Raw genomic sequence first — 51,300 nt, forward strand, 5'->3', positions numbered from 1 at the left:
AATCCGGCCCCCGCAACCAACACTTCTGAAAACAATAAGCACCCTTAAGGGTGTTTTTTTGTATCTGCCGTTTGTGAATTTGCCGGGCATTTCACCCGGCTAAAAACCTACCCGCGCCGCGCCAGCGTCGCCCCGTCTGAGAAATACGCCCGTATCCCCGCCAGAATCGACTCCGCCACCTCCTGCTGGAACTTTGCCGTCTTGAGCTTACGCTCTTCTTCAACGTTACTGATAAACGCGGTTTCTACCAGAATGGACGGGATATCCGGTGCCTTCAGCACCGCAAACCCGGCCTGCTCCACGCTGTTTTTGTGCAGCTTATTGATGTTCCCCAGCTTGCCCAGCACCGCTTTACCAAACTTCAGGCTGTCGTTAATGGTCAGGGACTGCACCATGTCGAACATGGTGTGGTCGACGTAGCGGTCGCCGCTTTTGCTCACGCCACCGATCAGGTCCGAGGCGTTCTGGGTGTCCGCAAGGTATCGCGCCGCGGTACTGGTTGCGCCCTTGGTTGAGAGCGCAAACACCGACGAGCCGCTCGGCTGGCGGCTGGTAAACGCATCCGCATGGATCGAGACGAACAGATCGGCACGCTGCTTCTGCGCTTTCGCCACCCTCACCTTCAGCGGGATAAAGACATCCTCATTGCGCGTCATGTAGGCGCGCATATTGCCTTCTTTATCAATTAACGCCTTCAGACGACGGGCAATTTGCAGCACCACGTCTTTTTCACGCGTATGGTATTTCCCCACCGCACCGGAGTCTTCGCCGCCGTGGCCGGGATCGAGCATGATCACAATCGGACGATCGCGCCCTGCTTTCCCCGGCTGCGGGCCGCTTTGCGCAGGCGGCACCTGACGCTGGAGATCGCCTTTGTTGTAATCCTCCAGCAGGGCGAGAAGCGGATCCTGAATATCCGTTGCATTCGCCGGGTAAAGATCCATCACCAGACGCTCTTTAAACGTCGCGACGGGTGCCAGGGCGAACAGCTGCGGCTTAACGTTCTGCTTAAGCTCAAACACCATGCGCACGGTTTGCGGATCAAACTGCCCGACGCGCGCCGATTTAATAAACGGATCGTCACCGCGGATCTGCGCCGCCATGCCTTTCAGCACGGAGTTGAGGTTCACCCCTTCGAGATCCACCACCACGCGTTCAGGGTTGCTGAGGGCAAATTGCTTATATTTCAGCACGCGATTGGATTCAACCGTCACGCGCGTATAGGTCGACGACGGCCAGACGCGCACCGCCACCACCTGACTCGTGGCGGCAAGACCGACCTGGCTGACGCTAAGCAACCACATTGCCCCGGCCCCTTTTAACAAACGGCGGCGGCTTATTGCTGAATTGGATCCCGACATGCTTCTCCCGAGCAAGAAAACAAACTGATATACAAAAGTGCAGATTGACCGAAAACTTTAACGAATGACGCATAAACTGTCATCTATAAAAGGGTAAACAATCATACGTTAACGCACGGATTACTTATTAATTTCTGTAGGTCGCAAAAAATTTGCACTTGCACACGCGCCCACAATCGAATAAAAATACATAAATTACGAATAAACATTCATTAAGGGTTGTGCCATGGTGAAGGAACGTAGAACCGAACTGGTCCAGGGATTCCGCCATTCTGTTCCCTATATCAACGCCCACCGGGGAAAAACGTTTGTCATCATGCTGGGCGGCGAAGCCATTGAGCATGAAAATTTTTCTAGCATCGTCAATGACATTGGCCTGCTGCACAGCCTCGGGATCCGCCTGGTGGTGGTCTATGGCGCGCGCCCGCAGATCGACGCCAACCTGGCCGCTCACCACCACGAGCCGATTTACCACAAACATACCCGCGTCACGGATGCCAAAACCCTGGAGCTGGTGAAGCAGGCGGCGGGTCTGCTGCAGCTGGATATCACCGCTCGCCTGTCGATGAGCCTGAACAACACGCCGCTACAGGGCGCGCATATCAACGTCGTGAGCGGCAACTTTATCATTGCCCAGCCGCTCGGCGTGGACGATGGCGTGGATTACTGCCACAGCGGCCGCATTCGTCGTATTGATGAAGAGGCCATTCACCGCCAGCTCGACAGCGGTGCCATTGTCCTGATGGGACCGGTGGCGGTTTCCGTAACCGGTGAAAGCTTTAACCTGACGTCCGAAGAGATTGCCACCCAGTTGGCGATCAAGCTGAAGGCGGAAAAAATGATTGGGTTTTGCTCCTCCCAGGGCGTCGTAAACGATGAAGGGGTAATTGTGCCGGAACTCTTCCCGAATGAAGCGCAGGCCCGCGTTGAAGCGCTGGAAGCCGAAGGGGATTACCACTCCGGCACCGTCCGCTTCCTGCGTGGCGCCGTGAAGGCCTGCCGCAGCGGCGTGCGCCGTAGCCACCTGATCAGCTATCAGGAAGACGGAGCTCTGCTGCAGGAGCTGTTCTCCCGCGACGGTATTGGCACCCAGATTGTGATGGAAAGTGCGGAGCAGATTCGCCGCGCGACCATCAACGATATCGGCGGCATTCTGGAGCTGATCCGTCCGCTGGAACAGCAGGGTATTCTGGTTCGTCGCTCCCGCGAGCAGCTGGAGATGGAGATCGACAAATTCACCATTATCCAGCGCGATAACCTGACCATTGCCTGCGCCGCCCTCTATCCGTTCCCGGAAGAGAAAATCGGAGAAATGGCCTGCGTGGCGGTGCACCCGGATTACCGCAGCTCTTCACGCGGCGAAATGCTGCTTGAGCGCGTGGCGGCACAGGCGCGTCAGATGGGGCTGAGCAAGCTGTTCGTCCTGACGACGCGCAGCATTCACTGGTTCCAGGAGCGCGGGTTCACGCCGGTGGATATTGATTCTCTGCCGGAAACGAAGAAAGAGATGTACAACTATCAGCGCCGTTCAAAAGTGCTGATGGCCGACCTGGGGTAATCCTTTCTTTGCCGGCGTCGTTCAGAGGGAGTCAAATATCGCGCTCAGCCCGCTTCGGCGTTCCGTGCGGGTGGCAATCGCCTGTACCAGCACCCGTTCATCGGTATACAGCGACAGGCGCTGACGCGCGCGCGTAATGGCGGTATAGATCAGCTCGCGGGTAACGACGGGGGAAAGCTGTGTGGGCAGGATAAGTGCCGCATGGTTAAACTCAGAACCCTGGGATTTATGCACCGTCATCGCCCAGGCAGTTTCATGCTCGGGCAAACGGCTCGGCTGGAAGGACTTCACGCTACCGTCCGGCATCTGGAACCAGACGCGGAGCCCCTGCCCGCGATCGAGCGCAATCCCGATATCCCCGTTAAACAACCCCAGCGCGCTGTCGTTGCGGGAGATCATCACCGGCCGGCCTTCATACCAGCGCGAGTGCGGAGTACGGTTGATTTTACGCTTTTGCGCCAGCAGCTGTTCCAGCCTGTCGTTCAGGCCGCTGACGCCAAAGGGCCCTTCCCTCAACGCGCAGAGCAGTTGGTATTCGCCAAACGCGGCAATGACCTGCTCCGGCGTGCTTTGCTGCTGTACGCCCGTCAGAAAATGTTGGTACCCCAGCAGGGCGTCATCCAGCATCGCCTGATACTCTTCCCCGGTTTGCAGCGATTTTTTCTCAATATCGGTAAAGGTACCGTCAAATACCGCACAGGTAGCGTGCCGGTCGCCCCGGTTCACCGCCGCCGCAAGCTGACCAATGCCGGAGTCGCTGCCAAAACGGTAGCTTTTTTGCAGCAGACACAGGCTGTCGCGCAGCGCCCCCGCAAGTAAATGGTTTTCAGCCGCGAGCGAACATCCGGTCAGGCGCGCCAGCTCCTCAGCGCGTTCAGCAGTATACCCCAGGCTGGCATAGGTGCAGATATCGCCCAGCACGGCCCCGGCCTCAACGGAGGCAAGCTGATCGCGGTCGCCGAGGAAAATGACGCGCGCGTGCGGCGGCAACGCATCAATCAAACGCGACATCATCGTCAGGTCAATCATCGACGCTTCATCCACCACCAGCACGTCCAGATGCAGCGGGTTACCGGCATGGTAGCGCAGACGCTGGCTACCCGGCTGCGCGCCGAGCAAGCGGTGCAACGTGCTGGCTTCGTTAGGGAAAAGCGCAAGCCGCTCCCCGGTAAGCGGCAGTTTTTGCAGCGCGCCGCCTAACGACTCCGTCAGACGTGCAGCCGCTTTACCGGTGGGTGCCGCCAGGCGGATACGACACTTTTGCTCACCCGATAACTGAATCAGCGCGGCAAGCAGCTTTGCCACGGTGGTCGTTTTACCGGTGCCCGGCCCGCCCGAAATCACCGATATCCGCCGCGTTAACGCCACTGCTGCCGCCACTTTCTGCCAGTCTGTCTCATCGTCAGAGGTAAACAGCGTATCCAGCGTTTGCCGGAGCAGTGCTTCATCGCACGGGAGCGGAGCATTGGTCTCGCTGAAGAAGCGCGCCACCGTCAGTTCGTTACGCCACAGCCGGTTCAGATACAAACGTTCACCCGTCAAAATCATTGGCGTACCGGTATCGGCGCTGCTGACGGCGGGGGAGCGGAGTAATATTTCTTGCCAGTCCACTGCCTCACCCAGAAGCGCGAAACACGCCTGTAAAGCCGGAGGCATTTTCTCATCCACCACCAGACGTGAAAGCGGCAGACAGACATGCCCTTCTCCCGCATCTTTACTCAGGATCGCCGCGGCAAGCATGACGGCAGGCTCTTCGCCCGCCACCATCATGGCAAATTGTACGTCCAGGTGGCGAAGTACACGTTGTTCAATTGCGTCCAGCAGTAGCGCCTGCATCGTCATGCTACTTCCTCCGTGCTTGCAGCAAACAAGTTATCCATCTTTTCAATCAACTCCACAGCCGGACGGGTGCTGAAGATACCCGAACGCGGGTCGTTAGCATCCACGCCGCGCAGGAACAGGTAAATGACGCCGCCAAAATGATCTTCATAGCGATAATCGGCCATGCGATGGCGCAGGTAACGGTGCAGCGCCAGGGTGTAAAGCTGATACTGCAGATCGTAGCGATGCATTTGCATCGCTGAGGCCATCGCCTGCTGGGTATAGGCTTCGCTGTTTGCCCCCAGCCAGTTCGATTTGTAATCCAGCAGGTAGTAGCGCCCTTCGTGGCGGAAAACCAGGTCGATAAAGCCTTTCAGCATCCCCTGCACCTGGCGGAAATTCAGCGGCGGACACCCGGCGGATAACGGATCGTACTCGCGGATCAGCGCATCAAGCGCCTCGGCCTTGAGCGGGCTGGCGATGGGGAGGTAAAACTCCATCTCCACCTGCTTATCTTTGGCGGTCAGCTGGCTCAGCGAGATCCCCTGCGCCGTGAGCGGCGCGTGCAGAACAGCGCGGATCCATTCAGTGAGAACCGGCTGCCACTGTGCGTCGTAGCCGCCGCTCTGTAACATCTTCAGCACCCACTCTTCTGATACCGGCTGGGTAAAATCCAGCTCTTCAAACAAGCTGTGCAAAAACGTGCCCGGCGAGGCGCCGCGCGGAAACTGATGCGGCGTGAGCGCCGGCTCGACGGGCACGCTCCCGGCCCCAGCGGCATCCACGTCCAGTTTTGGCATCAGATCTTGCGCAATACTCTGTCCGTGCTGCTGTAAACCGGAGTAACTGGTGACGCGCCAGTCGTCAGTGATTGTGCGAGCCACCTCGCGGGCATGCAGCGCTGACTCTCCCTGCTCCGGCGTCTGCCAGCGGCTGCTGTCGGGCTGGGAGGGAATATGCAGGGCAACATGCTCTGAGCAAAGTGATTCGATGCACTGGCGCAGCCCTACGGCATCTTTAGGCTCGCCGCGCTGAATAAGCCGCCCCAGCGCGCTCAGATGAAAATCACTCTCGCCGCTCTTTTCGCCACGGCGACGGAACAGCGGCGCGACGCCCAGGGAACAGTGCCAGACCGAACGGGTCAGCGCCACATATAGCAGGCGCAGGTCTTCCGCGAGACGCTCGGCTTCGGCCAGCTCGACGCTGGACTCCGCGTTGCTGAGGTCGAGTACCGCTTCGAACGACTCGCGATCGTGGTAAAAAGCCTGGTCCTGTACGCGATAATTGGCGATAAACGGCAGCCAGACCAGCGGATACTCCAGGCCTTTCGACTTGTGAATGGTGACGATCTGCACCAGATGTTTATCGCTCTCGAGGCGCATCTGCTGGCTGGAAGAATTGCTGTTAGGGTCGGCAATCTGCTGGGCCAGCCAGCGCACCAGAGCATGCTCGCTCTCCAGCTGCGTACCCGCTTCCTGGAGCAGCTCGCTGATGTGCAAAATATCGGTCAGACGGCGCTCGCCGCCCGCTGTCGCCAGCATGTTTTCCGCAATGTGACGATGTGCCATGAGCTCGCGCACCATCGCCATCACGCCGCGCTTCTGCCATTTTTCACGGTAGCGCACAAACTCTTCTACCACGGCATCCCACGCGGATTCGTCAGTATTAAGCGCATCAATGTCACGCGCGTTCAGCCCGAGCATCGCGCTCGCTAAGGCGCTGCGGAGCGTGCTTTCACGCTCCGGGGCCAGTACAGCCTGCAGCAGCCATAGCATCTCGAGGGCTTCCAGCGTTTCAAAAACGCTGTCGCGGTTGGAGAGGTAAACGGAAGGTATATTCAGTAGCGTCAGGGCGTCGCGGATAAGCGCGGCCTCCTGACGGCTGCGCACCAGCACCGTGATATCGGATGCCTTTACCGGGGCTGGTTTATTCTCCTTCCACAGCAGCGCATCGCCGCGCGCGCCTGCGCTGAGCCAGTCCCTAATTTGCGCCGCACAGTGCTGGGCCATTGCATTTTGATAGTCCGCGACGCCCCAGCCTTCCCCATCAAGTAGCCAGAAGTTCATGGCTGGCTGAGTTTCGCCATTAACCTCGAAGCGCAACGCGGTATTTTTAGGGGCGAACTTGACCGGCTGGAAAGGGATCTCCCGGAACATAAACGCCGTATCCATGCGGCTGAAGAGCGCATTGACGCTTTCCACCATGCCGGGAGAAGAGCGCCAGTTGGTGTCGAGCGTGTAGTGCGCGTCAACCTCGCTGCGGGCTTTCATGTAGGTAAAAATATCCGCACCGCGGAAGGCGTAAATGGCCTGCTTAGGATCGCCGATTAACAACAGCGCGGTGCCGGGCTGCTGGCGCCAGATACGGCGGAAAATGCGGTACTGCTGTGGGTCGGTGTCCTGAAATTCGTCAATCATCGCGACCGGAAAGCGGGTGCGAATCGCAGCGGCAAGCGCTTCGCCATTCTCACTGCACAGCGCCGCATCCAGGCGGCTCAGCATATCGTCGAAACCCAGTTCCCCCCGGCGGCGTTTCTCGCGCGCCACGGCTTCACGAATTTCGGTCATGGCGCGGACGATCATCAGATCGTTGAGCGTGAGGGGCTCCGCCAGCAGGGTTTCGATCGCTACAAACAGGGGATGCTCAGGCACAATGCCGTCGGCTTTGGTCCGCTCAGCCAGGAAACGTTGGGAGAATTTCTCCAGCGCGTCCGGGAGCTGGTAGCCCCGCGTCTCTTCCTGCGCCCACGCGCTGATCTTCTCGATCCATTTGCCCTGGTTGCCGCGATTGAACTTACGTCGATCGATCCCGGAATTCTCGAGGATCGCGTCAATCTCACCGACTGACTCAATCCATTTTTGTTTGATGTCGGCAATTTTAGCGATGATTTTTTCATGCCGCGAGGCCAGGGTTTCATCTGCTGGCGGCGGGGATTTGATGACCGGCGCCTCACCCTGCAGATAACGATCGATCGCGCGCAGCAGCGCCTCCGGGCCTTTCCATAACGCATGTACCGCTTCGGCGATATCCCGCTGTAACGGATAGCAGTGGCGACGCCAGAAATCCGCGCAGGCCTGATAGCGAAGCACGGATTCATCTTCAATAAGCTGCTGCTCAAACAACATGCCGGATTCAAACGCATTCAGGCTCAGCATGCGCTGGCAAAAACCGTGAATGGTGAAGACGGATGCTTCGTCCATCTGCCTTTCTGCGAGGAGCAGCCACTGGGCTGCCTGTTGCTTATCGGCAATCTCTTCCAGAAGGCTCGCGTAGAGAGGGTTATCCGTGCTCTGGCGCAGACAGGCGATGCGCAGTTCGTGGATATTGGTCCGAATACGGCCGCGCAGCTCAGCGGTGGCAGCCTCAGTAAAGGTAACGACCAGCAGCTCTTCAACGCTCAAAGGACGAGGAAAAGCGGCGTTACCGCCAAGGCCTAACAGCAGGCGCAGATAGAGCGCGGCGATGGTGAAGGTTTTTCCCGTTCCCGCTGAGGCTTCAATCAATCGTTCACCCTGCAGAGGTAAACGTAAGGGATCAAGGGACTCAGCGGTATCGGTCATTCTTTCTTACTCCAGGGCATAGATTGCTGCAACGCGCTGACGCTCTTCCAGACTTTCCAGCCTTTCGGGTTCACGTAGTCCGTTTTCCCGTTCTGGCTACCGGAAACCTGAGACAGGATAGTGATGCCCTGCGGCTTAATCACGGCCTGATGGAAGAAATCGGCAGCCTTCTGCGGCGTCAGCTGTTTTATCTCGGCCACTACTTTATCACGCGAATCAAATTTCAGATTACCGCGATCGAAATCTTTGCTCAGCTGTGACGCCTCTTCGCCCAGCGTCTGCGGCGGCTGCATCACCTGCGCGATGACGGCCTGCTGGATCTGAGCAAACTCTTCCGGCTTCATGGCCCGCAGTTTTGCTTCCACCTGCGGGAAGAACGCCTGATAGCGGCGCCAGAGATAGGCCGGCTGTTTGTCGCTGCTTTGCAGCAGGAAGCCCAGCCCCCATTGACGCCCCACGTTCATAGAGAAAGCAAATACCGCATAGCCAAGCTGCTCTTCTGTGCGCAGCTGGTTATAGAACCACGGCTGAATAATCTGACCCAGAACGGCGCTCTGCGCAGAGCTTGCGAATTCATCATAGCCCGTTGGCACAAACACCGCGGCCAGCGCGGAATCGGTGCTGCTCCCCGCTTTTTCAAAGATCACATTCTGTTTTTTCTCAACCAGCACGTCCTGGTTACGGCACCACTCGTCCCCTTTCGAACCGAGTTGCGTGCGAACATTTTCTGCCAGCGTTTTGGCCTGATCTTCGCTCATGTTGCCGACGATAAGAAACTCCGGGCGCGTGTTGGTTTTTAGCGAGTCACGGTAAGCCAGCACCTCTTTTAATGAGATTGATGGCAGCAAGGCACGGCGTTCTTCACGCTGGAAATAAGGTATTTGCGACAGCATTTGTGCCGGCATAAGCGCCTGATCGTAAGCTTTGCCCTTTTCTGCAGAATCCATCATCTGCGCATACCAGGATTTAGCCTGCTCAAGCTGCTCTTCCGTTGGCGTGTAGCTGAAGTAACCCTCGAGCAGAGCCTTGAAAAGCTGAGGCAGACGCTGAGTATAGCCATTTGCATTAAGCATCAAACCGTTGTTGGCATTGGTGGAGAAACTGATCCCGCCCACGGCCGCCTGGTTGCTGAGCTGATCGAGCGCGATACCGGCCAGATAGTCATTGAGCGCGAACATCACCTGATTTTTGGCGCTGTTCATCGCTTTCGGGTTACGCAGGACCACGCTGACATCGGCCTTTGGCTCGCTCGCAAAATAACGGCTTGGGGTATACACCACGCGCAGCGTCGGTTCATCAATAATGAGCTCCGGGTGCGGATAATCCTTAGTCGTTTTGATCAGCGAGAAATCATCCGGGATATAGGGGTTCAGTTCCGGCAGCGTCAACGCAATCTCACCGGCCTTCTTCTGCCAGTCGGCGAAGGTCTGGTCGCTGATTTTGTCTACCTGATAAGGGGCATCAACAAAGTATGCCGTCTTGTTATGCGGTTCGTTCGGGCTGATGTACCAGATGCGGGCATTTTGCGGCGTCATCATCGCCAGGCGCGCTTTTACCGCCTCGGCATCATAACGATCGGCAATATTGACCGCGTCGAGCGTGTGCGCCACCGGCACGCGGATCATGGTATCCGCCAGCCACTCCACGTAATCCATATCGCGGGTAATGGACGGGTAACGGAAATCGAGATCCAGCACGTGCGCCAGTTCATCAAAATAGCGCTTATCGACGCCTTTCTCGCGCAGTAAAGAGAGGTAGCTAAAGATAGCCGCCACCACTTCATCACGGTTGGCCTGACCTTTGTCGGTCAGGGTGGCGGAGATCGCCAGCACGCCGCTATTGCCGTTTACCACGGGATCGGAATCGGCGCGGATCCCTTCCACCAGCCCCTGTTTTTGCAGCCAGTCAGATAAGGTTCCCGGGCTGCGGTTACCGATCAGGTAGGTCACCAGCTCGTCGGTTTTACTGCGAAACTGGGCTGTGTTGTTATCAATGCGGAACTCAACGCGCAGCACTTTGCGGGGCATGGCAGGGACGTAGTGGATGACGATCCCTTTTTGCGCGTCCGTGACAACCGGTACGTCTATCTTCGGCAGGTCAATATTTTTATTCGGCACCCGGCCAAACGTTTGTGCCGCCAGTCCGGCAAGCTCCGGTAACGGTTTGTTGCTGTAAATAACCGCCTTCATCAGGTTGGCGGAGTAGTATTTGTCACGAAACGCATGCAGGGCGTCAATGACCGGGCTTCCCGGTTTATCGCTCAGCGTCTCCAGGTTACCGCCCGAGAAACGTGAGCCCGGATGCGCCGGGTTGATGGTCTCGGCGCTGACCTGCGCCATACGCATACCGTCCCGGGTACGGGCCATGGTCAGCTCCGCATTGACGGCATTGCGCTCGCGGTCGGCGTATTTTTTATCCAGCAGCGGCGCGGCGATAGCATCGGCAAGACGATCAACCGCCCCTGTCAGCGCGTCGTTTTCGACTTCGAGATAAAAGGCCGTGCGGTACGGTGCCGTGCTGGCGTTGTGGCTGCCGCCGTGCATTTTCAGGAATTCAGAAAGGCTATCCGGCTGCGGATATTTTTTAGAGCCCATCAGCGTCATGTGTTCGAGGTAATGCGCCAGCCCCGGATGCGCCTCAGGATCTTCCAGCGATCCAACCGGCACCACTAACGCCGAGAGGGATTTCACCGCCTGCGGATCGGAAACCAGCAGCACGGTCATACCGTTATCAAGGCGGATAGCCTGATACTGACGGGTATCTTTTTCGCTCTTACGGATAGTTTCCTGAACGGGTTGCCAACCGGAGTCTGCGTGAGTGACGGGTGCCCAGAGGGCGAAAAACAAAACAAACGCTTTAAACAAGGTGCTGCCTGGCATTACGACCTCTTTATCACGGCTACATCATTAACAAACTGCGTGCTGGACACGCCAACATCTCATTCTTTGGGTACATCAGTCCGTGATAAGAAGTGCATCATAAATGAACACCCCATACTGCGCAATTTTTATACAGCACTCAGGACTGATTAAACTTAAACAACGGTAACAGGTAGCGCTGTGCCTCTTCCTTAATAGCCTCGAAGTATTCTGGCTCAAGCGTTCGCCACAGGCGTTGATACCAGACATCTTCACCTTCACCGCGTACCATAATGTTTCCTTCATAGGCCTGCATAAATTTACTGCGCGCTTTCTGCAGCGAAGCCTCATCCGTTAACATCGCATCATTCTGTGCGTCATAACAGGCTTTTATCCACGCACCGCCACTTTCGGGCAGTAACAGGAGGGGTTTGTTCATTCCCTGAAGATAGCCCTCAATATACAAGGACAGATAGCGTAACGCCTGTTCTGCCTCCATGGGTGGGAAGCGCCATTCGCCCTCTTTGCGCACGAAGATCCGGCTTTCACCTTTATTCCCACCCGCACTGTAGACAAGATGTTCCAGCCAGAGTTGCAATCCTTGTGAAACGCTGAGCAGAGAAGGTCGCCAGCGCAATAGCCCATCCGGCTGAACCTGGGTTAGCCAGCCCGTGAGTTGTATGCCCTTGCAGCTGAGATCGATTTCGATGCTTTGTCCGGGCTGGCGGTGCTCCCTGACGCGCTCCGCCAGAGCGGTCATCTCCTGGCACTGCGCCTCCCAGACGATTTCCCCAAACGCACCGTAAGGTAGTTGCCCTGCGGCACGGTAGCGGCGGTAAAGTTTGTCTGCATCTTCCTCTTCAACCAGAGCATTAAGCAGCTGGAGGTTTAGCTGATAGCGCTCCAGTCCTTCCAGAGTAAAGGGTTCTGCATCAGGAATTTCGCTCTCTTCAGAGCGGAAGTTGACCCGTAATCGCTGCTGGAAGAAGGCGCGCACCGGATGCGCCCAAAACCGCTGAAGCTGTTCGAAAGTCAGAGTGTTGATGGGCAGCGGATCAAGCGGCTGAATAAAATCCGTATGGGCTCTCCCCTCTTTTTTCGCTGCTGGCAGCCATTCGCGGGCATAGCTCTGCTGTTCGCTGACAATATAGTTTACCGGGTCAAACGGCATGCGACTGTGGATACAGGTAATGTGCGCCTTCACCCGCTGCTCGCTTTCATCGCAGTTAAGCGCCTCATCCCCAGCCAGATAGTGGCTCTGGCCGATATAGTCCACCAGTTCCTGCACCAGAACGGAGGGGAAGCGCTCGCTGTTGTCCTGAATGGAACGACCGATATAGCTGATATAGAGCTTACTTTGAGCGGAGATGAGCGCTTCAAGGAAGAGATAGCGGTCATCATCACGACGGCTACGGTCACCCCGCTTTGGATCTGCGTTCATCAAATCGAACCCCAGCGGTGCCAAGGCCCGAGGATAAATACCGTCGTTCATGCCGAGCAGGCAGACCACCTTAAAGGGGATTGAGCGCATTGGCATCAGGGTACAGATATTGATGGGGCCTGCCAGGAAACGCTGGCTGATTCGCTCCTGGTCAAGGCGCTGCGTCAACTCATCTCTCAGCAGCGACAAAGGAATCGCTTCGAGATAGTGTGAATTCACACCCTCGTCAACGATAGCCTGCCACTGCGTTTCAATGAGCGCCATCGCCGCTTCGGTGTCATTGTCTGGCAGGAAGAAATCATTAAGTAACGCCCTGCACACCGGGAGCCACTCTTCAAGCGGACGCGGCTGCATTAGCTCACGGCGCCAGCGGTTAAGCTGCATCAGCAGAGAAGCTAAATGCCCTACCAGGTCAGCAATCAAACCGCTGGACTCATCGTAAGGCAGCACTTCGTTCCATTCGCCCTGGCTGCTCTCCATGGCGTAGCCCAGCAGCATACGCGTCAGGCCAAACCGCCAGGTATGCTGGCCGGTTGGGGGAAGCTCGAACTCCTGGACGTTATCGTCATCGATGCCCCAGCGAACGCCTGATTCGTTTACCCACTGGCGAAGGTAGCGCAGCCCTTCTTCATTGATGTTGAAGCGGGCTGCCAGCACGGGAACATCCAGTAACGCCAGAACATCTTCGGAGATAAACCGGCTATCCGGCAGTGAAAGCAGGGTGATAAATGCCTGCAATGCCGGGTGCGACTGACGGGCACGACGGTCAGAGATGGCGTAAGGCAGATATCGCTCACCCGTCGCACTGCCGAAGACGGCCTGAATAAAGGGACTGTAGCTGTCGATGTCCGCCACCATCACCACGATATCGCGCGGCGTCAGTTCAGGGTCGTCCTGCAGCATCGCCAGCAGTCGATCGTGAAGCACTTCGACCTCACGCTGCGGGCTATGACAAACATGGATCGTGATACTGCGATCCTCAGCGTCCAGCTTCCGCTTGCTGTCGCTGCGCTCAAACTCTTTCGCCGTCACGCCCATGACGGAGCGGTTCTCCAGATCCAGAATATCTAACTGAATATTATGCAGCAGACTATCCGGGGCGATCTCGACAAAGGCGTCAACGTCACCTTCGCCTGATGACGTAATATCGGAGAGCATGTGAATGTAATCACGCCCCAGCTTCCCCCATGAGGCAAGCAGTGGATTGGGCAGGTTCTGGATGCCGTCTTCATCAAAAAGCTGCCCGGCAGTCGAGCCGTCTTTAAACAGCGGGACGGATCGTTCTTCAAAAAGGCGCTTTCGCTGGCGAGTCACCAGCCGCGCAAGCCAACGTTCGTCGAGGATATCCCCCCAATACTGACGGCAAGGGTTGGTGAACAAAATATGAATATCGATATGTTTACCCAGCGCATTCAACGCTTTCAGATAAACAGGCGGTAATGCGGATATCCCACAGATAAAAACGCGTGACGGCAGTCGGGCTGGACGCGCCGACGCATTCTCGAGTATTGAGATAAACCGATCGTAGAGGTTGGCACGGTGCCACTTAGGCTGCCCAAGTTTCTCCGTATGCTCGACCAGCGCTTTCCAAAGCGGTGCCTGCCATATTTGCGCCTCCGGTAACCCTTCAACCAGTTCGCCCGCTTCCCAGCGAATTAACCAGTCAGAACGGTAAACAAGGTATTGGTCGTAGAGATCCGCGGTACGCGACGCCAGCTGGAACAGCTTGCGCTTATCGGTATCGTCATTGAGGTAGTGGCGCAGCATGGCGAATTCATCATGCTGGAGCATCTCCGGCAGCAGCGCCATCAGCTTCCAGCTCATGCCCTGCTTGTTGAAGGCGCTCTGCTCGGGGATGTCCGGTAACACGCGAACAAACATCTCCCAGATAAAGCTCGCGGGCAGCGGGAAATCAATATTCGCGGCAATGCCAAACTTACGGGAAAGCGACATTTGCAGCCACTGTGCCATACCGGTGCTCTGCACCAGCACCATTTCAGGCTCAAAAGGATCGTCGAGCCGCTCGCGCTCAACGATAAATTCCATCAGTGCTTCCAGCACATCCAGACGATTTGAGTGGTAGACCCTTAACATAGACGCTCCCGACTACTGGCTAACCGGGCAATGCAGACGCGTTATTTCACCGCGTCGCCCCAGAGGAGAAATAAGTGTAACCGTGATGCTGACACATCCTGCGTGCGTTGTCTGCACCCGACTGACCTGCCAGCCTGCGGGCAGAACATTTGTTGAGAGCTGAGCCTGATTCCAGGCATGGTGCCAGAGCTGACGATACTGGTTAAACAGCGTAAACCGCGCCGCCAGCGCCCGATGATAGCCGGCCAGTGCCGTGACGATGATGACCAGCAGCATCATCGCCAGCAGAACCTCAACCATGCTAAATCCTTTTTCTTTGCTTACGGCAGCTGGCATAGCGAACGTTCCTTTAGTGGGCAAAAATCACTCCAGCCGTGAGGCGAAAAGCGAATATTACCGTCAATAATCTCTCCTGAACGCCAGAGCAGCAGGTCGTTGACTCCGGCAATCAGTAAAACAGTGGTCTCACTCAGCCGCCGCAAACACACTTGCCAGGCGGGTGCCTTTTTGCACTGGACTTCAGGAGCGGGTGACCAGCTCTGAACGCGCCCCCACTCAAGCGCTGACTGTACAGAAGCCTGCTGCTGCAGCGAACGGCTCTCACCGCCAACGAGCGCGCTGAACGTTGTCAGCTGCTGGTTAAGGCCGGTGAGGATCAGCGTACCAAGCACCAGTAAAAGTAGAACCAGCGCCAGCGAAGACATACCGCGTTGACGGTTCACAGGTTGTACCCCGTGACCGTATACAAAGCCTGATAAGGCTCTCCTTCATCGCCGTTGCGCAGGGCGGACAGTTCGATATTCAACTCCGGCGCAAACCCGGCGTGTGTTACTTTCCTCACCACAAAATGCGCGATGGCGAGCCTGTCCGGGTTCGTGAGCTTTTCCCATCCCTGACCTTCACACGAGGTTGCCCCACGAAGCGTTTCCAGCGCGCCCGATTCCAGACGAAAACCGGTGCTGTCGTTTTCTGATGCACTGCGATCCCAGCGACCGTTACTGTTGGCATCCCACCGAACAATGACGCAGCTGCCCTGCCTTGCGATCGCCAGCCCTTGCCCCTGGCAGTTCCCCGCACAGTAACCCGCACGCTGAAGCTGTTTGCCGAGAGCAAACAGGCGCTGCCAGACCTCTTCTTCCAGCTCTCTCTGGCCGGATTGCAGTAATACCGCCTGATGCAATCCGGGTAGAAAGCGCGATGCGCCAATCAACAACAGGCTACTGATGGCCGTAGCAATCAGAACTTCTGTCAGCGAGAAACCGCGTTGTCTCATCGACATGAACCTCCTTGTGAGACCTTACACATTCTGATGCGCCCTCCGTCTGAGACCAGGATAAGCCATTCTCCGGCACGGCTTTGCACACGTATCCGCCCTGCCCATGCCGTATCCCTTAACCCATAGAATCCTAATGACGGTGTGACCTCGCTCACCGCGACCTCTGGCCAGAGTGGAATCAGAACAAAGGGGCTGCCCTTCTCACAGCCTTGTACGGCAGCGCTCACCAGACACTGCTGTCCCCCAACCCGCAGCTGGGTTATGTGATGGTCGCGGTTGTACCTGTTGGCATCATTTCGCAGAAACACCAGATAGTCGCGCACCTGGCCAGCGGTTTGCCACAGCCGCTGCTGCCGCTGCCAGCTGTCCCAGCCGTACAGACCTGAGGCGCTGAGTATGACAACCAGCGAGACTGCCACCAGCGTTTCGATAAGCGTAAAGCCGTTCTCTTTTTTCATGCGGGAAGTGTGGCGATTCGCCGTGGGCGTGGCGAGCGGTGAATAATGGTTTTACGAGGCGTTATCCGAAGTATCAGGAGAGTTGCAGCGCGTTGCACGTTTTCTGGATAACGCCTCGGAAAATGGAATAAAGACGAAAAAAAACCGGCGCTAAACAGCACCGGTTATGTCACGCTTTACCGCATCAGATAGCGACAGGCGCTTTGATGCCAGGGTGCGGGTCGTAGCCCTCAATCTCAAAATCATCAAAGCGGTAATCGAAGATCGATTCCGGTTTGCGTTTGATAATCAGCTTCGGCAGCGCGCGCGGTTCACGAGTGAGCTGAAGATGCGTCTGTTCCATATGATTGCTGTAAAGATGGGTGTCCCCACCTGTCCAGACGAAATCACCCACTTCCAGGTCGCACTGCTGCGCCATCATGTGGACTAACAGAGCATAGCTGGCAATGTTAAACGGCAGGCCGAGGAACACGTCACAGGAGCGCTGGTAGAGCTGGCAGGAGAGCTTGCCGTCTGCGACATAGAACTGGAAGAACGCGTGGCACGGAGCCAGCGCCATTTTATCCAGCTCGCCCACGTTCCAGGCGGAAACGATGATTCGGCGCGAGTCCGGATCGTTTTTCAGCTGGTTCATCACGGTGGTGATCTGGTCAATATGGCGGCCATCAGGCGTTGGCCATGCGCGCCACTGCTTGCCGTAAACCGGGCCCAGGTTGCCGTTTTCATCTGCCCATTCGTCCCAGATGGAGACGTTATTTTCGTGCAGATACGCAACGTTGGTGTCGCCTTGCAGGAACCAGAGCAGTTCATGAATGATCGAGCGCAGGTGGCAGCGCTTCGTCGTCACCAGAGGGAAGCCTTCTTGCAGATTGAAGCGCATCTGGTGGCCAAAAATGGAGAGCGTACCGGTACCGGTACGGTCGTTTTTCGGCGTGCCCTCATCGAGCACTTTTTTCATCAATTCAAGATACTGTTTCATGGTTCCTCAGGAAAGTTGTTGCTGTGGACGACGACGATACGCCCAAATCATCATAATGGCACCCGCGACAATCATCGGAATGGAGAGGATCTGCCCCATGCTGATGTACTGTACCCATTCGCCGGTAAACTGCGCATCCGGCTGGCGGAAGAATTCAACGATGATGCGGAACGCGCCATAGCCAATCAGGAACAGTCCGGAAACAGCTCCCATCGGGCGCGGCTTGCGAATAAACAGGTTGAGGATGATAAACAGCACCACGCCTTCCAGCGCCAGCTCATACAGCTGGGACATATGACGCGGCAGCACGCCGTAGGTATCGAAAATGGACTGCCACTCCGGGTGCGACGGCAGCAGCGCGATATCCTCCGCGCGGGAGCCCGGGAAGAGCATCGTGTACGGCACGCTTGGGTCAACGCGGCCCCACAGCTCACCGTTAATAAAGTTGCCCAGACGACCCGCCCCCAGACCAAACGGGATCAGCGGTGCGATAAAATCTGACACCTGGAAGAAGTTGCGTTTGGTGCGTTTGGCAAAAATCACCATCACCAGGATCACCCCAATCAGGCCGCCGTGGAAGGACATGCCGCCGTCCCAGACGCGGAACAGGTAGAGGGGATCGTTCAGGAACACCGGGAAGTTATAGAACAGTACATACCCAATACGGCCACCGAGGAACACGCCGAGGAAGCCCGCGTACAGCAGGTTTTCAACTTCGTTTTTGGTCCAGCCGCTGCCAGGACGGCTGGCGCGACGGCCCGCGAGCCACATGGCAAAAATAAAGCCCACCAGGTACATCAGACCGTACCAGTGAAGCGAAACAGGTCCTACTGAGAAAATGACCGGATCAAACTCCGGAAAATGCAGATAACCACTGTTCATCTGTCACCACAAGATGTTGTTATTCCGCTGAAAGTGGACAGCGGTAGACATGCGATTCTGCCTTAAGCAGAGGCTCCAAAGTTGCGAATCATAGCATAAGGCGGGCGCGGAGGATGCGCCAGAGATGTAAAAGATGTGTATAGGGTTTTGTGCGCGCTGGCGCCCTCTCCACAAGGAGAGGACGAAAGACGATTAGCGACCACCGCGGATCAGGCCGCCCATACCGCGCCGTTCCATAAATGCCGCCACCTGGTGACGAACCTCTGCGGCCAGCTGCGCCTCAAGGCTGCGCTCAGCCAGCTCGCGGGCATCATTGATGTCGATATGCCGCAACAAATACTTCACGCGCGCTACTGCGCGGCCGTTCATTGACAGATGACGATACCCCAGACCAATCAGGATCGCGACGCACATCGAGTCTCCGGCCATTTCACCGCACAGGCGGAGATCAATACCGTACTGTTCAGCCTCACGGGCAATCATCGCCAGCGCGCGAATGATCGCCGGGTGCAGGCTATCGTAGATACTGGCGACGCGGGTGTTGTTCCGGTCGACGGCCAGAATATATTGCGTCAGGTCGTTGGTACCGACAGAGATAAAATCAACGCGATTTGCCAGCTGCGGCAGCATAAAGACCATAGATGGCACTTCGAGCATGACGCCGATCCGTGGTTTCGGGATCGCATAGCCAATCATCTCTTCCACTTCACGGCCAGCACGTTCGATCAGGCGCCGCGCTTCGTCGATTTCATCTATGCTGGTGACCATCGGCAGCAGGATACTGAGATTGCCCGTCGCGGCGTTGGCGCGCAGCATCGCGCGCACCTGGATCAGGAAGATCTCCGGCTGATCGAGCGTAATGCGGATCCCGCGCCAGCCCAGACACGGGTTCTCTTCGCTGATGGGCATATACGGCAGCTGTTTATCCGCCCCGACATCCAGGGTTCGCAGGGTGACAGGCTTGTCGTTGAACATCTGTAACATCCCCTGATACTGCGCCACCTGCTCCTCTTCGGAGGGGAAACCGCTCTGCAGCATGAAGGGGATTTCAGTGCGGTATAAACCGATCCCGTCGATTCGGCTGCCAAGCTTCTCTTCGTGCTCGGGGCTTAAGCCGGCGTTGAGCATGACTTTGATCCGCTCTCCGCTTTTAAGCTGCGCGGGCAGGTTAACGTCATCTTCCGCCAGCTTGCTTAATTCATTCTCTTCGCTGATGAGACGCTGATATTCCTGGAGCAGAACCGGCTCAGGATCGACCAGCAGTTCACCGCGGTAACCATCAACCACCAGCGTGCGGCGGTGCAGCACCGAGGGCTGAATATCCGCCCCCATAACGGTAGGGATACCGAGCGCGCGCACCATAATGGCGGCATGGGAGTTCGCTGCACCATCACGTACGACAACCCCGGCGAGTCTGTCCTGCGGCAGCTCGGCCAGCGTTGTTGCCGAAAGTTCATCGGCCACCAGCACAAACCGTTTTGGCCAGGCATTCGGCCCCTGAATAGTATCATCGAGGTGGAACAGTAGGCGCTGTCCCAGCGCGCGGAGATCTCCCGCCCGCTCTTTCAGATAACCGTCGGTCAGGGCAGCGAACTGCTCGGCAAATTTTTCGATGACCTTTTTAACCGCCCACTCCGCGACTGCGCCTTTATCAACCTCAGCAAAAAGCTCACGGCGCAGACGCGCGTCGGAAAGCAGGTGCGAGTAGAGGTCGAAGATGGCCGCCGTCTCTTTTTGCGCACCAGCGGCAAAGCGCTTGCTGTAGCGACGGAACTCATTGGCCGCCTCTTCCAGCGCGGCGGTAAGACGCTCGCGCTCCAGCGCTTCATCAAGCGTAGAGGCTTCGTAGACCTGCTCCATCAATGGCAGCGTGGCGTCCATCCAGCCTTCCGCAATCGCCACCCCTGGCGATGCCGGAAGGGCGCGAATGCGCGTATGGCGATACTGACCAAAGAGCGCGGCAAGCTGAGACTGGGAGAGGATCGCCGCCATCTGTGTCGCCAGCGTGACGAGGAAGGACTCTTCGCTTTCATCATACTGACGCAGCTCGCGCTGCTGGACGACCAGCACACCGAGTAGCTGACGGCGCTGAATAATCGGCACACCCAGAAACGCGCGGAAGCGTTCTTCTTTTACGGAAGGGATGTATTTAAAGCTGGGGTGTTTTTGCGCGTCGGCAAGGTTGATAGGTTCAGCCAGCCGCCCAACCAGCCCGACGATACCTTCATCAAATGCGAGCGTTACGGTGCGCCCCCGCGGCTTTTTCAAACCGCGGGTCGCCATCAGGTAATAGCAGCGCCGATCGTGGTCGGCCAGATACACCGAACAGACCTCGGTCTCCATCGCAAGACAGATGTCAGTGACCAGAATATTCAGCGCCTCGTTGAGGCGCGGAGCGCTGGCCACCTTCTCGACTATTTCTCGCAAGCGGGTGAGCATGATTTGCGTAGCTTAACCTCTTTTACGTCGCCAGGCAGGTGCGCTCTGCGGCTTAGGCGGGATCTCCTGAAGCTGCATCACCACACTTGCAAACTCTTTCATCACCCTACGGTAAACATCGCGCTTAAATGACACGACCTGACGAACAGGATACCAATAGCTCACCCAGCGCCAGCCATCGAACTCCGGCGTACTGCTGGTTTGCATATTGATGTCCGAATCGTTGCCCACCAACTGCAGAAGAAACCACTTCTGTTTCTGGCCGATACAAACCGGCTTTGTGTCCCAACGCACCAAACGTTTCGGTAACTTGTAACGCAACCAGTTGCGGGTCGAGGCAAGGATGCGAACATCTTTTCGGCTTAAACCGACCTCTTCAAAAAGCTCCCGGTACATCGCTTGTTCTGGGGACTCTCCCGGATTGATCCCGCCTTGCGGGAACTGCCAGGAGTGCTGACCATATCGACGGGCCCACATGACCTGGCCCTGACGATTACAAATTACTATTCCTACGTTCGGGCGGTAGCCATCGTCATCAATCACCGGACTACCCCAAACTAAACCTTATATATGAATGATTGTTTCACACTACAGTGAGGCGGTAAACCACTCTCTTACAGGCCTGCAACCTAATAACATTTGAATAACTCACAAATAAGCGCATAGTTATAAACAGATGTGCGGTCTTGAGGGCAATTTTATTCACCTTTTCTGTGGATATAGTTGTGAAGAAGTGTCTGATTACCGATGAACAACCTGAAATGGCCTCTGCCCTCCCGTTTCTCACCTTCAACATAACAATATATTTTTCATGATCTTATATTCATATCGACAAACAAAATGCAGAATAGCGTGACGATCGTCACAGCAGGGATCGTCGTGCTGATGAAAGATCGAACAGCGTCGGTTTTATCCACAGATTGTGCCAATAAGTTAGGCACAGTTTGTCTGAAATTTGGATTTTCGTCGCACGTCAAGGCTGTAAATTGAAACAGTAGTCAGGGTTATGCCCAGTTATCCCATTTTTCTGTGGATAACATGGTGTAAGATCCTGTTTATTGTCAGTGACCAGATTTGAACAACCCGTTTTGCGTCCCTGATGAAACCGTGAAAAATTCATAAAAAAACCTATAAATCATGCACATGGAATATTGGTACAGAAAAAGTTAAACTCTATCCACAGGGGACTGTTTCTTCGTTTATTTTTTAATCAAAAGGTTATCGTCATGCATCCGCTTTCACCCTTGCTCTCACCGCCTTCGAGCGAAAGCCAGTTGCTACAGCAGGCTCAGCGCCTTGCAGGCTTCTCGCTGGGCGAACTGGCGGCGATGGCAGGGCTACAGATCCCGAAGGATCTGAAACGAGATAAGGGCTGGATCGGCATGCTTCTGGAGCTGTGGCTGGGCGCAAGCGCCGGGAGCAAGCCAGAGCAAGATTTCGCGGCCCTTGGCGTAGAGTTAAAAACTATTCCTATCGACCGTCAGGGTCGGCCCCTGGAGACTACCTTTGTCTGCGTTGCGCCCTTAACCGGCAATACCGGCGTAACGTGGGAAACCAGCCACGTGCGCCATAAGCTGAATCGCGTGCTTTGGGTTCCGGTTGAAGGCGAACGGCAGATCCCTTTGGCTGAACGCCGCGTTGGCGCGCCGCTGCTCTGGAGCCCGGATGAAGAAGAGGAGCATCAGCTGCGCCTGGACTGGGAAGAACTGATGGACATGATTGTGCTCGGTCAGGTCGAGCGAATTACCGCCCGGCACGGAGAAGTGTTACAGCTGCGCCCGAAAGCGGCAAACAGCAAAGCGCTTACCGAGGCGATCGGCGCGATGGGCGAACCTATACTGACGCTGCCGCGCGGCTTTTATCTCAAAAAAAATTTCACCGGCGCGCTGCTTGCTCGTCATTTCTTACTTAAAACTTAGTTTTTTACTTATTTTGCGAGCTCACAAACATAATCGCCTGGTTTTTAAGATTTTACCGCTTCACCCTGTTGCTATAACGGGTTAATACTACACTATGATTTGATACGAGCCAGATGAGGACGATAACGATGAAAAAATGGGCGGTGTTAATTTCAGCAGTCGGGTTGGCGTTTGCCGTTTCGGGCTGCAGCAGCGATTACGTCATGGCGACGAAAGACGGCCGGATGATCCTGACTGACGGTAAACCTGAAGTCGACGATGATACCGGTCTGGTCAGCTACCACGACCAGGCAGGCAATAAAATGCAGATCAATCGCGACGAAGTCTCGCAAATTATTGAGCGATAACAGTCGGAGGTCAGTAGCCTACTGGCCTTTTTGATTTTTTTCTTCCCCTTTTGCTTCCCCTCTGCCATGTTTATATTCCTTTGTCGGGAGGTTCCTGACGCGGTCTACATGTCTATTGAAGGAAGCCGGCTATGCATTATCACCGTATCCCCCACAGCGCTCTGGAGATAAGTCAACTGGGGTTGGGCACGATGACATTTGGTGAACAAAACAGCGAAGCCGATGCCCATGCACAACTCGATTATGCCGTCAGCCAGGGGATTAACCTGATTGATGTCGCAGAGATGTACCCTGTGCCTCCACGCCCTGAAACGCAGGGACTTACCGAAACCTATGTCGGTAACTGGCTGGCAAAACGCGGTAACCGTGAAAAGCTGGTTATCGCCTCGAAAGTGAGTGGCCCCGCGCGAAACAACGATGCCGGGATCCGCCCAAACCAAATCCTCGATCGCAAAAATATCCGCGCCGCGCTGGACGCGAGCCTGGAGCGCCTGCAAACCGACTATCTCGACCTTTACCAGGTCCACTGGCCGCAGCGTCCAACCAACTGTTTTGGCAAGCTCGGCTACAGCTGGAACGAGAGCGCCCCCGCCGTTACGCTGCTGGAAACGCTGGAGGCGCTCACGGAGTGCCAGCGCGCGGGAAAAATCCGCTACATTGGCGTGTCCAACGAAACGGCCTTTGGCGTAATGCGCTATCTGCACCTGGCGGATAAACACGATCTGCCGCGCATCGTCACCATCCAGAACCCGTACAGCCTGCTTAACCGCAGCTACGAGGTGGGGCTGGCCGAAGTGACGCAATATGAGGAAGTGGAACTGCTCGCCTATTCATGCCTCGGTTTCGGCACCCTGACGGGGAAATACCTGAACGGTGCGAAACCGGCCGGGGCGCGTAATACCCTCTTTAGCCGCTTTACCCGCTACAGCGGCGAGCAGACGCAGAAAGCCGTTGCAGCCTATGTGGATATCGCGAAGCGCCACGGCCTTGATCCGGCGCAGATGGCGCTGGCTTTCGTGCGCCGTCAGCCGTTTGTTGCCAGTACCCTGCTTGGCGCGACGACCATGGAACAGCTGAAAACTAACATTGAGAGTTTCCATCTGAACCTGAGTGAAGAGGTATTAGCGGAGATTGAAGCGGTGCATCAGGTTTATACTTATCCTGCGCCGTAGCCTGATGCTTTTGCCGGGTAAGGCGAAGCCGCCACCCGGCTACTTATTAACGGCGACGCTGCCAGATCCACAATCCCGCAATCGCCGCCGCGAACAGCCCACCAAATCCGACGCCAATCGCCACCACCGGGACACCCACTTTTACCGCCAGCGAGTAGAGCCCCAGCATTAACAGCATGGCCAGGTTTTCACCGAGATTTTGAACTGCAATGGCATTCCCCGCCCCGACGGTCTGCTTGCCACGCTCCTGGAGTAACGCATTCAGCGGTACCACAAAGAAGCCCCCCAGAATACCAATCAGGATCAACAGAGCATAAGCGGGCAATAACGCATGTTGCAGCGAGAAAATAAGCACCACGAGGCCAATCAGGATCCCCGCTGGCATGCAGCGTGCGACCGTTTCAAGCGTCACCAGCTTCGCCGCCGCGCCCGCGCCAGCCACAATCCCGATAGCCACCATCGCATTCAGATAGGTCGGCGTCGCATTGTCGGTGATCCCCAGCGCCACCGGTACCCACAGAACCAGCAGGAAGCGCAGCGTGACGCCCGCCCCCCAGAACATACTGGTTCCCATCAGGGAGAAGCGCGTTTCCCCGTTACGCCACAGCACGCGGCACGCGTTAAAGAAACTGCCGGTCATCGGTTTAAAGCGCCAGGACTGGCCCGGGCGAGCCACCGGCAGCTTCGGAATAAACAGGTTAGCCACGACCGCCCCACCATACACCACTGCACACACGCCCAGGGCCGCCAGAACATGCCAGTCGGCCAGCACGCCACCCGCGACGGAGCCGAGGAGGATAGCGGCAATCGTTGACGACTCCATCAGACCGTTGGCCTTCACCAGCTTATCGCCCGTGGTCAGCTCCCCGAGGATGCCATACTTCGCCGGAGAGTAGGCGGCAGCGCCGATACCCACCAGCGTATAGCCAATAAACGGATTGAAGCCGAAGCAGATACTGGCAGCGCCCAGCAGCTTGAGACCGTTGGCAAACATCATCACCCGGCCTTTCGGGAAGCTGTCCGCCACCTGTCCCACAAACGGGGCAAAGATAATGTAAGCGCCCACAAACACCATCTGCAGGATCGGCTGACTCCAGTCAGGGTAAAACTCGGCTTTCAGCAGCGCCAGCGTGGCAAACAGCAGCGCGTTATCACCGAACGCAGAGAGAAACTGCGCGGCGATGACGGCCATCATGCCTTTTGAACGCAGCGAGGTGTTAGTGTGTACTGACTCACGCATTATGCTGCTCCGCCTCTTCAACCATACCTTTCAGGGTCACGAAATCGGGCTTGCCGCTACCCAGCACCGGAAGCTGCTTCAGGTGGCGAATATCGCGCGGCACGGCCAGTTCAGGAATACCGTGTTCACGCGCATAGCTCAGTAACCTGTCGCGCTTAAGCTCAGCATCAGTGGTAAACAGCACCAGCGCCTCGCCTTTGCTGGCATCGCTCTTCACGACCGTGGCGTGCATCTTCTCGGCGGACACGGCCGTCGCCAGCTGTTCAACCATTTCCAGAGAGACCATCTCACCGGCGATTTTGGCGAAGCGTTTTGCGCGCCCCTGAATCTGTACAAAGCCTTGCTCATCGAAACGAACGATGTCGCCGGTGTCGTACCAGCCGGTTTCAATCTCGCCGTTGACGTTTTCCGCCGTTGGCGCTTCCAGCACGCCCGGGTTTTCCACGCGCAGGTAACCGTTCATCACGTTCGGCCCTTTCAGCTGCAGGCGGCCACCGTCCTCAATGCCCGGCACCGCCAGCAAGCGCGCATCCATCCCCGGCAGAATTCGGCCCACCGTTCCCGGTTTCGCCGCCATCGGTACGTTGATCGAGACAACGGGCGCGCACTCGGTAACGCCATAACCTTCAAGAATGCGCAGGCCAAACTTGTCCTGCCAGATCTGACGCGTGCTCTCCTGCAGCTTTTCCGCACCGGCCACCACATACCGCACGCGATAGAAGTCATACGGATTGGCGAAACGCGCGTAGTTGCCGAGGAACGTTGAGGTGCCGAACAGAACGGTGCAGTTACGGTCATACACCAGCTCCGGCACGATGCGGTAGTGCAGCGGGCTGGGATAGAGGAACACCTCGGCACCGGTCAGCAGCGGCGTGAACAGCCCCACCGTCAGGCCAAAGGAGTGGAACAGCGGCAGCGCCGACATAAAACGGTCATTCGCGGTAAAGTCGGCAATGCTTTTGATCTGCTCAACGTTCGCCAGAATACTCTTGTGGCTGTGGACGACGCCTTTCGGGTTACCCTCCGAACCCGACGTGAAAAGGATAATCGCGTCATCTTCCGGCTGCTGTTTGACCTGAGCCAGATGCGGCACCAGCAGATGCGCAAAAATCCACAGCTTGTCGCCGGTGGTCACGTCCGCTTTTAGATCTTCCAGGAAGACCCAGCGTACCTGGGTCAGCTGTTCCGGCAGATGCCACAGCTTGCCTTTGTCCAGAAACTGTCGGGAGGTAAAGACGGTATTGATTTGGGCGGCGGTAATGGCGCTGGTCAGCCCCTTCACGCCCGCCGTGTAGTTCATCATCGCCGGAATGCGGCCACGGGAAACCGCACCAAAAATCACCGCCGCGCTGATGCCCGCGTTTGGCAGCATCAGGCCGATCTTTTCGCCCTTTTTGCTGTACTTCTCAAGAATGCGGCCCACGAACAGCGTCTTGGTCAGCAGTTTACGATAGGTATCCGGGGTAAAGTTAATGTCTTCAATGCAGTTTTTCTTCGCGCCGTAGCGGTACTTCGCCGAAAGCAGGGATTCATACAGCGTTTCGCGCGGACGAACGGCCATGCGCGCTTCCATCATAATCTGGTGCAGCATTTCCCCGGCGATTTTACGGCGATCGCGGGCACGCGGCGCTTCCGGCATCGGTAACGACGTTGGCGGCAGGATATGCAGCGTGATTTTAGGGAACAGACGCTGCTTCACCAGCCCCTTAAGGCGGCTGAAATGGGTCAACTCTGCGCCTTCAATGCGCAGCGGCACCACGGTCGCGTTTGATTTCGCCGCGACAAACCCCGCGCCGTCGTAGATTTTCATCAGCGAACCGGTCACTGAAATGCGCCCTTCCGGGAAAATGACCACCGGACGCCCCTGCTCTACCAGACGCACCAGGTGTTTAATCATCATCGGCTTTGTCGGGTCAAGCGGTACGAAATCGATCAGTGGGGTGAGCCAGCGCATATACCACTGCTGGCTGATGGAGGTATAGACCGCAAACACCGGACGCACGGGCAGAAACAGCGCAAGCAGGATGCCGTCTATAAAGGAAACATGATTGGGTGTGATGAGAACGCGCTCGCCGCGAAGCGCCTGTGCATCGCCAGTGACGCGGATGCGAAAAAGAATACGGAACAGTGTACGGAAAAACCCAAATAGCATCTCAACTCCCTTTGCCAGACAGTGTGGTGGGTTGACAGTAAATGGTGGCAGATTACACGAGAAGTGATACGGGAGCGACAGCAAAAGTGGAGGCGAAAAAAAACCTGCGCATCCGCGCAGGCTGGTGCAAGAGATGAGTACGAAACCGTACTAAGAATTCTCACCAATCAATACCTCTGGGATCTTGATTGTGGCTGTTGACCCTGCGCTTCGCCAGCAGGAAAACGCAAGGGAATGAGCCGAAATGCAACCAGGTGTGAATATTCTCTTTTGCTGTTACAGGTTGAACTGTCAGGCAAAAAAAACCTGCGTAAGAACGCAGGCTGGTGTAAGTCGTGTTAATCAACCGGAGTTGATTCCACCTATCAATACCTCTGGGATCTCGACTCTACCAACCTCTTTAACGTCATCGCCACCGGACAATCGCAACAGCCTGAGGCAAAGTGTAACTAAAGGTTCAGAATGACATTCTTCTGACATGACCAGGCGTGTAACGATTACACTACCAGGGTTGGTCTGCGTCACGTTTGTGGCGCGCGGAAACCGGCTTCCCTTGAATGGACGTCACTTTTCCGCAACACTATTCAGTGTGTAAACGCTTACCCCAAATAAGAAGGTTATAAATGGCGACAATAAAGGATGTGGCTCGTCTGGCAGGTGTGTCGGTAGCCACCGTCTCCCGCGTGATTAATGATTCACCCAAAGCCAGTGACGCATCACGCCAGGCGGTACAAAGCGCCATGGAAACCCTGAACTACCATCCGAATGCCAACGCCCGCGCGCTCGCCCAGCAGTCAACAGAGACTATTGGGCTGGTGGTGGGAGACGTTTCCGACCCCTTTTTCGGTGCCATGGTTAAAGCGGTAGAACAGGTCTCTTATCAGACGGGTAATTTTTTGCTGATCGGCAATGGCTATCATAATGAACAAAAAGAACGCCAGGCCATTGAGCAGCTGATCCGCCACCGCTGCGCTGCGCTGGTGGTACACGCCAAAATGATCCCGGATGCCGAGCTAATTCACCTGATGAAGCAGATGCCCGGCATGGTGATTATCAACCGTATTATCCCCGGCTTTGAAAAACGCTGTGTAGCCCTCGACGACCGCTACGGCGCCTGGCTTGCGACCCGTCATCTGATTCAACAGGGTCATACCCGGATTGGCTATCTCTGCTCCAATCACCCCATTTCTGATGCGGAAGACCGCCTGCAGGGCTACTACGACGCCCTGCGCGAAAACGGTCTGCCGTGCAATGACCGCCTGGTGGCCTACGGTGAACCGGATGAGAGCGGCGGCGAACAGGCCATGACGGAGCTGCTGGGTCGCGGACGGAATTTCACCGCGGTCGCCAGCTATAACGATTCGATGGCTGCCGGGGCAATGGGCGTCATGAATGACAACGGGATCGAGGTGCCAGCGGAAATCTCGCTGATTGGCTTCGACGATGTTTTGGTCTCCCGGTACGTGCGCCCGCGCCTGACCACCGTACGCTACCCCATCATCACGATGGCCACCCAGGCCGCAGAGCTGGCGCTGGCGCTGGCCGAACAACGCCAGCCGCCGGAGATTACCCATCTCTTCAGCCCAACGTTAGTGCGCCGTCACTCCGTTGCAGCGCCCGCTGACGCGCAGAGCGAATAGCGATACAGGTGTACCGTTTTATCCGGATACTCCAGCCCATCGCCAATATACTGCCAGCCGTAACGTTCATAGAAGTCGCGGCAGGCAGACCAGAGATGAAGTTCCTCGTACCCGGCCCGTGCGGCGAAGCGAATAACATGCTGCTGTAACTTTCCTGCCAGCCCCTTGCCGCGCGCCGCGTCATCAACGTAGAGCGCCGCCAGCCACGGACAGAGATCCTGACGGGTAATCAAATCACAGCGCCAGAGTCCCACCGTCCCGAGAAGCCGTTCATCCTCTACGGCGATAAAGGTCAGCGGCAGGGCACCCGGCGTCTGGCTGTGCTCGACGATGCTATGGAAAAAATCCCGCGCAAGCCCCTCGCCAAAGGCCTGCCAGAGCCAGTCGGTGACCTGCTCCGCATAGTGCGGTGCCTCGTAAAGCGGGAGAATGACGGTCTTTTTCACGTTTCACCTGCGTTTTTAATGATTATGCTGGCCTGACGCCTCCAGCCCGGTTTGGCGATTATTTTACCAGAGTCAGACTATTTAGTTTTACTTCCCGCAGGCCAGGCGAATCGTGACCAAAAAGCGTGATCGTGGCAGAAGTTTTGCGCTTCCCGCATCGCTTATACGCTGTCAGGTCTGTGTTAAACTGCAAACCATTACGTGGAAGCAGGAATGTAGAATGGCAACAATGCTGGATGTCTCACTGCGCGCGGGCGTGTCGAAGGCTACCGTCTCGCGCGTGCTGAACGGCACAGGTCAGGTTAAAGAGAGCACGCGTCAGCAGGTCTTTGCTGCGATGGAAGAGCTGGGCTACCGCCCAAACTTTCTCGCGCGTTCGCTGGCTAACCAGACCAGCAACAGCATTGGTCTGGTCGTCTCTACCTTCGACGGCTTTTACTTTGGTCGTCTTTTGCAGCAGGCGTCGCGGCAGACCGAAACCCACGGGAAACAGCTGATCGTCACCGACGGTCACGACGCGCCAGAGCAGGAAGAGCAGGCGGTGCAAATGCTGGCCGACCGCCAGTGCGATGCCATCGTGCTTTACACGCGCTATATGAGCGAAAAAGCGATCATCAAGCTGATTAATACCGTGCAAACGCCGCTGGTGGTCATCAACCGTGAAGTCAGCCAGGCACCGGAGCGCTGCGTGTTCTTCGAACAGCAGGATGCCGCGTTTAAGGCGGTGGATTACCTGATCAATCAGGGCCACCGGGAGATCGCCTGCATTACCGTTCCGATCCACACCCCCACGGGTAAAGCGCGGCTGATGGGCTACCGTAAGGCGCTTGAAAAGCACGGCATTCGTCTGGACGAGCGTCGAATAAAGTACGGTGATGCGGGAATGACGCGGGGCTATGAGCTGTGTAAGGAGCTGATTGCTGAAGGGGTGTCGTTCAGCGCGCTGTTTGCCTGTAACGATGATATGGCGCTGGGCGCGTCCAAAGCGCTGCATCAGGCAGGGCTTAAGATCCCGCAGGATATCTCCCTGTTCGGCTTTGACGATGCCCCAAGCGCGAAGTGGCTGGAGCCTGCGCTGTCGTCGGTTTATCTGCCGATAGATAACATGATCGTCACGGCTATCGATCAGGCGATCCGACTGGCGAAGAACCAGCCGGTCGATGCGATCCCGCCGTTTACCGGCACGCTGGTATTACGCGATTCGGTCACAACGGGGCCGTACTTTAATCAAACGAGTTCCAGCGCCAGCAGTTCCTGAATGGTCTGGCGACGACGGATCAGCCGCGCCTTGCCGTTATCAAACAGCACTTCCGGCAGCAGCGGACGGCTGTTGTAGTTCGAGGACATAGACGCCCCGTACGCCCCGGTGTCGTGCAGCACCAGGTAATCGCCCGGCTTCACCTCGGGCAGCGCGCGGGTTTCAACTTTGCCGCCTTCCTGCTGGGTAAACACATCACCGGATTCACACAGCGGGCCTGCGACCACCGTCTCGCGGCGCGGCGCGTGCGTTAAATCGCGGCCATCGGCAGCCAGGGCAGTAATGTGATGGTAGCTGCCGTACATGGACGGACGCATCAGGTCGTTAAAGCCCGCATCAATCAGCACGAAGTGGCGGGAGCCCATCTCTTTGACGCTGCGCACCTGCGCCACCAGCACGCCGGCTTCGGCTACCAGGAAACGACCCGGCTCAATTTCCAGCTTCACGGCATGGCCCAGATGCGCGGCAATTTGATCGCGCGCGGCGCTCCACAGGCCGTAATAGTGATCGGTGTCGATCGCCTCTTCCCCTTCACGATAAGGAATGGAAAGACCGCCACCGGCGGAGATCGCCTCCAGATCCTGACCGAAGTCGACAACCTGGCGCACCATCGCCCCGCACACCTGCTCCAGGTGCCCGTAATCGACGCCGGAGCCAATGTGCATATGAATACCGACCAGCTTCAGGCTGTAGCGCTGCAGTACCTCAAGCGCGGCAGGCATATCGGCATACCAGATCCCGTGCTTGCTGTTTTCGCCCCCGGTGTTGGTTTTTTGGCTATGGCCATGTCCAAAGCCCGGGTTGACGCGCAGCCAGACGCGATGGCCGGGTGAAACCTGCCCAAGCTGCTCCAGCATATCCACAGAACCGGCGTTCACCGGCACCTGCAGTTCATGCACGCGCGCAAGCGTTGCGTCGTCGATCACATCCGCGGTAAAGACGATCGCGTCAGGATCGGTTTTCGGATCAAAGCCTGCCGCCAGCGCACGCTCGATTTCACCCAGCGATACGGAGTCAACCTTCACGCCCTGCTCGCGCATCAGGCGCAGAATATGAATATTGGAGCAGGCCTTCTGGGCAAAACGCACCACGTCAAACTGATGCAGGGCGGCGATCTTCTCGCGAACGATCTGCGCGTCGTAGACCCATACCGGGCAGCCAAACTCGGCGGGCAGGCGCAGCAGGTTTTCAGCGTTCAAATCGGTATCCGTCTGGTTGAGCGGGCGTGGCATGGTCTTCTCCGGTTCAATTCATTTTTTATGATTACGCCACAGCGGAAGCAGAATAAAAAATATCGTTTTATCGCGAGTCTATGCAAAAATGATATGGACAGTTCCTTGCTTTCAGGTGCCCTATGCCCGCCGTCAATTTACGCCACATCGAGATTTTTCACGCCGTGATGACCGCCGGCAATCTCACCGAAGCCGCGCAGATGCTGCATACCTCGCAGCCGACGGTCAGCCGCGAGCTGGCGCGCTTCGAGAAAGTGCTGGGGCTGAAGCTGTTCGAACGCGCCCGGGGCAGGCTTCACCCGACGGTGCAGGGGTTGCGCCTGTTTGAGGAAGTGCAGCGCTCATGGTACGGGCTGGACAGAATCGTCAGCGCGGCGGAAAGCCTGCGCGAGTTTCGTCAGGGCGAGCTGTCGATTGTCTGCCTGCCCGTCTTCTCTCAGTCCTTCTTACCGACGCTGCTCCAGCCTTTTCTGGCCCGCTATCCTGAGGTCAATCTCACCATCGTCCCGCAGGAGTCGCCTCTGCTTGAAGAGTGGCTGTCGGCACAGCGCCACGATCTCGGGTTAACCGAAACCCTCTCGACACCCGCAGGAACGGCGCGCACGGAACTGCTCGCGCTGGATGAAGTGTGCGTTCTGCCCGCCGGGCATCGGCTTGCCCACAAAGCAGTGCTGACGCCCGCGGATTTTCATGGTGAAAACTACATTAGCCTGTCGCAAACGGACAGCTACCGGCAACTGCTGGATACGCTTTTTTCTGAGCATCAGGTGAAGCGGCGGATGGTGGTTGAAACCCACAGCGCGGCGTCAATATGCGCGATGGTGCGCGCGGGCGTTGGCGTTGCGGTCGTCAATCCGCTTACGGCGATGGACTATGCAGGAAGCGGGATCGTCATCCGCCGTTTTAGCGTTTCCGTCCCGTTCACCGTAAGCCTTATCCGCCCGCTGCACCGTCCGGCTTCCGCGCTGGTGGACGCATTCACCGAACACTTAGTTGAGCATGCGCGTCAGGTAGCGCTTCGCTTACCTGACCTGCAAAACCCGTTATGACAGCATAAATTCCACGGCATCTGCCGCGTGAATGGCCGCGGTATCAAACACCGGGATGGGGCTTCGTTCGCCCGGCACCAGCAAACCGATCTCCGTGCAGCCGAAAATCACCCCTTCAGCCCCCTGCTGCGCCAGTTTATCTATTACGCTGACGTAATATGCGCGGGAGGTTTCGCTGAAGGTTCCGAGGCAGAGCTCGTCGAAGATAATCTGATTGATGCGCGCCCGGTCCCCCTCATCCGGGATCAGGCTTTCAATCCCAAACTCGCTGTGCAAGCGCCCGCGATAGAAATCCTGCTCCATGGTGTAACGTGTGCCCAGCAAGGCCACGCGCGACATTCCCGAAGCGCGAATGGCGCGTCCGGTGGCGTCCGCGATGTGCAGGAACGGCAGCGAACAGCGCGCTTCAATGTGCGAGGCCACTTTGTGCATCGTGTTGGTACACAGCAGAATGCCCTGCGCCCCCGCACGCTCCAGCCCCAGCGCGGCATCAGCCAGGATTTCTCCGGCTTTATCCCATTCGCCGCTCGACTGGCAGGCTTCGATTTCATGAAAATCAACGCTGTGCAGCAGCAGGCTCGCGGAGTGCAGGCCGCCCAGACACTGCTTTACGCCTTCGTTAATCAGGCGGTAATAAGGGATTGTCGATTCCCAGCTCATCCCACCTATCAGGCCAATCGTTTTCATCATCGCTCCTTATCTGTTTAAGCCAGTGAAGCAAACTTGTGATCCTGTTTCCAGTTCTTTATTACGTCGTTTTCTTTTTAAGCTGGCCAATGTAAATTAAATAAAACACTGTTTTATTATGAAGGGCAAAGCCATGTTTATGTTCCACAAAGAGACCGCGTCTGAAGATCTGGGGAACGGCGTTACGCGTCGCGTGCTGGCCCACGGCGGCAGGATGATGGCGGTTGAAGTACAGTTTGAGCAGGGCGCGATTGGCCCACTGCATAACCACCCGCACGAACAGTTAACCTATGTTCTCTCTGGTGAATTTGAGTTTACCATTGGTGAAGAGAAGCATGTCGTGACGGCGGGAGATACCCTCTACAAAAAACCACATGTGATGCACGGCTGCGTCTGCCTCAGGGCCGGCACGCTGCTGGACACCTTTACGCCTGTTCGCGAGGATTTCCTGAAATAAAAAAGGCGCTGTTGCAGCGCCTTCATGTGTGCAGAATTTATTCCGTTACCGGCTCTGGCAATGGGTTTCGGCTGAGCATGGCCTCACGGAGTAATACGCTGCCGCAGGCAAACAGAGCGCCAAGGATCGCCGCCAGAATGACAATCATGCCTGTGCCCGGGCCGTCTTTTTTCACCGGCATCGATGGCGAAAGCTGATACCTGAATGGCTCAAGCTTAACGTCTGCGAAGGAGAGTTGTTTCAGCTGCGCCAGGTAATATTCCCGGTTCTGGAAGTCCGCGTTCAGCTCCGTCACATCCTTCAGATTTTTTTCAATCCTTAGCTTTTCCGCGATACCGTCAGCCCCGAGCGCAACGGAGTAATCCGGATCGTCTTTTATCCCCTGTCCGTTGCTATAAACGGGCTTCTTAATGCCCGCCGCATTCGCCACTTCCAGCGAATAGTTCAGCCGCTGCAGGTTGGTGTTATGTACATTGGTCAGACGAACGCGGTCGAGCGTCAGCTGCTGCTCTACCTCGTTCGTTTTGAGGGCGATCTGGTTGCGGATATTCTGCACCGTTTCTTTCTCAACAATTGCCGAGATATAGTTGATATACCCCTCCAGAACGGATTGGGCATCGGCTGCGGTCGGCGCGGTGAAGCTCAATGTCCAGGAGACGAAAGGCGCTTTATCCGCATCTTTTCCCTGAACATCATTCACCGCTTTCATTTTGTCTGCAATATTGACAACCGCACGGTGCAGTTCAAGCGGGTCCACTTGCGCATTTTTGAGCTGCGCCATCACGTAAGGGGAAGAGGTCATATACTCTTCAAGCAATGACTGCGACTGGAATTTTTTAATAAACAGGTCAAAGACTTCCTGACGGGTAACCGGCACCTTCACATCAAGAACCTGCAGCGCAACCATCATCTGGCTCAGCGGGTTCCACTGTGTCTGTTCCGCCGGAGTGATCACCGCTTTACTGGTCCATTTTTGCGGCAGTAGAAGCGCAATTGCCAGACCTGCCAGCGCGAAAACAAAGATAATGGTGGCAATGCGTTTTTTCGCGGTAATCAGAATATCTAACAGGCCCAGAAGATCGATCTCTTTTGAACTGACTGCTGGAGGAGCATATGAGGAAAAATCGAGGTCCGTATTTTTTTTGAAATCCATTGCTGACATAGCCGTTCTTCTGTTTCGGGTGCAGTAAATTCCTGCCGGGTGAGTTCAGTTGCCCGATAATACAAGAAACTAAGAATAATCTGAACGCGTGAATGGACTATCTGAGGAATTGCTATCAAAGTTGGTAGTTATTCAGCATCACGCTAACAAAACGCCGGGTGGCGCTGCGCTTACCCGGCATTAACCTTACACGCCGATATTTCGCAGTTTCTCCCCGCTCATCAGCTTGCGTTCAATATGTTCCAGCGTCACGCCTTTGGTTTCTGGAATTAGCCAGAATGTCACGCCAATAAACGCCACGTTCAGCACCGTATAGAGCCAGAAGGTTCCCGCCGCGCCAATCGCATCCAGCAACGTCAGGAAGGTCGCACCGATGATCATGTTCGACACCCAATTGGTGGTGGTGGAACAGGTGATACCAAAATCGCGACATTTTAGCGGCTGAATTTCAGAGCACAGGATCCACACCACCGGCGCGGCGCTCATCGCGTAGCCAGCAATACACATCATGGTCATGCCCACGGAGAGCCAGGAGAGGCCGCTGGACGCCGTGCCGTTATCAAACTGCATCAGGCAGTAGCCGAGGATCAACGTACCGAGCGCCATCACGCTAAAGCCAATTTTCAGCGCAGGCTTACGACCGGCCTTATCGACGGTGAACACCGCAATAAAGGTGGCGAACATAAAGGTCAGCCCCACCACCAGCGTGGCGATCATCTGCTGTTCGGTGGTGGTAAAACCGGCCATTTTGAAGATGCGCGGGGCGTAATACATGATGATGTTCATCCCCGTGAACTGCTGCATCGCCTGCAGCAACATGCCGAGGAACACCGCGCGGCGCACGTTGCGGTTAGCCTTAAACAGTGACCAGCCGCCCTGCTTCAGCTTCAGGCTTTCGCGGATCTCGTTCAGCTCTTCACGCGCTTTCTCAGACGTGTCGCGCAGCATGCGCAGCACCTCTTCCGCTTCCACGTGACGCCCTTTTTGCGCCAGCCAGCGCGGACTGTTGGGCAGGAAGATCACTAAAACAATCAGCACTACCGCAGGCAGCGCCAGCACGCCGAGCATCGCCCGCCAGTTACCGCTGTAGCTGAAGTAGGTGTCAGACAGGAACGCCAGCACGATGCCCAGCGTCACCATCAGCTGGTACATGCTAATCATCTTGCCGCGCACGTTCTCGCTCGCCATTTCGGAGAGATACAGCGGCGCGGTGTAGGAGGCAATCCCCACCGCCACGCCCAGCAGCACGCGGGAGAGCAGCAGCACTTCAACGTTAGTGGCAAACGCCGAACCAATGGACCCGGCAACAAACAGGACCGCCCCGACCATCAGGCTGTATTTACGCCCAAGGCGGAACGAAAGCCAGCCGTTAAACAGCGCACCGATGGCCGCGCCGAGCATCATGCTGCTCACCACCCACTCCTGCAGGCGGTTACTCAGCGTAAAGTGATCGGTAATAAACGGCAGCGCCCCGGCGATCACGCCGATATCCAGGCCGAACAACAAACCGGCCACGGCTGCCGCAATGGAGACAAACTGGTTCATGCGGCGGGTATCGCGCAGCGCGGCGGGCATCAGGGTAGAGTCATTTATAGATGTCATATTTTTCCTGCCTCAACAGCAAAATTCGTTAAATGAAATTACGAGATAGCGGGAAAAAGTGTCAGGGCGGAATTCGTGAAGATATGGATTATTTCGCTATGGCATAGCGATATGTGATGGACATTACAATTTCAACTAATGCTGGATAATCACCTGATATTACTAACTCCTTAATTTTTAAATAATAAAAGTGTGATGGCAGTCGTCTATGATTTTTAAGTATGGATTTTTCGTGTTTATCAATATGGACTTTGACAAATTTTAAGCAAAAAAACCTCCGCCGAAGAGCAGAGGTATTTGTCATAAGTTAGGTTATCGCGCCAGCCAGCCGCCATCAACCGCGACGGTATAACCATTGATATAGTCCGATGCCGGGGAAGCCAGGAACACTACCGGCCCCATCAGATCGCTCGGCAGCCCCCAGCGGCCCGCCGGAATACGCTCCAGGATCGCCGCACTGCGTTCTTCGTCCGCGCGAAGCTGCTGGGTGTTGTTGGTGGCCATGTAGCCCGGCGCAATCGCGTTGACGTTGATGTTGTGCTGCGCCCATTCGTTCGCCAGCAGGCGGGTCACGCCCATCACCGCGCTTTTCGACGCGGTGTAAGACGGCACGCGGATGCCGCCCTGGAAGGAGAGCATCGAGGCGATGTTAATGATCTTGCCGCCCTTGCCCTGCGCGATGAAGTGCTTCGCCGCCGCCTGGGACATAAAGAACACGCTCTTGATGTTCAGGTTCATGACATCGTCCCAGTCGGTCTCGCTGAAGTTAATCGCGTCTTCACGGCGGATCAGCCCCGCGTTGTTGACCAGAATGTCGATATGGCCAAATTCCGCCACCGCGCGATCCAGCAGCTCCGGAATGGCGTCGATTTTACGCAGGTCGGCGGTCAGGCTGAGAAAACGGCGGCCCAGCGCGGTTACGCGTTCGATGGTTTCCGTGGGCTCAACGATGTTAATACCGACGATATCACAGCCCGCTTCCGCCAGGCCTAACGCCATCCCCTGGCCCAGTCCGGTGTCACACCCGGAAACCACGGCCACTTTACCCTGCAGAGAAAATGCATCCAGAATCATGTTTGTTCCTTACTCTTTCAGCGCCTGTCATCAACAGGCAGATGTATGCTTAACTGCCCGCGACTAGCGCAGATCCTTAACCGCGACGTGGTCCATGTCATCGAAGACCTGGTTTTCTCCAACCATCCCCCAGATGAAGGTATAGGCTTTCGTCCCCACGCCGGAGTGAATAGACCAGCTGGGTGAAATCACCGCCTGCTCGTTATGCATGACGATATGACGGGTTTCCTGAGGCTGTCCCATCATGTGGAACACGCAGGCGTCGTCATCCATGTTGAAGTAGAAGTAGACTTCCATACGGCGTTCGTGGGTATGGCACGGCATGGTGTTCCACAGGTTGCCCGGGGCCAGTTCGGTCAGACCCATGCTGAGCTGGCAGGTTTCCAGCACATCCGGCACGAAGTATTTATTGATGGTGCGGCGGTTGCTGGTGAGGTTGTCGCCCAGCGTCACGGGCGCAACGTCTGCGGGCGTTACTTTTTTGGTTGGATAAGCGGTGTGCGCCGGGGCGCAGTTGTAGTAAAACTTCGCGGGTTTACCGCCGTCGATGCTGGCAAAGACCACCTCTTTCACCCCTTTGCCGACGTACAGCCCGTCGCGGTGGCCAATCTCGTAGCACTGGCCGTCCACGGTAATCGTGCCCGGCCCGCCAATATTAATCACGCCCAGTTCACGACGCTCCAGGAAGTAGCTTACGCCCAGCTGCTTGCCTACTTCACCGCCCACGGAGACGGTTTTCGCCACCGGCATAATGCCGCCCACGATAATGCGGTCGATGTGGCTATAGACCATGGTGTACTTATCGGCTTCGAACACCTGCTCAATTAAAAACTCGCTGCGCAGTCCCTGAGTATCCAGCGTTTTGGCGTGCGCGCTGTGGATGCTTTGTCTGACGTCCACGGTAACCTCCAGATGTGGTCATGCCCGAAGGCAGAAATTAAACGAAACGACGTTTCGTTTTATGATGAACACATACTAGCGGCATAAAATAGGGTTTTCAATTGCAATTAAAACAACGTTTCATTTTTTATTTTTGTTTATAACAGAAATGACGCGCGGATCACGATTACTTCCCATGAAGAGAAGAACACGATAAAAAAAACCTCCCGAAGGAGGTTTTTTAAGTGGTGAGAAATTAGCGTTCGATGGCGAGCGCCACGCCCTGTCCGCCGCCTATACAGAGGGTAGCGATCCCTTTGCGCGCGTTTCGCTTTTTCATTTCGTGGACCAGCGAAACCAGGATTCGGCAGCCGGACGCGCCGATGGGATGCCCTAACGCAATTGCACCGCCGTTCACGTTGACCCGCAGCGGATCCCACTCCAGCATTTTGCCGACCGAGATCGCCTGCGCGGCAAAGGCTTCGTTCACTTCGATCAGATCGACATCCGAAAGCTGCCACCCTGCGCGCTCCAGGCAGCGACGGGTAGCGTAGACCGGCGCAATCCCCATCAACGCAGGATCCACGCCCACGCTGGCAAACGCCTTAATGCGGGCCAGCACGGGGAGATCGAGCTCAAGGGCTTTGCTTTCGCTCATCATCATCACGGCGGCGGCACCGTCGTTAATGGACGAGGCATTGCCCGCGGTGACCGAGCCCTGCGTTTCAAACGCGGGGTTCAGTCTCGCCAGGCCTTCCGCGCTGGCATCCGTGCGCGGCTGTTCATCGGTATCGACGACGATCGCCTCGCCGTTCTGACGCTGCGTGCTGACCGGGACAATCTCGTCGCGAAAGCGACCGGAATCAATCGCGGCACGCGCTTTTTGCTGCGAACTGAGCGCATAGGCGTCCTGCAATTCGCGACTAATGCCGTACTCGCGCGCCAGGTTTTCTGCCGTCACGCCCATATGATAGTCGTTGAACGCATCCCACAGCCCGTCATGCACGAGGCTGTCGAGCAGCTGGCTGTTACCCAGCTGCGCGCCGGTTCGGCTATCGGTGAGAACGTGCGGCGCGCGGCTCATGTTCTCTTGTCCGCCAGCTATAACCACATCCGCTTCACCGCACTGAATGGCCTGGGTGGCGAGATGCAGCGCTTTTAACCCTGAACCACAGACGTCGTTGATGGTAATGGCGGAAACGGTGTTGGGCAGCCCGCCCTTCAGCGCCGCCTGACGCGCAGGGTTTTGCCCGGCACCGGCCGTAAGAACCTGCCCCAGGATCACCTCATCAACTTCATGGGCTGCGATCCCGCTACGTTCCACCAGCGCTTTAACGACCACGCTGCCCAGGTCAACCGCCGAGTGACGCGCAAGCGCTCCCTGAAAACAGCCGATAGCCGTACGCAACGCACCCACTATTACGACATCTTTCATCACGACCTCTGTGTTAAATGACATGACGATAGTAGAGGATTGTTACTGGCAATTATCTTAATTGTTTAAAAATAGTGAGTTTAATCACAAGGATTAGCGTGCATCCTGCAGATACTGCCGTAGCCAGCTTCCGGCCACGCCGGGAGGGGATCGTTTATTCCACAGCAGATCGATGCCGATCGCCCGTGGCCAGCCGGGAACATTGAGCTGTACCAGCGACTTCGCAGCGGCGAATTCATCCACCAGCGCGCACGGCAGCACGCACCAGCCGAACCCCTGGACGGCCATACTCAACAGTAACAGGTAGTTCGGCGCTGACCAGACGGGCCCGCGCGCGATCTCAGCCTCGCGCTCAAGGTAGGTGCTGAGCCTCAGCTCCCGCCAGCCGTGCAGCTCGTCGCTCTGCACCTCGTGTTGTCCGGCGAGCGGATGCGTGGTCGCGGCATATATCGCCATTCGGGTCTGCACCGGCAGCCGGGTAGCGCCAATATCCGTAGGATAACCGTCTCGCGCTTCCGTCAGCCCCACCTGCGCGCGCTCCTTTTGCAGCAGATCGATCACGTCCTCTTCCTCGCCAATCAGGCATTCGAATTCCGTGTGGGGAAAGCGAGCGTCAAACTGCTTCATCAGATCTTCAAGCACGTCGGGGTTGAGGGTATCGGAGAGGACAAACGTCAGACGCGCCTCCGTTTGTGCCGTTAACGACACCGCCAGCTCATCCAGCCGCGTGCTGGCGGCGAGAATGGCCTGCACATAGCCCAGTACCTGTTCCCCCTGGACCGTTAACACCGGCTGGCGCGCCGAGCGGTCAAACAGTTCGAAACCCAGATCGGCTTCAAGATTGGCAATGGAGGTGCTGATCGTCGACTGGCTTTTACGCAGCCTGCGCGCGGCAGCAGAGAAAGAGCCTGCCGCAACGGTCTCAACAAACGCGGTAAGAGCTTCAGGTGAATAGCGCATAAACTATCTACTTTATCGATGGATACTATCTTTAATATATCAGCTTTAGCGATAAAAATAGGCTGCATCAACGCCCATACCGGTGAATTAATGAGGTCTACACTATGCAACATCAGGATGCACTCCAACGTAAGCTGCCGGAGCGGATCTTTCATGCTGTCTGTTTCGAAGGGATTGCCACGGCAATTCTCGCCCCCACGGCGGCATGGCTGATGCAGCGCTCGGTGGTGGAGATGGGTGGGTTAACCATTATCCTGGCTACCACCGCCATGCTCTGGAACATTATCTATAACTTCGGCTTCGACCGTTTCTGGCCTGTCCAGCGCGTAAAACGTACGGCAAAAGTGCGCGCGCTGCACGCCCTGGGGTTCGAATGCGGGTTTATTGTAATCGGCGTGTCGATTGTCGCCGCCGTGCTGGGCGTGACCCTGCTTGAGGCATTCACGTTAGAAATTGGTTTCTTCCTGTTCTTCCTGCCATACACCATGCTCTATAACTGGGCATACGATAACCTGCGTGAGAAATTCCTTAAGCGTCGCCAGCAACGACGCGCTCTGGCAGGCTAAACCCTCGCTGGCCGGACGCCTGTTCCGGCCAAACTCCGTCGAAGCAACTGCGCTCTTCAGGCATAACTATGGTAAATTGCACGCCATTCTGATGGTTTGTTAGTTGAAACGTTGCTCTAATGTCGAAAATTTGGTCAAAAGATGAGACTCTCTGGAGTTTCGCTCTCTATGGCACGGCCGTGGGCGCAGGAACGCTGTTCTTGCCCATTCAGCTGGGCTCCGCAGGCGCTATTGTCCTGTTTATCACCGCCCTCGTGGCCTATCCATTAACCTACTGGCCGCACCGGGCGCTGGCGCAATTTATTCTCTCGTCAAACACAAAAGGTAATGAAGGGATCACCGGCGCCGTCTCCCACTACTATGGTAAGAAGATTGGCAATCTGATCACCACGCTCTATTTCATCGCCTTTTTTGTGGTGGTGCAGATTTATGCGGTGGCCATTACCAACTCGTTAACCGAGCAGCTGGCAAAACACCTGACGGTGGACACCACCGTTCGCGTGCTGGTCAGCCTGGGGGTGGTGCTGGTATTGAATCTGATTTTCCTGATGGGACGGCATATCACGATAAAAGTGATGGGCTTCCTGGTGTTTCCGCTGATTGCCTATTTCCTGTTTGTCTCGATCTATCTCACCGGAAGCTGGCAGCCCTCGTTGCTCACCAGCCAGATGGCTTTCGATCGCCAAACGCTGCATCAGGTATGGATTTCAATTCCGGTGATGGTGTTTGCCTTTAGCCATACCCCGATTATCTCAACGTTTGCCGTTGACCGTCGCGAGAAGTTTGCCGACGGTGCCATGGATAAATGCAAGAAGATCATGAAGGTGGCGTACCTGATTATCTGCCTGAGCGTGCTGTTCTTTGTCTTCAGCTGCCTGCTCTCTATCCCACCGTCCTATATTATGGTCGCCAAAGAGCAGGGGGTGACGATTCTGTCAGCGCTGTCGATGATGACGTCTTCCCCAGCCTGGCTCGGCATTTCCGGGATTATCGTGGCGATCGTAGCGATGTCGAAATCGTTCCTCGGCACCTATTTTGGGGTGATTGAAGGGGCGACGGAGATCGTGAAGTCGTCGCTTAATCAGGTGGGGATTAAAAAGAGCCGCGCCTTTAACCGCGCGATTTCCATTATGGGGGTGTCGTTAATCACCTTTGCGGTCTGCTGCATTAACCCGAACGCCATCTCGATGATTTACGCCATCAGCGGCCCGCTTATCGCCATGATCCTGTTTATCATGCCGACGCTGTCGACGTATCTGATCCCTTCCCTGAAACCGTACCGCTCCATTGGCAGCATGCTGACGCTGATCGTCGGCGTGCTGTGCGTGTCGGTGATGTTTGTTGGCTAGACGTACTCGTGCCCGGCGTGCTGCCGGGCGCGTTATTTACGCCCGAATATCGTCATATTCCCGCGTCTTATCAAACTCATGCTTCGCAAACGGGCACAGCGGAATAATTTTGCGGTTCTCACCACGCATCTTCTCCACCACTTTCGCCACCAGCTGTTTACCGACGCCCTGCCCTTTCAGGCTCTCATCCACATCAGTGTGCTCGATAATGCTCAGGTGCTCGCCGGTCGGCACGAAGACAATCTCTGCGACCTGGTTGCCGTTCTCATCATTCACGTAAAACTTGTTATGGCCTTCCAGAATATCCATGGTTCCTCGCTTATTTTTGGCGATACTTCAGCGCACCGCTCGGGCAGGTATCAATCACGCGTACAACCGTTTCAACGTCCACTTCATCGGGAATGATCCACGGCTTACGTTTCAGATTAAACAGCTTTGCGCTCCCACGCACGCAGTTACCTGAGTGTTTGCAGATCCCGGTATTAAAATAAACGTCAATTTTCTCGCCGGTATAGGCCCGGTACCCCTCATCCAGTAGTTCTTTATCCATGACATTGCCTCTGTAATTATTATCGTGCTGAATGAAGCATAGCCTTACGGGATCCTGATGGCTATAACGCCGAAAACGAAAAGCCAGGTCACAACTCTTTTCTCGCCAGATTGCGTCCGCTATTGGCACATGTCAGGCTCCGCAAATCTCTCACTTTCATAGGGCTAGCACAGGTTGAATGAAACGCAGACTCTCTTTTCAGGTAAAGCTGTTTTTAGCGCTGGTGTGCTTCTCCTGCCTGCTGTTAGTTCTGCTGGGAACGATCCTGTTTCATTTTATTGACCGACAGCTACACCACGATTTGGGCCAGCGCGCCCGGGTTCAGGCCAGTGAAATCGCCCTGATACCGGGTCTGCCGGAAATGGTGGCAGCCAGAGATATCCCCGGTATCGCCCGCTTAATACAGCCGCTGCGTGCCGAAAGCGATGCCAGCTATATTGTGATTGGCGATACCCGGGAACAGCACCTTTATCATTCGGAATCACCGGAGCGCATTAATTTACCGATGATTGGAGGGGATAATGCGGAGGTGTTAAAAGGCAAAACCATTATTTCCGTGCGTCAGGGCGGGATTGGGGTGTCGCTGCGCAGCAAAGCGCCAATCTTTAATGCGCAGCATCAGGTCATTGGCATCGTCTCGGTCGGCTATCTGACCTCGTATATCGCCAATATTAACGCCCGCATTCTCTGGCAGGCTGGACTGTACGGTATTGCCCTTCTGCTGTTGCTGTTTATTTTCTCCTGGCTGTTTACCCGCAATCTTAAAAAGCAGATGTTCCGCCTTGAGCCGAAAGATATCGCCCAGCTGGTTTTGCAGCAACGCGCGCTATTAGAAGCCATGTACGAGGGGGTATTTGCCATCAATGAAGAGAAGCGGCTGATTTTAATTAACCGGGCATCCAGGGAGATGCTCGATATTCATCAAAGTGAGAAAGAACTTATCGGCAAACCGCTGGAAGACGTTCTGCAGACGTCGCCGGGCTTTTTATCCCAGCGCTACGCCTCGGTAAGCGCTGGTCGCCACGACCAAATCGCAGTGCTTAACCAGCGAGAGGTGATCGTTAACCGCGTGGCGATTGAGGTCGAACCCGGCGTTGAAAGCGGCTGGGTGTACAGCTTTCGCGACAAAAACGACATTAACACCCTCAGCAGCCAACTGAGCCAGATCAAGCGCTATGCGGACAACCTGCGCATTATGCGCCACGAGCAGCTGAACTGGACCGCCACGCTGGTGGGGCTGCTGCAGATGAAACACTATGACGAGGCGATCCGTTACATCCAGGTGCAGTCAGAAGGCGCGCAGCGCGTGCTGGATTTTGTCTCCGCCCATTTTGTCTCTCCGGCCCTGTGCGGGCTGCTGTTAGGAAAATACGTCAGCGCGCGCGAAAAAGGCGTTGAACTGCAATTTGACCCGGCCTGCCAGCTCACCCGCATGCCCGGCACGCTCAACGAAACGGAGCTGATGTCCATTATTGGTAACCTGCTGGATAACGCGGTGGACGCGACCCTTAAGGCACCGGTCCCCGTGCCGGTGGAACTCTACATTTCTGACCGCAACCAGGAGTTGTTGATAGAGGTGGCAGACAAAGGCTGCGGTGTGGATGAGGCGGTGAAGCCACACATTTTCCGCCAGGGGTTCAGCAGCAAACCGGAAAGTGAAAACGACATTGTGGGTACCGAGCACGGTATTGGCCTGTTTCTGGTGGCAGGCTATATCAGGAAAGCGGGCGGCAGTATAGAGATCGCCGACAACACGCCGCAGGGCACCATTTTTTCTGTGTTTATTCCCAATGGACAACAGCATGACCCAACCACTTGACGTTGTGATCGTTGAAGATGAACCGCACCTGGCGGAACTGCATCGCGAGTATATCGAGCAGAATTTTCACTTGCGCGTGGTGGGCATCGCCGCGTCGATTGAGCAGGCATGCCGCCTGATTCGTCAGCATCAGCCGCGGCTTATCCTGCTGGACAACTATCTCCCGGACGGTAAAGGCGTGGAGCTCATCGATAACCCGCTGCTGAAAAGCTATGAATGCTCGGTGATCTTCATCACCGCCGCCAGCGATATGCAGACCTGCAGCCATGCCATGCGCAGCGGCGCGTTTGACTACCTGATCAAGCCCGTCTTTTTCCAGCGCCTGCACGCCTCGCTGGAGCGGTTTATGCGCTTCGTCCACACCGTGCAGCAGGTGAAGGTGGTCGACCAGCACGCGCTGGATCGTCTGTTTAATCTGCCTGCCGCGGAAGCCTCCATTACGCCGTCGACAAAGGGCATTGAACCCCAAACGCTGGAAAGGATTAAACGCCTGTTCGCCGAACATCCCGACAGCGCGATGTCGGTTGAAGAGGTGGTGGAAAACGTGGGGATCAGCAAAACCACGGGGCGTCGCTACCTGGAATACTGCGTGGAGAGCGGGTTAATCATCGTCGAAATGCTGTATGGCAATATTGGTCATCCACGGCGGCTATACCGCAAAGCCGACGATAAACCGTAATCCGAAACCGTTCGCAGGCAAACGTTCGCGGATTTTATGGTGTTAATTGCTGAAACGATGGTGACAGTCACACTTCGGAATCATTGCCCGCGCCTCCCTATTGTCGGAGGCGCGCTTTACGCTATGTTGACAATTAGTTCCTCAAATGTAACTAAAAGGTTAACTATAATGTCGAACACGTTCCGAATTTCTCTGCTTACCGCTACCGTCCTGTTCTCTGCTTCTGCACTCTCTGCCCTGCCGCAGGGCTATCCTGCTGAGTATCAAAAAGTTGTCGATGCCGCCACCAAAGAGGGCAAGGTGGTGATTTACTCCACCACCGACACCAAAGCCGCCGGGCCGCTGATTGCGGGTTTCGAAAAAACCTATCCGGGCATCAAAGTTGAATACAACGACATGAACAGCACCGAGCTGTACAACCGTTTTATCAGCGAACAGGCCTCCGGCGGCGGTAGCGGCGACGTGGTCTGGAGTTCCTCAATGGACACCGGGCTGAAACTCGCCACCGACTACGCCATGGAGTACAAATCGCCGGAGCAAAGTCAGCTACCGAAATGGGCAGTCTGGAAAGATAAGGCATACGGCACCACCTATGAACCAGTGGTCTTTATCTACAACAAGCGCCTGATCCCGGCTGGCGACGTGCCGGATTCTCACGCCGCGCTGGCGAAGCTGATTGCCAGCCAGACGGACAAATTCAAGAGCAAAGTCACCACCTACGACATCGAAAAATCGGGTCTTGGCTTTATGCTTTCCGTGCAGGATCATAAGGCCGATCCAAACTACTTTAAAACCCTGGCCGACGTCGCCAAAGGCGGCTTAGCGGTGCAGTCATCAACGGGCACCATGATGGAGAGGGTTTCCTCCGGTGAAAACCTGATCGGCTTTAACATCCTCGGATCCTATGCTGAAGCCCGTGCGAAGAACGATCCTTCTCTCGGCATTTCGTACCCGAAAGATTACACGCTGGTGCTCTCGCGCGTGTCGTTCATCAGCCAGCAGGCGCAAAACAGCAATGCGGCAAAACTGTGGCTGGACTATGTGCTGTCTGAAAAAGGGCAAAGCATTCTGGCCAGTCAGGCGGATATTCCCTCCATCCGTAACGATATCGAAGGCAAAAATGATATTGACGGCCTGACCAAAATCCTCGGTAACGCGCTGAAGCCGATCCCGGTTGATGAAACGCTGCTGGAGTACCTGCAGCCGAAAAAACGCCTGGAGTACATCAAAGAGTGGCGTGCAGCCGCCGCCAAATAAGCGTTCGGGCGCGGCGCACGCCGTCGCGCTCCCTGTCGACTGAGTTCGTTTTACTGGGCTGCAACACCAGGGATACCCCATGAATACATTACGCAGAAAGTGGCAAAGCCTGCCGCGCGGCATCGTCGTGCTGATAACCGCTCTGGTTATCTACACGCCGCTGTCGTTTATCGTGATACAGAGCTTCCTGTCCGCTCCGTTCTTTTCTCCGGCAAAAGAGTGGAGCCTTGAATCATTTGGCTTTATCTTCACCGACCCTGATTTCTATAAGGCCCTGAGAAGCGGCTTTATTCTCGCCTTCGGGCTGGTCATCATCGCCATTCCGCTGGGTGGCGTGCTGGCGTTTCTGATGGTTCGCACCGACCTGCCCGGCCGCCGCCTGATTGAACCGCTGATCCTGGTCCCCATTTTCGTATCGCCGATGGTGCTCGGCTTTGGCTATGTGGTGGCTGCCGGTCCCGTGGGCTTTCTGTCCCTGTGGGCGCAGGCGCTGATCGGCTTTGTGCCGTGGAACATCTACGATATGTCGAGCATCGTGGTCATTGCTGGACTGACGCACGTGCCGCATGCCTATCTCTATATTTCATCCGCGCTGCGCAGCGTCGGCTCTGATGTGGAAGAAGCCGCGCGCATTGCGGGTGCCTCTCCGCTACAGGTGATGACCTCCGTCAGCCTGCCGATGGTGCGGCCGTCGATCCTGTACGCCATCGTGCTGCTGTTCTTCCTCGGGCTGGAAGTGTTTGGCCTGATGCTGGTGCTCGGCGATCCGGAAGGCAATATGGTGCTGGCAACCTACCTGTACCAGCTGACGAACAAGCTCGGCACGCCTTCCTATCACCTGATGGCGGCGGTTGCCGTGGTGCTGATCTGCATCACCATCCCGCTGGTGATGCTCCAGCGTCGTCTGATGCGCACCGCCAACCGCTTCGTCACTATGAAAGGGAAAGCCTCGCAGGCTCGCGCGTTACCGCTGGGCAAATGGCGCTGGGTTGCCGGAGCGGTGGTTGCCTTCTGGCTCACCGTCACCATCGGCGTGCCGCTGCTCGGCGTGGTGCTGCGCGCGTTTATCTCCAACTGGGGTGTGGGCGTTTCGCTGTGGGATGAGCTTTCGCTGAGCACTTTCCGCACCATCTGGGCACAGCCCAACCTGCTGCGTGCCATCGTCAACTCCATGGCAATTGGGGTGATTGGCGGCGCGCTGGCCGTGGCGTGCTACCTGTTTGTCGGGATTGCGATGCACCGTAAACCGGACAACACCACGCGCTTCCTGGACTACAGCGTGCTGGTGCCGCGCGCCGTGCCGGGGCTGCTTGCCGGTCTGGCGTTCCTGTGGGTGTTCCTGTTCCTGCCGATGTGGCTGGACAACTCGCTGAAATCCGGCTGGCTTTCCGGGTTCGCCTGGACCGACTGGATGCGCGAGAACGTCATCGTCTGGCTGCGTTCGCTGCGCAGCACCATCTTTAGCGTCTGGCTGGCCTATACCGTTGTGTGGATGGCTTACGGGCTGAGGCTTATCTCTTCCACGCTGCTGCAGGTGGGGCCAGAGCTTGAAGAAGCCGCGCGCAGCACCGGGGCGACGCGCGGGCAGATCACCCGCCATGTGACCATTCCCCTCTCCCGCTACGGTCTGATCGGTTCGTGGCTGCTGATGTTTCTGATCTTTGAACGCGAATATTCAACGGGTGTGTACCTGCTTTCACCCGGCACGGAGACCATCGGCTCGATGCTGGTTTCCCTCTGGGCCGCGGGTGCCATTGATATCGTGGCGGCGCTCTCTTTCATTAATATCCTGCTGGTCGTGGTAGGTCTGGGCATTGCCCTTCGTTTCGGAGTGAAAATACATGATTGAATTAGCGGTTGACGATCTGCACTTAACCTACGGCGACAATCCTGTTTTAAAAGGTGTCTCCATGAACCTGAAGCGCGGCGAAGTGGTCTCCCTGTTAGGCCCCTCCGGCAGCGGCAAAACCACCCTGCTGCGTGCCGTCGCGGGTCTGGAAAAACCGACGCAGGGGTCGATTGTCATTGGCAACAATAAAGTTTACGACGGCACGCCGCGCAGTGAGATCCCGGCGGAAGAGCGTAACCTGGGGCTGGTGTTCCAGTCCTATGCCCTGTGGCCGCACAAAACCGTATTTGAGAACGTGGCCTATCCGCTCAAGCTGCGCAAAGTTTCGGCCAAAGAGATCCAGCAGCGCGTGCAGGACGTGCTGGACCAGCTGGGTCTGGGCCATCTTGGCAAACGTCACCCGCACCAGCTCTCCGGCGGGCAACAGCAGCGCGTGGCGATTGGCCGCGCGCTGGTGTACAACCCACCGGTGATTTTGCTGGACGAGCCGCTTTCCAACCTCGACGCCAAGCTGCGCGAAGAGGCACGCGTGTTCCTGCGCGAGCTGATTATCAAGCTCGGGTTATCCGCGCTGATGGTGACGCACGACCAGAACGAAGCGATGTCCATATCCGACCGCATCCTGCTGCTGAACAACGGCAAAATTGAGCAGCAGGGCACGCCGCAGGAGATGTACGGCTCGCCGAAAACGCTGTTTACCGCCGAGTTCATGGGCAGCAACAACCGCCTGCACGGCAAGGTCACCGACGTGCGCGACGGCAGAGCGCGTATCGAGGGGAAAGGATGGGTGCTGTGGGGGCAGGCCGGTGAAGGGGTGCAGAGCGGTGCTGACGCTACGGCGGTGATCCGCGTCGAGCGCGTGGCGGTGGTTGAGGGGCCGGGGGAAAATCAGCTTGAGCTGCCGCTGCTTACCAGCATGTATCTTGGCGACCGCTGGGAGTATCTGTTCCGCACGCCGGGAGATGATTTTGTCATTCGCGCATATGGGCATGAGGTTCGGGATCCGCAGCACTGCCATCTTTCGCTGCCGGAGAAGCATGTTTGGGTGTTCCCGAAAGGGTGATCTGAATCACCACAGAGTTAACGTACACCTTGAAGTCATATCTGATAACTCAAAGAGAGGGAGTCATGAGTAGTAAACTCAATCCATAAAAAACAAAAATAAAACATTCTTATAAGCTGTTATTTCTGACACTTCGATTTTTGGAGGAAATTGATAGCTAAGCGATACCAATCTTCATATACAGTAACGAGCATATGAATGAGACTGCTTTCTGAAAAACAGCCCCCGGCCTTGTGGCCGGGATCTGTTATAAACAAATTTAGTAACTATCCGTGACTTGAATTTTGGAGAGCGAATTGAGCGAAAAAACATGACTGAAGGGAAAAGTGTAACGCTCACAATTGCCGCATGACGTATCTTTCACCACATCACAATTAACAACTATATCACAATTCACTCAGAATTGTTAAATACCCATATAAAAAAACCAACAATCGCAACATTAAATGGCCACAAGTCTCTCAACGTTAAAAAGTAATAATACGAAAGAAATATTTTTTGAAAAAAATCAGAAACAATAAAAACCCAATTGTAAGAATAAGTTATTGAAAATAAAATCTTGATCTTAACTCACTCCCTCAACTATATAAAAAGATAGAAAAAGAGTTAAAAGCCATATCCTGCACAGTTTGATTTACACCACACATAAAATATACTAAGCTTAATAGAAAAGTCATGATGAGAAAAAAATGAAAGTCAATGAATCTATATATGATGAAAAAAACGCGCG

General features: G+C 56.0%; 41 protein-coding genes. 15 read left to right on the forward strand and 26 right to left on the reverse strand.

What is annotated here, in order from left to right; all coding sequences use genetic code 11:
- Positions 1-107: 107 nt before the first annotated feature.
- Positions 108-1,361, reverse strand: coding sequence for an N-acetylmuramoyl-L-alanine amidase AmiC (gene amiC, locus INF73_RS03865; protein ID WP_014885071.1), 1,254 nt, complete (start codon positions 1,359-1,361; stop codon positions 108-110).
- A 226-nt stretch (positions 1,362-1,587) separates the two neighbouring features.
- Here amiC and argA point away from each other — a divergent pair, with 226 nt between their 5' ends.
- Positions 1,588-2,919: an amino-acid N-acetyltransferase gene (gene argA, locus INF73_RS03870; protein WP_014885072.1), complete on the forward strand. Its 1,332-nt coding sequence runs from the start codon at positions 1,588-1,590 to the stop codon at positions 2,917-2,919.
- 21 nt (positions 2,920-2,940) lie between these two features.
- Here argA and recD read toward each other — a convergent pair whose 3' ends face one another.
- The 12 genes from recD to rppH form a co-directional block, all read right to left on the reverse strand.
- On the reverse strand, positions 2,941-4,761 hold the full coding sequence (gene recD, locus INF73_RS03875; RefSeq protein ID WP_193541398.1) for an exodeoxyribonuclease V subunit alpha: 1,821 nt from the start codon (positions 4,759-4,761) through the stop codon (positions 2,941-2,943).
- Positions 4,758-8,300 (reverse strand): exodeoxyribonuclease V subunit beta, encoded by a 3,543-nt coding sequence (recB, locus tag INF73_RS03880; protein WP_193541396.1) that lies wholly within the window; start codon positions 8,298-8,300, stop codon positions 4,758-4,760. The genes recD and recB overlap by 4 nt, the downstream gene beginning before the upstream one ends.
- Positions 8,297-11,179, reverse strand: coding sequence for a pitrilysin (gene ptrA, locus INF73_RS03885; protein WP_193541394.1), 2,883 nt, complete (start codon positions 11,177-11,179; stop codon positions 8,297-8,299). The genes recB and ptrA overlap by 4 nt, the downstream gene beginning before the upstream one ends.
- Positions 11,180-11,318: 139 nt before the next feature.
- Positions 11,319-14,693 carry an exodeoxyribonuclease V subunit gamma gene (gene recC, locus INF73_RS03890; protein ID WP_193541391.1) on the reverse strand — a complete coding sequence of 1,125 codons (3,375 nt, stop codon included), beginning with the start codon at positions 14,691-14,693 and terminating at the stop codon, positions 11,319-11,321.
- Positions 14,694-14,705: 12 nt separating this feature from the next.
- Positions 14,706-15,029: a prepilin-type N-terminal cleavage/methylation domain-containing protein gene (locus INF73_RS03895; RefSeq protein ID WP_048999250.1), complete on the reverse strand. Its 324-nt coding sequence runs from the start codon at positions 15,027-15,029 to the stop codon at positions 14,706-14,708.
- The gene (locus tag INF73_RS03900) at positions 15,014-15,415 is read right to left on the reverse strand and encodes a DUF2509 family protein (RefSeq protein WP_048999249.1); all 402 of its coding nucleotides are present in this window, start codon (positions 15,413-15,415) and stop codon (positions 15,014-15,016) included. Before INF73_RS03900 ends, INF73_RS03895 begins: the two co-directional genes overlap by 16 nt.
- Positions 15,412-15,972 carry a prepilin peptidase-dependent protein gene (locus INF73_RS03905; RefSeq protein WP_193541389.1) on the reverse strand — a complete coding sequence of 187 codons (561 nt, stop codon included), beginning with the start codon at positions 15,970-15,972 and terminating at the stop codon, positions 15,412-15,414. Before INF73_RS03905 ends, INF73_RS03900 begins: the two co-directional genes overlap by 4 nt.
- Positions 15,963-16,427, reverse strand: coding sequence for a prepilin peptidase-dependent protein (locus tag INF73_RS03910; protein WP_193541387.1), 465 nt, complete (start codon positions 16,425-16,427; stop codon positions 15,963-15,965). The genes INF73_RS03905 and INF73_RS03910 overlap by 10 nt, the downstream gene beginning before the upstream one ends.
- 184 nt (positions 16,428-16,611) lie before the next feature.
- Entirely contained in the window at positions 16,612-17,406 is a 795-nt protein-coding gene (gene thyA, locus INF73_RS03915; protein ID WP_013098550.1) for a thymidylate synthase, read from the reverse strand.
- A 6-nt stretch (positions 17,407-17,412) separates the two neighbouring features.
- Positions 17,413-18,288, reverse strand: coding sequence for a prolipoprotein diacylglyceryl transferase (gene lgt, locus INF73_RS03920; protein ID WP_028014284.1), 876 nt, complete (start codon positions 18,286-18,288; stop codon positions 17,413-17,415).
- Positions 18,289-18,480: 192 nt separating this feature from the next.
- Positions 18,481-20,727, reverse strand: coding sequence for a phosphoenolpyruvate--protein phosphotransferase (ptsP, locus tag INF73_RS03925; protein WP_028014285.1), 2,247 nt, complete (start codon positions 20,725-20,727; stop codon positions 18,481-18,483).
- Positions 20,728-20,739: 12 nt separating this feature from the next.
- Positions 20,740-21,270, reverse strand: coding sequence for an RNA pyrophosphohydrolase (gene rppH / locus INF73_RS03930; RefSeq protein ID WP_013098553.1), 531 nt, complete (start codon positions 21,268-21,270; stop codon positions 20,740-20,742).
- Positions 21,271-21,953: 683 nt separating this feature from the next.
- On the opposite strand from rppH, the gene mutH reads away from it, so the two are divergent.
- The 3 genes from mutH (at position 21,954) to INF73_RS03945 (ending at position 24,165) form a co-directional block, all read left to right on the forward strand.
- Entirely contained in the window at positions 21,954-22,646 is a 693-nt protein-coding gene (mutH, locus tag INF73_RS03935) for a DNA mismatch repair endonuclease MutH (RefSeq protein WP_028014286.1), read from the forward strand.
- Positions 22,647-22,774: 128 nt separating this feature from the next.
- A complete protein-coding gene (locus tag INF73_RS03940) occupies positions 22,775-22,993 on the forward strand; it encodes a YgdI/YgdR family lipoprotein (RefSeq protein WP_014885085.1) in 219 nt (72 codons plus the stop codon).
- Positions 22,994-23,124: 131 nt separating this feature from the next.
- Positions 23,125-24,165, forward strand: a complete 1,041-nt coding sequence (locus INF73_RS03945; protein WP_193541385.1) for an NADP(H)-dependent aldo-keto reductase — start codon at positions 23,125-23,127, stop codon at positions 24,163-24,165.
- Positions 24,166-24,211: 46 nt separating this feature from the next.
- Here INF73_RS03945 and lplT read toward each other — a convergent pair whose 3' ends face one another.
- Together lplT and aas are read right to left on the reverse strand one after the other, a co-directional pair.
- Positions 24,212-25,405 carry a lysophospholipid transporter LplT gene (lplT, locus tag INF73_RS03950; RefSeq protein ID WP_028014288.1) on the reverse strand — a complete coding sequence of 398 codons (1,194 nt, stop codon included), beginning with the start codon at positions 25,403-25,405 and terminating at the stop codon, positions 24,212-24,214.
- Positions 25,398-27,557, reverse strand: coding sequence for a bifunctional acyl-ACP--phospholipid O-acyltransferase/long-chain-fatty-acid--ACP ligase (gene aas / locus INF73_RS03955; protein ID WP_193541383.1), 2,160 nt, complete (start codon positions 27,555-27,557; stop codon positions 25,398-25,400). The genes lplT and aas overlap by 8 nt, the downstream gene beginning before the upstream one ends.
- A gap of 623 nt (positions 27,558-28,180) precedes the next feature.
- Between aas and galR the strand changes: the two genes are divergently transcribed.
- The gene (gene galR / locus INF73_RS03960; RefSeq protein WP_028014290.1) at positions 28,181-29,197 is read left to right on the forward strand and encodes an HTH-type transcriptional regulator GalR; all 1,017 of its coding nucleotides are present in this window, start codon (positions 28,181-28,183) and stop codon (positions 29,195-29,197) included.
- Here the strand turns inward: galR and INF73_RS03965 are convergent.
- Positions 29,158-29,643 (reverse strand): GNAT family N-acetyltransferase, encoded by a 486-nt coding sequence (locus INF73_RS03965; RefSeq protein ID WP_069732748.1) that lies wholly within the window; start codon positions 29,641-29,643, stop codon positions 29,158-29,160. The two genes, galR and INF73_RS03965, sit on opposite strands and share 40 nt — an antisense overlap.
- Positions 29,644-29,863: 220 nt before the next feature.
- Between INF73_RS03965 and INF73_RS03970 the strand changes: the two genes are divergently transcribed.
- Entirely contained in the window at positions 29,864-30,901 is a 1,038-nt protein-coding gene (locus tag INF73_RS03970; RefSeq protein WP_028014292.1) for a LacI family DNA-binding transcriptional regulator, read from the forward strand.
- Here INF73_RS03970 and lysA read toward each other — a convergent pair.
- Positions 30,871-32,133: a diaminopimelate decarboxylase gene (gene lysA, locus INF73_RS03975; protein WP_045629967.1), complete on the reverse strand. Its 1,263-nt coding sequence runs from the start codon at positions 32,131-32,133 to the stop codon at positions 30,871-30,873. The genes INF73_RS03970 and lysA overlap by 31 nt on opposite strands.
- A gap of 122 nt (positions 32,134-32,255) precedes the next feature.
- Between lysA and INF73_RS03980 the strand changes: the two genes are divergently transcribed.
- On the forward strand, positions 32,256-33,182 hold the full coding sequence (locus tag INF73_RS03980) for a LysR family transcriptional regulator (protein ID WP_193541381.1): 927 nt from the start codon (positions 32,256-32,258) through the stop codon (positions 33,180-33,182).
- Here the strand turns inward: INF73_RS03980 and INF73_RS03985 are convergent.
- Positions 33,177-33,869 (reverse strand): aspartate/glutamate racemase, encoded by a 693-nt coding sequence (locus tag INF73_RS03985; RefSeq protein WP_193541455.1) that lies wholly within the window; start codon positions 33,867-33,869, stop codon positions 33,177-33,179. The genes INF73_RS03980 and INF73_RS03985 overlap by 6 nt on opposite strands.
- A gap of 133 nt (positions 33,870-34,002) precedes the next feature.
- Between INF73_RS03985 and INF73_RS03990 the strand changes: the two genes are divergently transcribed.
- Positions 34,003-34,326: a cupin domain-containing protein gene (locus tag INF73_RS03990; RefSeq protein ID WP_045260914.1), complete on the forward strand. Its 324-nt coding sequence runs from the start codon at positions 34,003-34,005 to the stop codon at positions 34,324-34,326.
- A gap of 37 nt (positions 34,327-34,363) precedes the next feature.
- Here the strand turns inward: INF73_RS03990 and wzz(fepE) are convergent, their stop codons facing one another.
- From wzz(fepE) to INF73_RS04020, 6 genes are all read right to left on the reverse strand, one after another.
- Positions 34,364-35,488 (reverse strand): LPS O-antigen length regulator Wzz(fepE), encoded by a 1,125-nt coding sequence (gene wzz(fepE) / locus INF73_RS03995; RefSeq protein ID WP_045260915.1) that lies wholly within the window; start codon positions 35,486-35,488, stop codon positions 34,364-34,366.
- Positions 35,489-35,674: 186 nt separating this feature from the next.
- Complete coding sequence (locus tag INF73_RS04000; RefSeq protein WP_028014298.1) at positions 35,675-37,090, reverse strand: sugar porter family MFS transporter; 1,416 nt, start codon at positions 37,088-37,090, stop codon at positions 35,675-35,677.
- A 312-nt stretch (positions 37,091-37,402) separates the two neighbouring features.
- On the reverse strand, positions 37,403-38,164 hold the full coding sequence (kduD, locus tag INF73_RS04005) for a 2-dehydro-3-deoxy-D-gluconate 5-dehydrogenase KduD (RefSeq protein ID WP_003862835.1): 762 nt from the start codon (positions 38,162-38,164) through the stop codon (positions 37,403-37,405).
- A gap of 63 nt (positions 38,165-38,227) precedes the next feature.
- The gene (gene kduI / locus INF73_RS04010; RefSeq protein ID WP_193541379.1) at positions 38,228-39,064 is read right to left on the reverse strand and encodes a 5-dehydro-4-deoxy-D-glucuronate isomerase; all 837 of its coding nucleotides are present in this window, start codon (positions 39,062-39,064) and stop codon (positions 38,228-38,230) included.
- Between the two features lie 235 nt (positions 39,065-39,299).
- Positions 39,300-40,478: an acetyl-CoA C-acetyltransferase gene (locus INF73_RS04015; protein WP_028014300.1), complete on the reverse strand. Its 1,179-nt coding sequence runs from the start codon at positions 40,476-40,478 to the stop codon at positions 39,300-39,302.
- 93 nt (positions 40,479-40,571) lie between these two features.
- Positions 40,572-41,438, reverse strand: coding sequence for a LysR family transcriptional regulator (locus INF73_RS04020; protein ID WP_045629969.1), 867 nt, complete (start codon positions 41,436-41,438; stop codon positions 40,572-40,574).
- A gap of 104 nt (positions 41,439-41,542) precedes the next feature.
- On the opposite strand from INF73_RS04020, the gene INF73_RS04025 reads away from it, so the two are divergent.
- Positions 41,543-42,004, forward strand: coding sequence for a multidrug/biocide efflux PACE transporter (locus INF73_RS04025; RefSeq protein ID WP_150145010.1), 462 nt, complete (start codon positions 41,543-41,545; stop codon positions 42,002-42,004).
- Positions 42,005-42,123: 119 nt separating this feature from the next.
- Positions 42,124-43,353: an amino acid permease gene (locus INF73_RS04030; protein ID WP_193541378.1), complete on the forward strand. Its 1,230-nt coding sequence runs from the start codon at positions 42,124-42,126 to the stop codon at positions 43,351-43,353.
- 36 nt (positions 43,354-43,389) lie between these two features.
- Here the strand turns inward: INF73_RS04030 and INF73_RS04035 are convergent, their stop codons facing one another.
- Positions 43,390-43,662, reverse strand: coding sequence for a GNAT family N-acetyltransferase (locus INF73_RS04035; RefSeq protein ID WP_028014304.1), 273 nt, complete (start codon positions 43,660-43,662; stop codon positions 43,390-43,392).
- A 10-nt stretch (positions 43,663-43,672) separates the two neighbouring features.
- Positions 43,673-43,903, reverse strand: coding sequence for a 4Fe-4S mono-cluster protein YjdI (yjdI, locus tag INF73_RS04040; protein WP_041908367.1), 231 nt, complete (start codon positions 43,901-43,903; stop codon positions 43,673-43,675).
- Positions 43,904-44,081: 178 nt separating this feature from the next.
- On the opposite strand from yjdI, the gene INF73_RS04045 reads away from it, so the two are divergent.
- The 5 genes from INF73_RS04045 (at position 44,082) to INF73_RS04065 (ending at position 50,570) form a co-directional block, all read left to right on the forward strand.
- Entirely contained in the window at positions 44,082-45,722 is a 1,641-nt protein-coding gene (locus INF73_RS04045; RefSeq protein ID WP_193541375.1) for a sensor histidine kinase, read from the forward strand.
- A complete protein-coding gene (locus INF73_RS04050; protein WP_120301907.1) occupies positions 45,706-46,401 on the forward strand; it encodes a response regulator in 696 nt (231 codons plus the stop codon). Before INF73_RS04045 ends, INF73_RS04050 begins: the two co-directional genes overlap by 17 nt.
- A 168-nt stretch (positions 46,402-46,569) precedes the next feature.
- Positions 46,570-47,658, forward strand: coding sequence for an ABC transporter substrate-binding protein (locus INF73_RS04055; protein WP_028014307.1), 1,089 nt, complete (start codon positions 46,570-46,572; stop codon positions 47,656-47,658).
- A 79-nt stretch (positions 47,659-47,737) separates the two neighbouring features.
- Positions 47,738-49,507, forward strand: a complete 1,770-nt coding sequence (locus tag INF73_RS04060) for an iron ABC transporter permease (protein WP_045260923.1) — start codon at positions 47,738-47,740, stop codon at positions 49,505-49,507.
- The gene (locus INF73_RS04065; RefSeq protein WP_193541373.1) at positions 49,500-50,570 is read left to right on the forward strand and encodes an ABC transporter ATP-binding protein; all 1,071 of its coding nucleotides are present in this window, start codon (positions 49,500-49,502) and stop codon (positions 50,568-50,570) included. Before INF73_RS04060 ends, INF73_RS04065 begins: the two co-directional genes overlap by 8 nt.
- Positions 50,571-51,300 lie beyond the last annotated feature (730 nt).

Origin of the sequence: Enterobacter cloacae complex sp. P6RS (genome assembly GCF_014982245.1) — a bacterium.
GTDB classification, from domain to species: Bacteria; Pseudomonadota; Gammaproteobacteria; order Enterobacterales; family Enterobacteriaceae; genus Enterobacter; species Enterobacter bugandensis.

Bases quoted from the DNA above. Each gene is read 5' to 3' on its own strand.
- amiC (WP_014885071.1), bottom strand. From the start codon at position 1,361: ATGTCGGGATCCAATTCAGCAATAAGCCGCCGCCGTTTGTTAAAAGGG.
- argA (WP_014885072.1), top strand. From the start codon at position 1,588: ATGGTGAAGGAACGTAGAACCGAACTGGTCCAGGGATTCCGCCATTCT.
- recD (WP_193541398.1), bottom strand. From the start codon at position 4,761: ATGACGATGCAGGCGCTACTGCTGGACGCAATTGAACAACGTGTACTT.
- recB (WP_193541396.1), bottom strand. From the start codon at position 8,300: ATGACCGATACCGCTGAGTCCCTTGATCCCTTACGTTTACCTCTGCAG.
- ptrA (WP_193541394.1), bottom strand. From the start codon at position 11,179: ATGCCAGGCAGCACCTTGTTTAAAGCGTTTGTTTTGTTTTTCGCCCTC.
- recC (WP_193541391.1), bottom strand. From the start codon at position 14,693: ATGTTAAGGGTCTACCACTCAAATCGTCTGGATGTGCTGGAAGCACTG.
- INF73_RS03895 (WP_048999250.1), bottom strand. From the start codon at position 15,029: ATGCCAGCTGCCGTAAGCAAAGAAAAAGGATTTAGCATGGTTGAGGTT.
- INF73_RS03905 (WP_193541389.1), bottom strand. From the start codon at position 15,972: ATGTCGATGAGACAACGCGGTTTCTCGCTGACAGAAGTTCTGATTGCT.
- INF73_RS03910 (WP_193541387.1), bottom strand. From the start codon at position 16,427: ATGAAAAAAGAGAACGGCTTTACGCTTATCGAAACGCTGGTGGCAGTC.
- thyA (WP_013098550.1), bottom strand. From the start codon at position 17,406: ATGAAACAGTATCTTGAATTGATGAAAAAAGTGCTCGATGAGGGCACG.
- lgt (WP_028014284.1), bottom strand. From the start codon at position 18,288: ATGAACAGTGGTTATCTGCATTTTCCGGAGTTTGATCCGGTCATTTTC.
- ptsP (WP_028014285.1), bottom strand. From the start codon at position 20,727: ATGCTCACCCGCTTGCGAGAAATAGTCGAGAAGGTGGCCAGCGCTCCG.
- mutH (WP_028014286.1), top strand. From the start codon at position 21,954: ATGCATCCGCTTTCACCCTTGCTCTCACCGCCTTCGAGCGAAAGCCAG.
- INF73_RS03940 (WP_014885085.1), top strand. From the start codon at position 22,775: ATGAAAAAATGGGCGGTGTTAATTTCAGCAGTCGGGTTGGCGTTTGCC.
- INF73_RS03945 (WP_193541385.1), top strand. From the start codon at position 23,125: ATGCATTATCACCGTATCCCCCACAGCGCTCTGGAGATAAGTCAACTG.
- lplT (WP_028014288.1), bottom strand. From the start codon at position 25,405: ATGCGTGAGTCAGTACACACTAACACCTCGCTGCGTTCAAAAGGCATG.
- aas (WP_193541383.1), bottom strand. From the start codon at position 27,557: ATGCTATTTGGGTTTTTCCGTACACTGTTCCGTATTCTTTTTCGCATC.
- galR (WP_028014290.1), top strand. From the start codon at position 28,181: ATGGCGACAATAAAGGATGTGGCTCGTCTGGCAGGTGTGTCGGTAGCC.
- INF73_RS03970 (WP_028014292.1), top strand. From the start codon at position 29,864: ATGGCAACAATGCTGGATGTCTCACTGCGCGCGGGCGTGTCGAAGGCT.
- lysA (WP_045629967.1), bottom strand. From the start codon at position 32,133: ATGCCACGCCCGCTCAACCAGACGGATACCGATTTGAACGCTGAAAAC.
- INF73_RS03980 (WP_193541381.1), top strand. From the start codon at position 32,256: ATGCCCGCCGTCAATTTACGCCACATCGAGATTTTTCACGCCGTGATG.
- INF73_RS03985 (WP_193541455.1), bottom strand. From the start codon at position 33,869: ATGAAAACGATTGGCCTGATAGGTGGGATGAGCTGGGAATCGACAATC.
- INF73_RS03990 (WP_045260914.1), top strand. From the start codon at position 34,003: ATGTTTATGTTCCACAAAGAGACCGCGTCTGAAGATCTGGGGAACGGC.
- INF73_RS04000 (WP_028014298.1), bottom strand. From the start codon at position 37,090: ATGACATCTATAAATGACTCTACCCTGATGCCCGCCGCGCTGCGCGAT.
- kduD (WP_003862835.1), bottom strand. From the start codon at position 38,164: ATGATTCTGGATGCATTTTCTCTGCAGGGTAAAGTGGCCGTGGTTTCC.
- INF73_RS04015 (WP_028014300.1), bottom strand. From the start codon at position 40,478: ATGAAAGATGTCGTAATAGTGGGTGCGTTGCGTACGGCTATCGGCTGT.
- INF73_RS04020 (WP_045629969.1), bottom strand. From the start codon at position 41,438: ATGCGCTATTCACCTGAAGCTCTTACCGCGTTTGTTGAGACCGTTGCG.
- INF73_RS04025 (WP_150145010.1), top strand. From the start codon at position 41,543: ATGCAACATCAGGATGCACTCCAACGTAAGCTGCCGGAGCGGATCTTT.
- INF73_RS04030 (WP_193541378.1), top strand. From the start codon at position 42,124: ATGTCGAAAATTTGGTCAAAAGATGAGACTCTCTGGAGTTTCGCTCTC.
- INF73_RS04035 (WP_028014304.1), bottom strand. From the start codon at position 43,662: ATGGATATTCTGGAAGGCCATAACAAGTTTTACGTGAATGATGAGAAC.
- yjdI (WP_041908367.1), bottom strand. From the start codon at position 43,903: ATGGATAAAGAACTACTGGATGAGGGGTACCGGGCCTATACCGGCGAG.
- INF73_RS04045 (WP_193541375.1), top strand. From the start codon at position 44,082: ATGAAACGCAGACTCTCTTTTCAGGTAAAGCTGTTTTTAGCGCTGGTG.
- INF73_RS04050 (WP_120301907.1), top strand. From the start codon at position 45,706: ATGACCCAACCACTTGACGTTGTGATCGTTGAAGATGAACCGCACCTG.
- INF73_RS04055 (WP_028014307.1), top strand. From the start codon at position 46,570: ATGTCGAACACGTTCCGAATTTCTCTGCTTACCGCTACCGTCCTGTTC.
- INF73_RS04060 (WP_045260923.1), top strand. From the start codon at position 47,738: ATGAATACATTACGCAGAAAGTGGCAAAGCCTGCCGCGCGGCATCGTC.
- INF73_RS04065 (WP_193541373.1), top strand. From the start codon at position 49,500: ATGATTGAATTAGCGGTTGACGATCTGCACTTAACCTACGGCGACAAT.